Origin of the sequence: Rhodococcus sp. NPDC127527, assembly GCF_042672245.1 — a bacterium.
Lineage (GTDB): Bacteria > Actinomycetota > Actinomycetes > Mycobacteriales > Mycobacteriaceae > Rhodococcus_G.
On sequence record NZ_JBHXVP010000016.1, the window covers coordinates 57672 to 108065 of the forward strand.

44 protein-coding genes and 1 pseudogene (1 of these 45 cut by a window edge) are annotated in these 50394 nt (G+C 69.8%); 22 read left to right on the top strand and 23 right to left on the bottom strand.

Translation table 11 applies throughout. From position 1 onward, the window contains the following. From ACFVH2_RS21840 to ACFVH2_RS21855, 4 genes are all read left to right on the top strand, one after another. Window positions 1–251, top strand: partial view of a saccharopine dehydrogenase family protein gene (locus ACFVH2_RS21840; RefSeq protein WP_378425468.1) — the final stretch only. The gene continues 988 nt to the left of window position 1, outside the view; only the last 251 of its 1239 coding nucleotides appear in the window; the start codon falls outside the window, past its left edge; it ends in the stop codon at window positions 249–251. Between the two features lie 114 nt (window positions 252–365). Continuing rightward, a complete protein-coding gene (locus ACFVH2_RS21845; RefSeq protein WP_378425470.1) occupies window positions 366–1712 on the top strand; it encodes a CoA transferase in 1347 nt (448 codons plus the stop codon). A 166-nt stretch (window positions 1713–1878) separates the two neighbouring features. Beyond that, complete coding sequence (locus tag ACFVH2_RS21850) at window positions 1879–2916, top strand: nucleoside hydrolase (protein ID WP_378425500.1); 1038 nt, start codon at window positions 1879–1881, stop codon at window positions 2914–2916. A 51-nt stretch (window positions 2917–2967) separates the two neighbouring features. Continuing rightward, complete coding sequence (locus ACFVH2_RS21855; RefSeq protein WP_378425472.1) at window positions 2968–4116, top strand: BPL-N domain-containing protein; 1149 nt, start codon at window positions 2968–2970, stop codon at window positions 4114–4116. A 3-nt stretch (window positions 4117–4119) separates the two neighbouring features. Here ACFVH2_RS21855 and ACFVH2_RS21860 read toward each other — a convergent pair whose 3' ends face one another. Next, a complete protein-coding gene (locus ACFVH2_RS21860; RefSeq protein WP_378425473.1) occupies window positions 4120–6603 on the bottom strand; it encodes a LuxR C-terminal-related transcriptional regulator in 2484 nt (827 codons plus the stop codon). Between the two features lie 409 nt (window positions 6604–7012). Between ACFVH2_RS21860 and ACFVH2_RS21865 the strand changes: the two genes are divergently transcribed. From ACFVH2_RS21865 to ACFVH2_RS21880, 4 genes are read left to right on the top strand one after another with little or no spacing between them, the layout of a single operon-like run. Further along, a complete protein-coding gene (locus tag ACFVH2_RS21865; RefSeq protein WP_378425475.1) occupies window positions 7013–10951 on the top strand; it encodes a Pls/PosA family non-ribosomal peptide synthetase in 3939 nt (1312 codons plus the stop codon). Further along, window positions 10948–11634: a BPL-N domain-containing protein gene (locus tag ACFVH2_RS21870; RefSeq protein ID WP_378425477.1), complete on the top strand. Its 687-nt coding sequence runs from the start codon at window positions 10948–10950 to the stop codon at window positions 11632–11634. Before ACFVH2_RS21865 ends, ACFVH2_RS21870 begins: the two co-directional genes overlap by 4 nt. After that, complete coding sequence (locus tag ACFVH2_RS21875) at window positions 11631–12860, top strand: heparan-alpha-glucosaminide N-acetyltransferase domain-containing protein (protein ID WP_378425479.1); 1230 nt, start codon at window positions 11631–11633, stop codon at window positions 12858–12860. The genes ACFVH2_RS21870 and ACFVH2_RS21875 overlap by 4 nt, the downstream gene beginning before the upstream one ends. Then, window positions 12857–13633, top strand: a complete 777-nt coding sequence (locus ACFVH2_RS21880; RefSeq protein WP_378425481.1) for a BPL-N domain-containing protein — start codon at window positions 12857–12859, stop codon at window positions 13631–13633. Before ACFVH2_RS21875 ends, ACFVH2_RS21880 begins: the two co-directional genes overlap by 4 nt. A 68-nt stretch (window positions 13634–13701) precedes the next feature. Here the strand turns inward: ACFVH2_RS21880 and ACFVH2_RS21885 are convergent, their stop codons facing one another. From ACFVH2_RS21885 to mutA, 4 genes are read right to left on the bottom strand one after another with little or no spacing between them, the layout of a single operon-like run. After that, complete coding sequence (locus tag ACFVH2_RS21885) at window positions 13702–14265, bottom strand: C40 family peptidase (RefSeq protein ID WP_378428281.1); 564 nt, start codon at window positions 14263–14265, stop codon at window positions 13702–13704. Between the two features lie 49 nt (window positions 14266–14314). Continuing rightward, window positions 14315–15310, bottom strand: a complete 996-nt coding sequence (meaB, locus tag ACFVH2_RS21890) for a methylmalonyl Co-A mutase-associated GTPase MeaB (protein WP_378428279.1) — start codon at window positions 15308–15310, stop codon at window positions 14315–14317. After that, window positions 15297–17549 carry a methylmalonyl-CoA mutase gene (gene scpA, locus ACFVH2_RS21895; protein WP_378428277.1) on the bottom strand — a complete coding sequence of 751 codons (2253 nt, stop codon included), beginning with the start codon at window positions 17547–17549 and terminating at the stop codon, window positions 15297–15299. Before scpA ends, meaB begins: the two co-directional genes overlap by 14 nt. After that, a complete protein-coding gene (gene mutA / locus ACFVH2_RS21900) occupies window positions 17546–19426 on the bottom strand; it encodes a methylmalonyl-CoA mutase small subunit (protein WP_378428275.1) in 1881 nt (626 codons plus the stop codon). Before mutA ends, scpA begins: the two co-directional genes overlap by 4 nt. Window positions 19427–19550: 124 nt before the next feature. Here mutA and ACFVH2_RS21905 point away from each other — a divergent pair, with 124 nt between their 5' ends. The 6 genes and pseudogenes from ACFVH2_RS21905 to ACFVH2_RS21930 all read left to right on the top strand — a co-directional run bounded on the left by ACFVH2_RS21905 (window position 19551) and on the right by ACFVH2_RS21930 (window position 23539). Further along, window positions 19551–20378, top strand: a complete 828-nt coding sequence (locus ACFVH2_RS21905) for a PaaI family thioesterase (RefSeq protein WP_378428273.1) — start codon at window positions 19551–19553, stop codon at window positions 20376–20378. A gap of 38 nt (window positions 20379–20416) precedes the next feature. After that, complete coding sequence (locus ACFVH2_RS21910) at window positions 20417–21121, top strand: TVP38/TMEM64 family protein (RefSeq protein ID WP_378428271.1); 705 nt, start codon at window positions 20417–20419, stop codon at window positions 21119–21121. Between the two features lie 80 nt (window positions 21122–21201). Beyond that, on the top strand, window positions 21202–21792 hold the full coding sequence (locus ACFVH2_RS21915; protein WP_378428269.1) for a hypothetical protein: 591 nt from the start codon (window positions 21202–21204) through the stop codon (window positions 21790–21792). Continuing rightward, a complete protein-coding gene (locus ACFVH2_RS21920) occupies window positions 21789–22313 on the top strand; it encodes a hypothetical protein (RefSeq protein ID WP_378428267.1) in 525 nt (174 codons plus the stop codon). The genes ACFVH2_RS21915 and ACFVH2_RS21920 overlap by 4 nt, the downstream gene beginning before the upstream one ends. A 74-nt stretch (window positions 22314–22387) precedes the next feature. Next, window positions 22388–22624: pseudogene (locus tag ACFVH2_RS21925) on the top strand (PadR family transcriptional regulator); the annotation flags it as partial. Window positions 22625–22921: 297 nt separating this feature from the next. Beyond that, a complete protein-coding gene (locus ACFVH2_RS21930) occupies window positions 22922–23539 on the top strand; it encodes a GyrI-like domain-containing protein (RefSeq protein WP_378428287.1) in 618 nt (205 codons plus the stop codon). A 169-nt stretch (window positions 23540–23708) separates the two neighbouring features. Here ACFVH2_RS21930 and ACFVH2_RS21935 read toward each other — a convergent pair whose 3' ends face one another. Both ACFVH2_RS21935 and ACFVH2_RS21940 read right to left on the bottom strand, forming a co-directional pair. Beyond that, entirely contained in the window at window positions 23709–25133 is a 1425-nt protein-coding gene (locus ACFVH2_RS21935; RefSeq protein ID WP_378428265.1) for a DUF222 domain-containing protein, read from the bottom strand. 313 nt (window positions 25134–25446) lie between these two features. Then, window positions 25447–26754 carry a cytochrome P450 gene (locus ACFVH2_RS21940; RefSeq protein ID WP_378428263.1) on the bottom strand — a complete coding sequence of 436 codons (1308 nt, stop codon included), beginning with the start codon at window positions 26752–26754 and terminating at the stop codon, window positions 25447–25449. Between the two features lie 134 nt (window positions 26755–26888). On the opposite strand from ACFVH2_RS21940, the gene ACFVH2_RS21945 reads away from it, so the two are divergent. Further along, window positions 26889–27281, top strand: coding sequence for an acyl-CoA thioesterase domain-containing protein (locus tag ACFVH2_RS21945; RefSeq protein ID WP_378428261.1), 393 nt, complete (start codon window positions 26889–26891; stop codon window positions 27279–27281). Further along, complete coding sequence (locus ACFVH2_RS21950) at window positions 27209–27472, top strand: hypothetical protein (RefSeq protein WP_378428259.1); 264 nt, start codon at window positions 27209–27211, stop codon at window positions 27470–27472. Before ACFVH2_RS21945 ends, ACFVH2_RS21950 begins: the two co-directional genes overlap by 73 nt. A gap of 10 nt (window positions 27473–27482) precedes the next feature. On the opposite strand, the gene ACFVH2_RS21955 is transcribed toward ACFVH2_RS21950, so the two are convergent. From ACFVH2_RS21955 to ACFVH2_RS21965, 3 genes are read right to left on the bottom strand one after another with little or no spacing between them, the layout of a single operon-like run. Beyond that, entirely contained in the window at window positions 27483–28643 is a 1161-nt protein-coding gene (locus ACFVH2_RS21955; protein WP_378428257.1) for an SPFH domain-containing protein, read from the bottom strand. A gap of 38 nt (window positions 28644–28681) precedes the next feature. Beyond that, window positions 28682–29113 (bottom strand): NfeD family protein, encoded by a 432-nt coding sequence (locus ACFVH2_RS21960; protein ID WP_378428255.1) that lies wholly within the window; start codon window positions 29111–29113, stop codon window positions 28682–28684. Window positions 29114–29171: 58 nt separating this feature from the next. After that, entirely contained in the window at window positions 29172–29999 is an 828-nt protein-coding gene (locus ACFVH2_RS21965; RefSeq protein ID WP_378428253.1) for a DUF3097 domain-containing protein, read from the bottom strand. Between the two features lie 66 nt (window positions 30000–30065). Here ACFVH2_RS21965 and ACFVH2_RS21970 point away from each other — a divergent pair, with 66 nt between their 5' ends. Continuing rightward, a complete protein-coding gene (locus ACFVH2_RS21970) occupies window positions 30066–30878 on the top strand; it encodes a hypothetical protein (RefSeq protein WP_378428252.1) in 813 nt (270 codons plus the stop codon). A 7-nt stretch (window positions 30879–30885) separates the two neighbouring features. Here ACFVH2_RS21970 and ACFVH2_RS21975 read toward each other — a convergent pair whose 3' ends face one another. Further along, the gene (locus ACFVH2_RS21975) at window positions 30886–31776 is read right to left on the bottom strand and encodes a class I SAM-dependent methyltransferase (protein ID WP_378428285.1); all 891 of its coding nucleotides are present in this window, start codon (window positions 31774–31776) and stop codon (window positions 30886–30888) included. A 146-nt stretch (window positions 31777–31922) separates the two neighbouring features. Between ACFVH2_RS21975 and ACFVH2_RS21980 the strand changes: the two genes are divergently transcribed. Beyond that, window positions 31923–33815: a sulfatase-like hydrolase/transferase gene (locus ACFVH2_RS21980; RefSeq protein WP_378428250.1), complete on the top strand. Its 1893-nt coding sequence runs from the start codon at window positions 31923–31925 to the stop codon at window positions 33813–33815. Window positions 33816–33883: 68 nt separating this feature from the next. Beyond that, complete coding sequence (locus ACFVH2_RS21985; protein ID WP_378428283.1) at window positions 33884–35137, top strand: glutamine synthetase; 1254 nt, start codon at window positions 33884–33886, stop codon at window positions 35135–35137. A gap of 5 nt (window positions 35138–35142) precedes the next feature. Here ACFVH2_RS21985 and ACFVH2_RS21990 read toward each other — a convergent pair whose 3' ends face one another. From ACFVH2_RS21990 to ACFVH2_RS22035, 10 genes are all read right to left on the bottom strand, one after another. Continuing rightward, window positions 35143–35418, bottom strand: coding sequence for a hypothetical protein (locus ACFVH2_RS21990; protein ID WP_378428248.1), 276 nt, complete (start codon window positions 35416–35418; stop codon window positions 35143–35145). 73 nt (window positions 35419–35491) lie between these two features. Further along, a complete protein-coding gene (locus ACFVH2_RS21995) occupies window positions 35492–35650 on the bottom strand; it encodes a hypothetical protein (protein ID WP_378428247.1) in 159 nt (52 codons plus the stop codon). 92 nt (window positions 35651–35742) lie between these two features. Continuing rightward, complete coding sequence (locus ACFVH2_RS22000; protein WP_378428245.1) at window positions 35743–36795, bottom strand: ferrochelatase; 1053 nt, start codon at window positions 36793–36795, stop codon at window positions 35743–35745. 18 nt (window positions 36796–36813) lie between these two features. Continuing rightward, window positions 36814–37611, bottom strand: coding sequence for an NADH-dependent enoyl-ACP reductase InhA (inhA, locus tag ACFVH2_RS22005; RefSeq protein ID WP_378428243.1), 798 nt, complete (start codon window positions 37609–37611; stop codon window positions 36814–36816). A 51-nt stretch (window positions 37612–37662) separates the two neighbouring features. Then, window positions 37663–38385, bottom strand: a complete 723-nt coding sequence (fabG1, locus tag ACFVH2_RS22010) for a 3-oxoacyl-ACP reductase FabG1 (protein ID WP_378428241.1) — start codon at window positions 38383–38385, stop codon at window positions 37663–37665. 71 nt (window positions 38386–38456) lie between these two features. Next, entirely contained in the window at window positions 38457–39437 is a 981-nt protein-coding gene (locus ACFVH2_RS22015) for a VWA domain-containing protein (RefSeq protein WP_378428240.1), read from the bottom strand. After that, window positions 39434–40399 (bottom strand): DUF58 domain-containing protein, encoded by a 966-nt coding sequence (locus ACFVH2_RS22020; protein ID WP_378428239.1) that lies wholly within the window; start codon window positions 40397–40399, stop codon window positions 39434–39436. The genes ACFVH2_RS22015 and ACFVH2_RS22020 overlap by 4 nt, the downstream gene beginning before the upstream one ends. Next, on the bottom strand, window positions 40396–41481 hold the full coding sequence (locus ACFVH2_RS22025) for an AAA family ATPase (protein ID WP_378428237.1): 1086 nt from the start codon (window positions 41479–41481) through the stop codon (window positions 40396–40398). The genes ACFVH2_RS22020 and ACFVH2_RS22025 overlap by 4 nt, the downstream gene beginning before the upstream one ends. A gap of 69 nt (window positions 41482–41550) precedes the next feature. Continuing rightward, a complete protein-coding gene (locus ACFVH2_RS22030; protein WP_378428235.1) occupies window positions 41551–43170 on the bottom strand; it encodes an NlpC/P60 family protein in 1620 nt (539 codons plus the stop codon). A 398-nt stretch (window positions 43171–43568) separates the two neighbouring features. Beyond that, window positions 43569–44078 carry a DUF6676 family protein gene (locus ACFVH2_RS22035; RefSeq protein WP_378428233.1) on the bottom strand — a complete coding sequence of 170 codons (510 nt, stop codon included), beginning with the start codon at window positions 44076–44078 and terminating at the stop codon, window positions 43569–43571. A 380-nt stretch (window positions 44079–44458) separates the two neighbouring features. On the opposite strand from ACFVH2_RS22035, the gene acnA reads away from it, so the two are divergent. Continuing rightward, entirely contained in the window at window positions 44459–47260 is a 2802-nt protein-coding gene (gene acnA / locus ACFVH2_RS22040) for an aconitate hydratase AcnA (RefSeq protein WP_378428231.1), read from the top strand. A 177-nt stretch (window positions 47261–47437) separates the two neighbouring features. After that, complete coding sequence (locus tag ACFVH2_RS22045; protein ID WP_378428229.1) at window positions 47438–48004, top strand: TetR/AcrR family transcriptional regulator; 567 nt, start codon at window positions 47438–47440, stop codon at window positions 48002–48004. 20 nt (window positions 48005–48024) lie between these two features. Here ACFVH2_RS22045 and ACFVH2_RS22050 read toward each other — a convergent pair whose 3' ends face one another. Beyond that, window positions 48025–48237, bottom strand: coding sequence for a helix-turn-helix domain-containing protein (locus tag ACFVH2_RS22050; protein WP_378428227.1), 213 nt, complete (start codon window positions 48235–48237; stop codon window positions 48025–48027). Between the two features lie 151 nt (window positions 48238–48388). Here ACFVH2_RS22050 and ACFVH2_RS22055 point away from each other — a divergent pair, with 151 nt between their 5' ends. Next, window positions 48389–49909, top strand: coding sequence for a DUF222 domain-containing protein (locus ACFVH2_RS22055; protein ID WP_378428225.1), 1521 nt, complete (start codon window positions 48389–48391; stop codon window positions 49907–49909). A gap of 59 nt (window positions 49910–49968) precedes the next feature. Here the strand turns inward: ACFVH2_RS22055 and ACFVH2_RS22060 are convergent. Continuing rightward, window positions 49969–50394 (bottom strand): ATP-binding cassette domain-containing protein (locus tag ACFVH2_RS22060; RefSeq protein WP_378428709.1); only part of this gene is annotated, 426 nt, incomplete at its 5' end.

A 50394-nucleotide genomic window follows, 5' to 3' on the forward strand; every position in this document is an offset into this window, starting at 1 on the left:
GGCATTTCACCACCGACGTGTACACGACCACGACGACCGGCGCCCGGTACACCTCACGGATCCGGGCCAAGGGCGACCCGGGCTACGCGGCCACCGCGGTGATGCTCGGCGAATCCGCCCTCGCGCTGGCGCTCGACCGCGACCAGCTGCCCGACGCCGCCGGCGTGCTCACGCCGGCCACGGCGATCGGCGACCGACTGGCGGATCGGTTGCGCGCGGCAGGCTTCGAGATCACCGTCCGGAGGACGTAGTCGCGCGAGGCGGTCAGCACGCCGAGCAGGATCACTACTGCCCGGCCGTGCGGGTCGACATCACCGAGAGCGGCAATCAGCCGCCGCTGCCGGCGACGGGTATACCGTCCAGGAATGGTGTCCGCGGAGGTACTCGTCACCGACTACGAGAACGGCGGTGCGCTACTGCACCACTCGGGCCGCGTGGTCTTCCCGCCCGGCGACGGCTACCTCGCGTCCCGGTTGCCGACCGCCGCGCTCGCGCTGGGATCCGTCGGAGCGCTGGCCTCCGCCGTCGACCGTCTGCTCGTCGCGCGGGGACGGGATCCGCACCCCTGGGGTCTCGACCCGGAGCGGGTCGCCGCGTCGTTCGCCGGGGACCGGATGGTGCGCATCGACGGCGAACCGGTGTCGGGCTTCGCGCAGATGTCGGGGTTCTTCGCCGCGTCCGACGGGTGGGTCCGCACCCATGCGAACTACCCACACCACCGGACCCGACTGCTCGGGGCACTCGATCTTGCCGAGGACGCCGACGCGGGGATCCTCTCGTCCCGCATCGGCACGTTGTCGGCGCAGCAGATCGAGGATCGGGCCGCCGAGGCCGGCGCGATCGCGGCGCGCGTGCGGACCGAAGCGGAGTGGACGCGGCATCCGCAGGGCATCGCCTCCGGATCGGGACCGATCGTCCGGATGGACACGACCGCGGCGGCGCTCGCGACGCCGCTGGGTCACTCCACCAAGGCCACCGACCCGGTCCGACCGCTCGCCGGGCTGCGGGTTCTGGACCTGACCCGGGTCCTGGCCGGCCCGGTCGCGGGCCGGGCGCTGGCGTTGCTCGGCGCCCAGGTGCTCCGTGTCGATCCGCCGCACCTGCACGAGATCGACTGGCAGCACCGCGACACCGGTCAGGGCAAGCGGTCCACGCTGCTCGACCTGTCCTCCGACGACGGCGCGCGGGCGATGCGCGCGCTGATCTCCACTGCCGACGTGCTGATCACCGGCTACCGTCCCGGCGCCCTCGACAGATACGGGCTGTCCGAACTCACACCGGGGATCGTGCACGGATCGGTCAGCGCCTGGGGCACCGACGGTCCGTGGGCGCAGCGGCGCGGATTCGACTCCATCGTCCAGGCCGCCACCGGCATCGCGCTGGTCGAGGGCGGCCAGCACCCGGGAGCCCTGCCCGTGCAGGCGCTCGACCACGCCAGCGGATACCTGTTGGCCGCCGGGATGGTGGACGCGCTGACGCTGCGGGACGGCGACGGCCTCGGGAGGACGGTGGCGGTGTCGCTGGCCCGGACCGCCCGATGGCTGCTCGACGCGCCCGGACGGGTCGACGATCCCGCGGCCGCACGAGAGCCCGGACCCGACACCACTGTCACCCACGGGGCGGTCACCACGGCCCGGCCCCCACTGCCCGGCTGTTCGCAGTACCCCTTTCCGGCCCACGACTGGGGTGCGGACGCACCGCACTGGGTGTGATCGCGGACGGCGTTCGATCGTCGACTGGACACCACGGCGGTGCCGGGGCAGCCACGCACGCGAACTGGCAGAATCGACCCCGTGCGCGAATATCGCTACGGCTCGATGAACTTCCCGGTGCGTCACCGTGCCGCTGCGCGGATCGAGGGCTGACATGACAGCCGAGATGGCAAGGGTTCCACTGATCCTCGACGTGGACACGGGAATCGACGACTCGCTGGCACTGCTGTACCTGCTGGCCAGCCCCGAGGCCGAAATCCTCAGCATCGCGAGCACCGCGGGCAACGTGCCCGCCGCGCAGGTCGCCGCGAACAATCTGGCCTGGCTGGATCTGTGCGGGCGACCCGACATCGAGGTCACACTGGGTTCGCCGGTGCCGTTGACCGATCCGTTGCGCACCACCGAGGACACCCACGGCCCGCAGGGAATCGGCTACGCGCGTCTGACCGCCTCGAATCGATCCGTGTCCGAGCGCAGTTCGGCACGGGCGTGGGTCGACCTCGCGCGGTCCCGCCCCGGCGAGATCACCGGTCTGGTCACCGGGCCGCTGACCAACCTGGCCCTGGCGCTGCGGATCGAACCCGCGCTGCCGACCCTGCTGCACCGAATCGTCGTGATGGGCGGCGCGTTTCACCATCCGGGTAACACGACGCCGAAGGCGGAGTGGAACATCTCCGTCGACCCCGAGGCGGCCCGGGAGGTGTTCGACGCGTTCTCTGCCGCGCCCGCCGGCCGTCTGCCGGTGATCTGCCCGCTGGACGTGACCGAGACCATCGAGATGCGACCCGAGCACCTACGCCGGCTCGCCACGGTCGCGGGCAGCACCCCGGAGGAGCTGATCGCCGAGACCGATCCACCCGGAACCCGTTCGCGCGCCTCGAATCCGGTGGTCCGGCACCTGTCCGACGCCATCCGGTTCTACCTGGAGTTCCACCGCGACCACGGGCAGGGGTTCCTCGCGCACATGCACGATCCGTTCGCGGCGGCCGTCGCCCTGCGGACCGTCGACTTTCGTACCCGCCCGGCCACCGTCGACGTCGAGCTCGCCGGAACACTCACGCGCGCCTGCACCGTCGCCGACTGGTACGGGATGTGGGGACGTCCATTCAACGCCGACGTCGTGGTCGAGACCGATCCCCAGGAGTTCTTCGCCGGCCTCGTCGATCGAATCGGACGCTATTCACGTCGAATTCCGCTCAGTTGACCAAGATTCTGTAATGTCTTGACCCCAGGGGGCGAACGAGAGCGAGGTACGGTGCGCAACCACCGGAAGATCCTGGTTGTTCTGTCACTCGTGCTGGCGCTCGTCGGCATGCCCACCGTCGCAGCGGCACAGTCGAACCCCACGGCGGCACCGAGCGGCCCACTGGCGCTCGTCTACCGCGGTCCCGCCTCGTGCAGCGGTTGCCCGGAATCGGTTGCCGTGGCGCTGCGCAATTCACCGTCACACTTCCGCACCGAGTACGTGGGCCCCAACGACACACCCATCACCGCCGCGACACTCGCCCGCGCCACCGTGTTCGCCCAACCGGGCGGGCCCAGCCTGAGCAAGGCGTGGAAGGCGATGAAACCGTACTCGGGGGTGATCCGCGACTGGATCCGCAACGGCGGCAACTACCTGGGATTCTGTGTCGGCGGGTACCTGGCGGGGGCGACACCCGGCTACAACCTGTTGCCCGGTGACACCTCGCAGTACAGCGCCAAACCGGGTGCAACGGTGTGGGACGTCCAGCCGCACCGCTCCACGGTCGTGTGGCGGGGCCAGGAGAAGACCACCTACTTCCAGGACCCGCCGGCGTTCGACCTCGAACCCGGTCACAACGCGACCGTGCTGGCCACCTACAAGGGCGGCGAGGTCGCTGCGCTCGCAGTCGATTTCGGGAAGGGACGTGTCGGGGTGACGGGACCCCACGTCGAGGCGGACTCCAGTTGGTTCGTCGACGACGGGCTGTCCCCGGACGGTGCGGTGAATCCGCAGCTCGCATACGACCTGATCGAAACTACCGTGCAAGGCAACAAGTCCGGGACGACGCCCACCACCACGCCGCCGGCTCCGGCCCCGACCACCACAGCTGTCGCGCCTGCCGCACCGACCACCACGCCGCCTGCTCCCGCGCCGACCACCACGGTTGCCGCGCCGGTCGCACCGACCACCACGCCGCCCGCTCCGGCGCCGACGACCGCTGTGGCACCCGTTCCGACACCCGTCGCACCCACGACCGCTCCCCCCGCACCGACCATCGCTGCCCCGCCGACCACCACCACCCCGGCGACCACCACGACCCCGCCGACAACGACCGCTGTCGTCACCACTCCGGCGCGGCCGGCGCTCCCCTGGCCGTTCGACCGACTCGCGGAACTGCCGTTCTTTCGACAGTTCCTGACCGAGGTCGGGGCACGCTGACCGTCAGAGCAGGCCGAGGCGCCGAGCCTCGTCCAGCGCCTCGGCCCGGGAGTGCACGCCGAGCTTGCGGTAGAGGCTGCGCAACTGTGTCTTGACGGTGTTCGGGGACACGTAGAGGCCCTCCGCGATACCTGCCACCGAGTCGCCCCGCGACAGCCCCGCGAGCACTGCGGCCTCGCGGCCGGTCAGGTCGACGACGACGGGCGGCGCTGGATACGGGGACCGGAAACCGGCGGAATCGAGCTCACGCCAGTCCGCCGGCGGCGGAGTCCCCATCTCCGACAGCACCGTGATCGTCTCGGCAGGCACCGTGGAAAGCGGCCGGAGCAGTCCGGTGTCCACGGTCAGCGCCACCGCCCGGTTCCAGGCACGGTGGATGCCGTCGTGGTCACCGATCTCGATCCGGGCCATCGCCTCGATCAGCAACGCCTCCAATCGCACTCGTGTGTGCCCGATGTCCCGACCGGTCAGTTGACCGGTGTGCGCCAGCGCCGCGGCGGCGTTGCCGCTCAGGAGGGCGGCCCGTGCCGTCGCCAGGCGGACGAGTACGTGCATCCGGTCGCCACCGCGGTCTACGTGGGTCAGCACGGCCGCGCCCTCGCCCATCGCCGTGCGCAGGTCCATCGTCATCGAGGCGAGCAGCGGCCGCGCGAGCGAGCCAGGAGTGATCCATCTGCGGAATCGCGAGGTGGTGCGGTCCAGCCTGTCCAGGGCCACCTCGGGTCGTCCGCACGCGAGGTCGAGTTGACTGCGTGTGTATTCCACGAACGGCCAGTACTCGACCGTGTGCTGGAGTTCGGGCAGAGCGTCGATCGCACTGGCAGCGCCATCGACGTCCATTCGGTCGAGGGCGACGAGTCCGCGAGCGACCGCCGCCGGAATTCCGACGGCGGTCCCGACCCACCCGGGCGTCTCCCCGTACGCCGATTCCCTCTCGATCCATTTTTCCGCGGCGCCGACGTCGCCGCGCAGCGCGTACAGCAGGGCGAGGTGGCCTGCCGCCTGACGCCCGACGAAGTCGTCCCACCGATCGCCGCTGCCGTCGAACGCCAGTCGGAAGAACTGGGCGGCCGGGGTGTGATCGTCGTGGAACTGGCTCGACTGCCCCAGGTGCAACCACAACAACGGCAGTCGAGCCGAGCGCAGAGCCTCGTCGGTGCGGTCCGCGAGCAGCCCGACAGACAATTCGGCGAGCAACTCGTGGTGCCGAACGGCCTCCTCGTGGTCGCCCCGCCAGCGGAACACGACCGACCGCAGCGTTCCGGTCAGTACCGCATTCTCCGGGGAGTACTGGACGGCGACCGCCTCGAGGTCCCGGCTCTCGGTCAGCATCGGGATCAACCGCCGCGGCCGATCGGAGGCGACCCGCGCGGCCAGTTCACGCGCGTAGTACAGGGTGGAACTGGATCGCACGATGGCGTCGGGAATGGCGGTCAGCGCCTGGATCAGCACGTGCGTCTCGGACATCCCGATCTCGACCCATCGGTCGAGAATCAGGTCGACCACCAGGCGCCACTCTCCCGCTTCGGTCGCATGTCGAATCGCCTCTACCGGTTCACCGTTGTCGGCCAGCCATCGGGCGAGTCCCGCTGCGGCCTCGTCCGGTGGCCGTGCCCCCTCCTGCTCCGCGAGCCGGAGCAGCGACGCACGCACGGCCGCGGGGTATCGCCACCGCAGCCCGGACGCGCCCGGGAGCCGGAAGATCAGCCCTCCTCGTTCGAGCGCGGCGAGCGCGCCCTCGGCGTCGTCGACACCGAGGGCGGCGACCGCGCCCACCGAGAGCGTCCCCACCGACGCGAGCGTCACCGCCAGCTCCCGCAGGTGCGGGGCCAGCCCGGACCCGAGCAGCTCCGACTGCACGTACCGGTCGTTGCCGCTGCACAGGAGCGCGATTGCATGCGACCGCTCGGCATTGATCTGGTGACCGAACACCCGAGCCACGTTCAGTGCCAGCTCGGTCAACGCGGGGTGCCCGGCGACGAGATCCGGCCGCTGGCGCACGGTCCGTTCGGACAGGCCCAGCCCGTGGGCGGTGCACAACTCGACCACCTCGTCCGCGGTGAACTCGAGTTCCGCCGGACCGACGATGGTGAGGTCACGTCCGGGTATCCCACGGCCCCAGAAGAAGCCCGCGTCACGAACCGTGACGACCGTGCGGAGATCGGGGTGGTCGCCGCAGATCTCCCGCAGCAGATCCCAGCCATTCGGGTCCGTCACCTTGTCGGGCCGTTCCACGACCAGCACCGCCGGGTGGTTCGTGATGGTGGCGACCGCGCGCCTCACCTCGTCCCAGTACCACTCCGGCGCCGTTGCGTCGGCCGGTTCGGCGACCCGGGACACGCTCACTCCCGTCAGTTTCCCCAGCCACGACTCGACCAATGTGGACTTTCCGTAACCGGCCGGTCCCCACACGACCGTCAGCGCAGCGTTCTCGTCGAGACGACGTAGCAAACGAGTGCGCAGCGGCAGTATCGACGCAGTCGACATGCTCGCCCACCTTCCCGCATTCCCGTGACTTGTCCGAATTAGCCTACCGATCCCTGCACTCCGGTTCAGGAATAGCCCGCAAGCGTGAGCGTGCTCACTCGGCCGGCGGCGATCGGGTGATTCTCCGGGTGATTCCGAGGTCGCCGACCCGCCCCTGACGCGGGCCGGCCGAGGCCGCCTTCGACGAACCAACCCGACCGTCACCAGCACAGACACCCTCGACGTGGGCGAACCCGGCATCTGCGACTGCTCGACACCGCATTCGGCCGGGTCTTCGGAAATCAGGTTCACCCGTTCCAGACGTGCTTGACTGTGCCACCCGGACGGACAATTTGCCCCCAGTTAACTACGTCAAAGGACACCGATGTCAGGCGCGCAGACGGACTTTCCGACAGTCCGCCTCCCACGAGTGGTCACCGGTTCCCGCCGCCTCGAGCACGTCTTCGAGGCGACATACGACCGCACCCCCGACGCGATCGCCCTCGAGTGCAACGGCAGCCGGTTCACCTATGCCGACCTCGAGTGGCGAGCGAACCAGCTGGCCAACCACCTGATCAGCCTCCGCGCCGGCGTCGGTGCCCGGGTGGCAATCCTGCTCGAGCGCTCGCCGGAGACGTACGTCGCCCTCCTCGCGGTGCTCAAGGCCGGCGGCGCCTTCGTGCCGATCGACCCGGCCTCGCCCGCCGACCGCATCGACTACATCACCTCGGACGCCGACGTCGATCTCGTACTCACCAGTTCCGCGTTCGCCGGCACCCTCGCCGAGCTCCGGGTGCCGTGGACGGAAGTCGACGGCGAGGCCGGTCTCATCGCCCAGCAGCCCGCAACGCGCCCCTGGTTCCAGGTCGAACATCGCGATCCTGCCGCATACATCATCTACACCTCGGGCTCGACCGGCCGCCCGAAGGGCGTCGAGGTCGCCCAGTCCAGCATCTGCAACTTCCTCGACATCGTCCCGACGGTCTACGACGTGCAGCCGAACGACCGCGTGTACCAGGGGATGACCATCTCGTTCGACTTCTCCATCGAGGAGATCTGGCCGACGTGGGCTGTCGGCGCCACCCTCGTGGCCGGACCCACCGGAGCCGGGCGGCTCGGTGGCGAGCTGGCCGACTTCCTCGAGTACAACGCGGTCACCGTGCTGTACTGCGTGCCGACCCTGCTGGCCACGATCCCCCGTGAACTCCCGCTCCTGCGCAGCATCCTCGTGGGCGGCGAAGCCTGCCCACGCGAACTCGTCGAGCGCTGGGGCCGCCCCGGCAGACGCATCCTCAACACCTACGGCCCGACCGAGGCGACCGTCACCGCAACCTGGTGTGAGCTCGTGCCCGGCCGTCCCGTCACGATCGGCGTCCCGCTGCCGACCTACTCGGTGGTGATCCTCGACGAGAACCGACAGCCGGTCCCGGATGGCGGCGTCGGCGAGATCTGCATCGGCGGCCCCGGTGTCGCTCGCGGGTACGTCGGCCGCCCCGACCTGACCGCCGACCGGTTCCTCGACCTTCCGATCCCGGGAATCCGCGGCCGCATCTACCGAACCGGCGACCTCGGCCGAATCACCGAAGACGGCGAGGTCGAGTACCTCGGCCGCGCGGACAGCGAGGTCAAGATCCGCGGCCACCGCGTCGACCTCGGCGAGATCGAGAGCGTACTGCTCGTCGACGACACGGTCGCCAGCGCCGTCGTCTCCCTCGTCACGGTCGCCGACGTCGAACAACTGGCGTCCTGGGTGGTGCTGATGCCGGGCGCCGACGCGAGCCCGGGGGCCCTCGCCGAACTGTTCGCCCGCCTGCACGAGGAGACCGGCCGCCGGCTGCCCGACTACATGGTCCCCGCCTTTCTCGACGTGGTCGACGAGCTACCGATGATGCCGAGCGGCAAGGTCGACCGCCCCCGACTGCCCGCCCCCACCGGCCGACGACTTTCCGGGCCGACGGGCCCCGTTGTCGCGGCGGGCAACCCGGTCGAGCACGACCTGCGCCGGTTGTGGGCCGACCTGCTCGGCCTGCCCGACGACGACGTGTCCGTCGAAGCCGACTTCTTCACCGAACTCGGCGGTCACTCCCTCGCCGCAGCCCAGCTGGTGACGCGGCTGCGCGAGAGCGGCATGCACCCGGCCGCCGGCATCCGGGACGTGTACGCCAACCCCACGATCCGCGCGATGGCCGCGACGCTCGTCGGAACCGGTGGCAACGGTCGCCCTCCGCCACCCGTCCCGCCGACGTACCGCACCGACGACAAACCGATCGGCAACGCCGCGGTCCGGCGTGCCGGGACGCTGCAGGCACTGTTCGTCCTGCTCGTCCTGCTGGTGGTGACGATCCCGGTCTCGATCGTGTACGTCCGCCACGGCGGTCAGCCGTCGTTCGACGCCCTGGTCGACCTGCTGATCGCCACCGTTCCGTCGTACCTGGTGGTGCGGTGGGTGGTCCCGGTCCTCGCGATCCGGCCGCTGTCCGCCGGGATCGGTCCCGGCCGCTACCGACTCTGGAGCACGACGTATCTCCGCCTGTGGATGGTCGACCACCTGATGATGCTGGCGCCGATGCCGGTGCTCAGCGGGTCGCCGCTGATGGCGCCGTTCATGCGGGCCCTCGGCGCCCGGGTCGGTGCAGGCACCCACATCGGCACCGCGACCGTCTCGTTCCCCGCGCTGGTCACCATCGGCGCCGGGGCCTCGCTCGGCACGAACACCGACGTGCGGCCGTGGCGGGTCGTCGGCCGCCAGGTCGTCGTGGCGCCGATCGTCGTCGGTGCACACGCGTACGTCGCCGCGAACTGTGCGCTCGAGCCCGGCGCCGTCGTCGGCGACGGCGCGATGCTCGGCGACCAGTCGGTGCTGGCGGAGGGCGCGGCGATACCCGCGCACAGCCGCTGGGCGGGCTCGCCGCCGCGACCGGTGCCCGCCCTCGACCCGCGTGTCGAGGCGATGGCCGCGGCGGGCCCGGCACCCGAGTGGACCCCGAAGTTGCTGCTGCTCACCGCGTTCGGTGTGCTCACCCTCGAGGCGCTCACCATCGCGACCATCGTGCCGAGCCTGGTGCTCGTGTGGGCGGTGCTGCTCGAGTACGGGATGATCGCCTCGCTGCTGGCGACGCTGGCCTCCGGTGCCCTCTACGTTGTCAGCGTGTGCGCCGTCGTCGCGCTCGGCAAGAAGCTGATCCTGCCGTCGCTGCCGACCGGGACCTTCGCCGAGGCGTCCGCGCTCGGCGTCAGGAAGTGGGCCACCGACAAGCTGTTCGAGATGAGCCTGCTCTACACGAACACCCTCTACGCGACCCTGTACACGGTGCCGTGGCTACGCCTGCTCGGCGCCGAGGTCGGCCGCGGCGCCGAGGTCTCCACCGTCTCCCACATCGACCCCGACCTGCTCACCATCGGCGAGGAGAGCTTCGTCGCCGACATGGCGAGCCTCGGCGGCAGCACGTTCTGCAACGGCCGGATGACGTTCGCCCCCACCGAGATCGGTACCCGTGCGTTCATCGGCAACGCCGCGGTCCTGCCGAGCGGCATGCACACCGGCGACGGTTCGCTGGTCGGTGTGCTCACCGTCCCGCCGGCCGAGGGCGTTCCGCCGGACACGTCGTGGCTCGGCAATCCGGCGTTCTACCTGCCCGCCCGCCAGGACAGCGGCGAGTTCGACGAAGCGGAGACCTTCGCGCCGAGCCGGGCGGTCGTCGCCCACCGCTGGTGGATCGAGTTCTTCCGGATCGTGCTGCCCCCCACGGTGATCGGGGTGAGTCTGTACTTCTATCTGCTGGGACTGTCGCTGATCGCCCGTGCCAGCACCCTCACCTGGACGATCGTCTCGGCTCCGCTGCTGGCACTGGCAACGGCGCTCGGGGTGGTGCTGTTCTCCGCGGCGGTGAAGAAGAACCTGGTCGGCACCTACCGGCCGCGGGTCGAGCCGCTGTGGGCCAAGTTCGTACGACGGTCCGAATTCGCCACCGGCATGTACGAGTCGGCGGCCGTGCCTGTCCTGTTGGGCCAGCTGACCGGAACCCCGTTCCTGCCGATGATCCTGCGCTGGTTCGGCGCGGGCATGGGCAGGCGGGTCTGGATCGGCACCACCTACCTGACCGAGTTCGACCTGGTGCAGGTCGGCGACGACGCGGTGATCGGGGCCGGGGTGTCGCTGCAGACGCACCTGTTCGAGGACCGCGTGATGAAGATGTCCACGGTCACCGTCGGCGCCGGCGCGACCGTCGGTACCCGCGCGGTGGTGCTCTACGACGCGGTGGTCGGTGAACACGCCGAACTCGGTCCGCTGTCCCTGCTGATGAAGGGCGACGAACTGCCCGCCCACACCCGGTGGGAAGGCGTCCCGGCGCAGGCGGTGCACGCGTGAGGCACTCGCACCGCCGCCCCCTCGCCCTGGTGTACCGCGGTGGCGGCGCCACCCTGCCCGGTTGCGCGGAGTCCGTGGCCGCGCTGCTCGCGCACAGCCGGTGGAACTTCGACGTCCGCTACGTCGGCCCGCACGAGGACCTGCCGCTCGCGCCCGACGTCCTGCGGTCCGCGGCCGTCTACGCCCAACCCGGCGGAGACGAACTGCGCCCCGCGTGGCGGCGGATGCGTCGACATCGACACACGGTCCGCGAGTACGTCGCCGGTGGCGGACGGTATCTGGGGTTCTGTCTCGGCGGGTACCTCGCCGGCGCCACGCCGGGTTTCAACCTGTTGCCGGCAGACGCCGACCGCTACATCTCCACCGCGCGGTCCGAGGTCGCCGGACCCGAGGCCACCGTCGTCGACGTGCGGTGGCGTGGTCGTCCGCAGCCGATGTACTTCCAGGACGGCCCGACCTTCCAACTGCCGCGGTACTTTCCGCCAGGCATGCATGTGCTGGCCGCGTACACCAACGGCCAGGTCGCCGCGCTGACGTCCCGGTTCGGCGACGGCCGCGTCGGGGTGGTCGGCCCGCACCCCGAGGCCGACGGCGACTGGTTCGCCGATTCCGGACTACCCACCCCAGTCGACGTCGGCACCGCCGCCGGCCTCGACCTGATCGATGCGGTGATGACCCCATGACCACCCCCGCCCCGACCACTCCGGCGACCACGCCCCGCAGCCGTCGCGCGGTCCGGCTCACCGGCGTCGACCTCGCCCGCGGCCTCGCCGTCCTCGGCATGATCGCCGTGCACTCTCTGCTCGACGCGACGGACGACGGCGAACCGACCTTCATGTACCGGATCTCGGCCGGGCACGCCGCGGCGATGTTCGCCGTCCTCGCCGGTGTCGCGATCGCGTTCCTCTCCGGACGCGGGCAGGTGACCCGTGGACCGCGCGCCACCGGTATCACGGCGGCGTTGGCGGCGCGCGCCGCGGTGATCGGGTTGATCGGCCTGACGCTGGGCTACACCCACGTCGACTACGGCGTCGTGATTCTTACGTACTACGCGGTGATGTTCCTCCTCGCGATCCCGCTGATCTTCCTGAGCACCCGCACGGTCGCCGTCGTCGCGGTGGCAGTCACCGGCCTCGCACCCGTGGTCAGCCAGCTCGTACGTCCCCACCTACCGGAGGTGTTGGCCCGCCAGATCTCCTGGGAGACGCTGCTGCACAAGCCGTTCGACACGGCCTCCCAGCTGTTGTTCACCGGCGAGTTCCCGGCCCTGGTGTGGATGAGCTACATCTGCGTCGGCATCGTCGTCGGCCGGATGGACCTGCGCTCCGTCCGCACCAGCACCATTCTCGCCGGCGTCGGCGCGGTGCTGTTCGTGCTGGCCCAGGCGGTGTCCTGGACGCTTCTGCACCCGTTCGAGGGCCTCACCCACCTGATGAGCCTGTCCGATCCGGACACCGTCGAGGAGCTCATCGCGTTCGGTGGCGACGGATGGGTGCCGACCGACACGTGGTGGTGGATGTCCGTCGCCACCCCGCACACCGGCACGGCCCTCGATCTGACGGCGACGATCGGCAGTTCGCTGCTCGGGCTGGGACTGTGCCTGCTGCTCTTCCAGATCCGACGGCCCGGGCTCGAACGGGTCGTCCGGATCATGACGTCGCCGCTCGTCGCGATCGGCACCATGTCGCTGACCGTCTACGTCGCCCACATCGCGTTCATCAACTCCGACTTCGACGTGTACGGGCCATGGGAGGGCTACCTGCGCCAGTTGCTGGTGATGGCGGTCGCGGCGGTGGCGTGGCGCGCAACCGCCGGTCGCGGACCGCTGGAAGGCCTGGTCACCTCGATCACCTCCCGGGTCCGGCGCTGGGCCGAGGCCCGCGCGACCGCCCGGCAGCGGCAGTCGTGAATCCGGTCAGCCGCCGCCGTTTCCTGATCGGCGCCACCGGCATCGGCGCGGTCGGCGTAGCGGGGGCACTGGGTGTGTCACGGCTGGTCGGGGCCGACGAGCGTCCCGTGGCACTGGTCTACCGCGGCCCGGCGGCGTGCTCGGGCTGCGCGGAATCGGTGGCGCACCTGCTCGAGTCGGCCCCGTCGCCGATGCGGGCGGTGTACGTCGGGCCCGACGAGGAGCACGACGTCACCCCCGAATCGCTCGCCGGGGCAACCGTCTACGCGCAGCCCGGCGGCGGCACCGTCAAACCAGCGTGGCGCCGGACCCGGACCTACGCGCCGCACCTGCGGGAGTGGGTGCTGGCGGGCGGAACCTACCTCGGCTTCTGTCTCGGCGCGTACCTGGCAGACACCGATCCCGGCTACGACCTGTTCCCCGGCCGGGTGCGGCAGTACGTCGGCACCGACGACGCGACCGTCGACGACACCGCCGACACCGTCGTCGAGGTGAACTGGCGTGGCCGGAAGCGGCACATGTTCTTCCAGGACGGGGCGGCCTTCACGGTGCCCGGCGACGACTGGGACGCGATCGGCGCCACCGTCCTGGCCCGTTACCCGAACGATGCGGTCGCGGCCGTCGTGACCCCGTACGGCGGCGGTCGCGTCGGACTGGTGGGCCCACACCCGGAAGCGGACCAGTCCTGGTACCGCGGACCAGGACTGACGAACCCGGACGGTATCCGATTCGACCTCGGCCACGACCTGATCGAGACCAGCCTGCTGCGCTGACGCGCAGTGGTGTGCTTACGGAGTCCGGAGACTCCGTAAGCACACCACTGCGGCGGAGCCGCATCGGCTCAGAACCGCTGCACGTTGTGGATGGGCGGGAGGTCGGCGAGCCCGGTCAGGCCGATCGGGACATCCTCGTCGTAGGCGTTGAACACCTGCCCGAATCCCGCGTAGATGCCCACGTGGTCGGCGGCGTCGCGAAAGGTGATGACGTCACCGGGAGCCATCGCCTCCACCGGAATCGGGTCGCCGACCAGCGCCTGATCCTCGCTCACCCGCGGCAGGTCGACGCCTGCCTGCCCGAAGGCCCACTGCACGAGGCCCGAACAGTCCCACGCCTCGGGCCCCGTTCCGCCCCAGCGGTACGGCTTGCCCGCCTGCGTGGCGGCAGCGGCGAGCGCCGCCAGGCCGGCCGGACTCGATACGGCCGAGGCGATCTCGATCTCCGGCGGCGCGACCGAATCCTCGGATGCGCCGGCCGCGGTCAGCCGGTCGAGTCGATCGGCGGTGGACCGGGCGAGCACCGGCGGGACCACCACCGCAGCGGCGACTGCCGCAAGCAGGCCGGTCGCGGCCAGGACGTTTCGGACTCGGCTGCGACCCGGGGGCGCAGCGCACGAGCTCTGTGCCACGTCAACTCCGTTCGGCATCGTGTGCTGCGATCCCTGTCCCCCGAGTCGCCTAACCGTCGAAGGTGTCCAGGATCTGATGCGCGGCCAGCGCCGCCGTCAGCGACCCCTCGCGGACCCGCTGCTCGACCTCACCCCGGATCGCCTTTACCGCGGGATCGGTGTCGAGCCGGCGCAGCAGCTGGTCGTGCACCATCGACCAGGTCCAGTCCACCTGCTGCTGGTGCCGCTTGCGCTCGAGTTCCCCGGCGTCGCCCAGGACCTTGCGGTGCCGCAGCACCTCGTCCCAGAACCGGTCGACGCCGTCGTTCTCGAGCGCGCTCATCGTCAGCACCGGTGGCTTCCACAGCGCGTCGTGCGGGTAGATCAGCCGCAGCGCGCCCGCCAACTCCCGCGCCGCCGCCTTGGCCTCGATCGCGTGCTTGCCGTCGGCCTTGTTCACCGTGACGATGTCGGCCAGCTCGAGCACACCCTTCTTGATGCCCTGCAGCTGGTCTCCGGTCCGGGCGAGGGTCAGGAACGTGAACGTGTCGACCATGTTCGCGACCGTCACCTCGGACTGCCCGACACCGACGGTCTCGACCAGGATCACGTCGTAGCCGGCGGCCTCGAGCAGCACGATGGTCTCGCGGGTCGCCTTCGCCACGCCGCCGAGAGTGCCCGAGGTCGGGGACGGCCGGATGAACGCGTTCGGCTCCACCGACAGGTTCTGCATCCGGGTCTTGTCGCCGAGGATGGAGCCGCCCGTGCGGGTGGACGACGGGTCGACGGCGAGCACGGCGACCTTGTGCCCCAACGAGATCAGGTGCATCCCGAGGGCCTCGATGGTGGTGGACTTGCCCACCCCGGGAACCCCGGTGATGCCGACCCGGATGGCGCCGCCGGCGTGCGGGAGCAGGCGCAGCAGCAGCTGCTGCGCCTGCTCCCGGTGATCCGTCCGGGTGGACTCGACGAGGGTGATCGCCTTGGCGATCTCCCCCCGCCTGCCGGCGAGGACCGCGTCGCCGAGTGCGGTCAGATCCAGCGGCGGACGGCTAGTCGGCGGCACTCAGATCGTGTCCCAACTGTTCCGCGAGCTTGCGCAGCAGGCCGGTGGCGGCGTCGGCGAGCACCGTGCCGGGCGGGAAGATCGCGGCCGCGCCCGCCTGGTAGAGCTCGTCGAAGTCGCCGGGCGGGATGACGCCGCCGACCACGACCATGATGTCGGGACGGCCCACCCCGGCGAGCGCCTCCCGCAGCGCCGGCACCAACGTCAGGTGTCCGGCGGCGAGGGAGGAGACACCGACGATGTGGACGTCGGCGTCGGCGGCCTGGGTGGCCACCTCCTCGGGGGTCTGGAACAGCGGTCCCACGTCCACGTCGAAGCCGAGGTCGGCGAAGCCGGTGGAGATCACCTTCTGGCCGCGGTCGTGTCCGTCCTGGCCCATCTTCGCGACCAGGATGCGCGGGCGGCGACCCTCGGCCTCCGCGAACTTCTCGACGAGTTCCGTTGCGGTGCTGATATTCTCCGACTTTCCGGCCTCGTCCCGGTACACACCGCTGATGGTCCGGATCTCGGCCTGGTGACGCCCGTACACCTTCTCCAACGCGTCGGAGATCTCTCCGCCGGTGGCCTTGGCGCGGGCCGCGTTCACGGCCAGGGCGAGCAGGTTGTTCTCCATGCCGCCCTCGGTACTGGCGGCGGCGCGGGTCAGCTCGGCAAGCGCGGCCTGGGTGGCCGCCTCGTCCCGCTCGGCGCGCAGCTGCTGCAGCTTCGCGAGCTGCTCGGCACGCACCTTGGTGTTGTCGACCTTGAGCACCTCGATGCTGTCCGGCTCGTCCGGCACGTACTTGTTGACGCCGACCAGCGGCTGCCGTCCCGAGTCGATCCGGGCCTGGGTGCGGGCCGCGGCCTCCTCGATGCGCAGCTTCGGGATGCCCTCGGAGATGGCCTGCGCCATGCCGCCGGCCTCCTCGACCTCGGCGATGTGCGCGCGCGCCCGGTTGGCCAGCTCGTTGGTGAGCCACTCGACGTAGTGCGAGCCGCCCCACGGGTCGATGGGCCGGGTGGTGCCGGACTCCTGCTGCAGCAGCAGCTGGGTGTTGCGCGCGATGCGGGCCGAGAAGTCGGTCGGCAGCGCGATCGCCTCGTCGAGCGCGTTGGTGTGCAGCGACTGGGTGTGCCCCTGGGTCGCGGCCATCGCCTCGACGCAGGTGCGCGCGACGTTGTTGAACACGTCCTGCGCGGTCAGCGACCAGCCGGAGGTCTGCGAGTGGGTGCGCAGCGAGAGCGACTTGGCGTTCTTCGCCTCGAACTTCTCGACCAGCTCAGCCCACAGCAGTCGCCCGGCGCGAAGCTTGGCGACCTCCATGAAGAAGTTCATGCCGATCGCCCAGAAGAAGGACAGCCGCGGGGCGAACTTGTCGATCTCCATGCCCGCGTCCAGGCCGGCGCGGATGTACTCGATGCCGTCGGCGAGGGTGTACGCCAGCTCCAGGTCGGCCGTGGCTCCGGCCTCCTGGATGTGGTAGCCGGAGATCGAGATCGAGTTGAACTTCGGCATCTTCGCGCTGGTGAACGCGAAGATGTCGGAGATGATCCGCATCGACGGCTTCGGCGGGTAGATGTAGGTGTTGCGGACCATGAACTCCTTCAGAATGTCGTTCTGAATGGTTCCGGCCAGCTGCTCGGGCGCGACGCCCTGCTCCTCCGCGGCGACGACGTACAGCGCCAGGATGGGTAGCACCGCGCCGTTCATCGTCATCGACACCGACACCTGGGACAGGTCGATGCCGTCGAAGAGCTGACGCATGTCGAGGATGGAATCGATGGCCACGCCGGCCATGCCGACGTCACCCTGCACGCGCGGGTGGTCGGAGTCGTAGCCGCGGTGCGTCGCCAGGTCGAAGGCGACCGACAGGCCCTTCTGCCCGGACGCGAGGTTGCGCCGGTAGAAGGCGTTCGACTCGGCGGCGGTGGAGAACCCGGCGTACTGCCGGATGGTCCACGGCTGGTTGACGTACATCGTCGGGTACGGGCCACGCAGGAACGGGGCCGCGCCGGGGAAGCTGTCGAGCGGGTAGCCCGACGCCTGGGCCGCGTCGCGGTCCGCCTTGGTGTACACCGGCTTGACGTCGATGCCCTCGGGCGTCGACCACACCACGTCCTCAGCGGCGTAGTTGTTCGCCTCAGCGGCTTCCGCGATGTGCGCGGCGACCTCGGCCTCGGTCGGCGCGGACGGGGCCGGGAAGTCGGGGTCGGTCAGCGGCACGTCGGCGAAGCTGCCGATCTCGTGCTGGATGCTCATTTCGCTCCCAGGGTGTCGAGCAGCTCGGACATCGCCGAGACCGCGTCAATGCGGGCGGTGAGGAAGCCGTCGGGACGGTCCGCGCCCTCCGCGTCGGCGAAGGTCTTCTCCGGGCCGGCCAGCAGCACGGTGGTGACGCCCGCCGCGCGCAGCGCGTCGACCGCGGGCACGCCGTCGGTGCCGTAGCGCTTGTCGGTGCCGCAGAGCACCGCGACGGTGGTCTCCGAGTCCCGGACGATGCCGGTGACGGTGGCCAGGTCGAGGGTGCCCGGGTTGACCGCCTCGATGCCGCCGGAGGCGAGCAGGTTCGAGGCGAAGGTGGTGCGGCCGTTGTGTTCCGCGACCGGGCCCAGCGCCGCGAGCAGCACCTTCGGCCGGTGACCGTGCTCGGCGAGGAAGGCGTCGGAGCGGTCCCGCAGGGCCTCGAACGCCGCGCCGTAGCGGGCCACACCGGCCAGCGGCGACGGGCCGTCGGCGAGCGGGGCCTCGGCGAGGTTGGGGAACTCGTTGACGCCGGTGACCGCGGTCTTGCGGTGCGCGATGTCGGAGGCGCGCTGCTCGCGGGTCGCGGCGATGCGGTCGGCGACCAGTCCCGACTCGAGGGACGCGGCGAATCCGCCGTCGGCCTCGATCTGCTGGAAGAACTCCCACGCCTTCGCGGCGACCTGTGCGGTGAGGTCCTCGACGTACCAGGAGCCGGCACCCGGATCGAGCACCCGGCCGAGGTGCGACTCCTCGAGCAGCAGCAGCTGGGTGTTGCGGGCGATGCGGGCCGCGAAGGACGCCGAGGTCTCGAGGGTGCCCGCGGGGACCGCCACGTCGAACGGCAGCACCGTGACCGAGTCGGCGCCGCCGACGCCGGCACCGAACGCGGCGAGGGTGGTGCGCAGCATGTTCACCCAAGGATCACGCTGGGTCATCATCGCGGCAGAGGTCACCGCGTGCTGCGGTGCGCCACCGAACTCGGAGGCGCCGCACACCTGAGCGATGCGGGCCCACAGCTGACGGCCTGCCCGGAACTTGGCGATGGTCTGAAACTGGTCGTCGGTGGCGGCGAGCCGGAACTCGATCTGCCCCAACGCCTTCGAGATCGTCACACCCGAGTCGACGAGCGCGCGGAGGTAGTCGATTCCCGCCGCGACCGCAGCACCGAGCTCCTCGGCGTCGGACGCGCCCGCGTTGTGGAACGCGGTGCCGTCGACGGTGATCGCGCGGACGGTCTCGGCCCGGTCGGCCGCGGTCCGCGCCAGCGCGACGGCCTCGGCGAGGTCGACGTCGGCATGCCCGGCGAACCGGCTGGTGAGCGGTGCGGCACCGAGGCCGACCGTGACCGCGGCGCGGTCGGTGACGCCGTCACCGGCGGCCGCGCGCGCGTCGATCACCGCGAGCACCTGCTCTGCCGCGGCGACGGCGTCCGCACCGGCGTCCAGCGTCAGTGGGGCGAGGTCGAGCAGCACGCCGTCGAGCGCGGCGGCGAGGGAATCCGCGGGCAGCCCGTCGCCGCCGACCTGCAGCCAGATGGCGCTGACGCCGTTCTCGAGGCCGTCCAGGATCGCCTGGTTGACGACCTTCGGCTCGGACTCGCCGGCACCGAATGCGGCGCTCACCTGCCAGCCGCGGTTCACGTCGCGGTGGGCGTCGCGACCGCGGACGAAGGGGAACTCGCCGGGCAGCGTGGTTTCGGCTGTCTCGTCGCGGCGCGTGTAGAGCGGCGCGACGGTAACACCGTCGTAGGTGGTGGTGTCGAGGAGTCGTTCCGGGTCTGCGGGCAGCTCGGAGACGTCGACCCGACGGGCCTTCGCGAGCACCGCGGCCACCGCTTGCTGCCAGGCCGCGTAGTCGCGGGCAGCATCCTCGGCCTGTGAAGCGTGTGACACAGGAGCTTGTGACACGGTGTCTGCTTCCTCTCGATATTCGGACACAGTCATTGTTCTGTGATGCTAGCCGCACGGATTCGGGCGGCTGTCGCGTGGATCACCTACCCCTCGGTAACCTCGCGCCATGAGTAACAGCGGGGCCACTGCCCCGGCCCCACTTCGGACACCGCAAGCACTGTTCCGGGTGGGGCCGCCCGTCCGAGTCGACGGGCGAAATCAGATGACGATGGACCTCGCCCCCGGCTCCGAGCCTGTGTCGACCGCGGCGCTGGGTGTCCTGCTCGACGACATCCTCGGCTTCACCATGTTCGAGCACAGGGGTCGGCGGTCCGGACTCGTCAGCGCGGAACTGTCGGTGGACTTCGTGCGGCCGAGCGGCTGGCAGGGCCGCCGACTCACTGCGGAGAGCCGCCTCGAACGACTCGACCCCGACGGCGGGCTGAGTTCGGTGCGGGTGGTCGACGGCGGCGGCACCCTGATCGCGACGGGCACCGCGTGGGGGAACTTCGTCGACGGCGTCGAGCCGACCCGAGGCGGTGCGGTGGCCGACCACGTCGAGGCCGTGGACGGACCGTCCGCGCCGCCGATCGAACTGATCGGCGGTCGCCTCGAGCGCACCGAGACCGGCGCCCGGCTGACGGTGCCGGCGAACCGGTCGCTGGCAAACTCGATCGGCGTCATGCACGGAGGGATTCAGGCCTGCGCGTACGACCTCGCCGGGAGCGCCCTCAGCGGCAGCGGGGTGGCTCCTGCGATGCAGACCAGTTCGCTGCGGATCAACTTCTTCCGGCCCGTCACCCTCGACCGTCCCGCCGTCTTCGACGCCGAGGTGGTCCGGGCCGGCCGGATGGTGGCGGTGGTGCAGGTCACCGGCCGCGACGGCGACGGCCGCACGTGCGGGATCGCGACGGTGACCTGCCGTCGCGATCCCGCCGGGACGGCACCGGACTGATCGGCACCCTGCCTGAGGCACAGGTAGCCTTGGCAGCCGTGAGACGGCGCCTGCGTGACCCGAGGACGATCGGGGCACTGCTGCTGGTGGTGGCGCTGTGCGCGATCGCGTTGTTGGCCCCGCACCCGTCGGTCGAGCAGATGCGCGACTGGTCCCGGTCGATGGGCCCCGCCTTCCCGCTGGCCTTCTTCGCCGTGCATGCCGTGGTCACGGTGGCGCCGGTCCCCCGCACCGTGTTCACGGTGACGGCCGGCCTGCTGTTCGGCGCGGCGACCGGAGTACTGATCGCGGTCGCCGCGACCACGCTCAGCGCCGCCCTGGCGTTGCTGCTGGTGCGCGCGATCGGGCGGGACGTCGTCGCCGCCCGGATGACGCATCCGGCGATCCAGAAGATCGACGATCGGCTGGCCCGGCGCGGCTGGCTCGCGGTGGGGTCGTTGCGGCTGATAGCGCCGGTCCCGTTCTCGGTGATCAACTACTGCAGCGGCATCTCCTCGATCCGGTTCGTCCCGTACGTCCTCGCGACGCTCGTGGGGATCGTGCCGGGCACCATCGGCGTCGTGGTGCTGGGCAACGCGCTCGGCGGGGACACCGATCCGGCGCTGCTCGCGCTGTCCGGGGTGTGCATCACGATCGGCGTGCTCGGCCTGGTGCTCGATGCCCGGATGGGGGTGCCCGCCGGTCCTGCGGCGACGCTCGAGCAGTCGCTGGAACCGGTCGGCGAGGTCACGTCCGAGGCCTAGCGGTCAAGCCCCGACACTGGCAAGAGTGCAGTAAAGCCTCAAGCCTTGACTTTGAGGTTTCAAGTTTCTAGCCTTGACGGATGTTCGTGTTGACCGTCGACCAGCGAGGCAGCCGACGCGACGTCGACAGGGTGGCGCCGCTGCTCGACGAGTTCGCGGCCATCGAGCTGGCACGACCGTTCGAACGCACCGCGGGCGACGAGGTCCAGGCCGTCACCGACGATGCCGCCCTCGTCGTCGACCTCGCCCTCGACCTCGCCACCCGCGGTCAGTGGAGCGTCGGCATCGGCGTGGGCGCGGTCGAGACGCCCCTGCCCGCCAGCACCCGGGCCGGCCGAGGGCCTGCCTTCGAGGCGGCCCGGGTCGCGGTCGAACGGGCGAAGAACCTGCCGGGAGCGGTCTCGGTGCGGGGCCCGGATCGGTCCGGCGATCACCGCGCCGCCGACGCCGAGGCCGCGGTGATGCTGCTGGCGCTGCTGGTGTCGCGACGGTCGGACGCAGGCCGGTCCGCGGTCGCGGCAATGCGCGACGGGCTCACCCAGGCGGAGGCCGCCGAGCGGCTCGGGATCAGCAAACAGGCAGTCTCGCAACGCCTGTCGGTGGCAGGCTGGCAGGCGGAGGTTGCCGGCCGGCGACTCGCCGAGCGACTACTGGAGGATGCCGACCGATGACCGCACTCGCCCTGGTCCTGCTCGGCGTGGCTGCACTGGCTCCGGTCGCCTTGGCGGGCAACAGGATCCCACTGTGGATCAGCCCGGCCGTCGCGTCGCTGGCGCTGGGCGGGGCCGCGCTCGCCGCAACCGGCACGCATCCCGTCAAGGGGTTCGCACTGGGCGCCACCCTGGTGATCGCGGTGGCCGCGGCCGCGACCGGTGGCGCTCCGCTGGCCCGCGCCGCGTTCCGGATCGCCAAGCGCCAGCCCGACGCGGGACCGCCGACCGGCGAGTCGCCCGCGAGCCCCGGACCGCTGCGCGGTGGCCGGACCATCGGAGTGCTCGAACGCACCGCGGTGGCTGTCGCGATTCTCGCGGGCTGGCCGGAGGGACTCGCCGTTGTCCTCGCGGTCAAGGGCCTGGCACGGTATCCCGAACTGCGCGAACCGAATGCCTCAGAGCAGTTCATCATCGGCACCTTCACCTCGGTGCTGTGGGCGGTCGCGGTGTGCGGGGTCGCCAAGGCGCTCATCACCTGAGCGGACGTTCCTGAGCACTCCCCAGGAACGTCCGCCCCCTCGACGCCCAACTACTCCAGCGCTAGAGTAGCGGCGTGACCGACCCCCTGACGGATGCCGAACTGACCCTGCTCGGACTCCTGGCCGAGCAACCCCGGCACGGCTACGACCTCGACCGCGTGATCGAGGACCGGGGCATGCGCGAGTGGACGTCACTGGGCTTCTCGTCGATCTACTACCTCCTCGACAAGCTCGCCCGAAAAGGCCTCATCGAGCCCGTCCCCTCGACCGAGACCCGGTCCCGGCGGGTGACGTACCGACTCACAGGCCAAGGTCACTCGACGGCGTCGACTCAGACACTTGACGCCATCGACTCCCTCGACCCGATCCGGGCACGCGTCCTGATCGGCATCGCCAACAGCCCGGACCTGGGCGCGCCGGCGGTCACCGGCCGACTGCGAAGCCGGGTCACCCAGCTCGAGGCGCACCTCGACGAGTTGCGCGAGCAACGACTCCGGCAGTCGCCAATCCCCGATCAGGCTGCCGCCCTCTTCGACTACGCCGAGGCGATGATCCGGGCCGACATTCACTGGGCCGAACAGGTCCTCGCACGCCAGAAAGGCGCCGACATGGACAAGTACGACATCAAGAAGGCGCACAAGAGCTTGTACGCGCCGGCGGCGAAGGAGTTCACCGCTGTCGACGTCCCGGAGATGACCTACATCGCCGTCGACGGTCACGGCGACCCGAACACGTCGGTCGCGTACGCCGCTGCCGTGGAGGCGCTCTACGCCACCGCGTACGCGATCAAGTTCGCGAGCAAGAACGCACAGGGCCGCGATCTCGTCGTCGCACCGCTCGAAGGTCTCTGGCGCGCCGCCGATCCGAGCACCTTCGTCACCCGCGAGAAGGACGGCTGGGACTGGACCATGATGATCGCGCAGCCGGAGTGGATCACCTCTGCCGACATCGAGCAGGCACGAGCGACGGCCGCCGCCAAGAAGGACCTCCCCGCCCTGGAACTGCTGCGCCCCGTCACCCTCGCCGAGGGTCGGAGCCTGCAGATTCTGCACCTCGGCCCCTACGACGACGAGGCCGCCACCCTGGCCCGGCTGCACGACGAGTTCATGCCCGAGCACGGCCTGACGTTCAACGGCGACCACCACGAGATCTACCTCAACGACGCCCGCAAGACGGCACCGGAGAAGCTGAAGACGATTCTGCGCCAACCCGTCCGCCTCGCGTGACAGCACAGTCTCAGACCGGGCGCCAGCACTCTCGCAGCGGTTATCGCGGTGGCGAACCCATTGGTGACCGGTCCGGTCGCGGCGCCTGGACAGAACCGGCTGCAGGCATCGTCCCGACACCACCCCACAGCGGATGGTGCCGGGGCGATGCCCGCAAGGTGGTCGCGGTTCAGGCCGCGGAGGTGAAGTGCTGGCGCCGGTTGTGTGCCGGCACGGGTATTCGCTCGGGATCCACCCAGCGCGGCGGGCGGAACCACGGATGCCCGTCCTCGCCGATGAACACCTGCCAGTCACCACGATGAATCACCGTGTGATGAAACCTGCACAGCAACACCAGATTCGACAACGCCGTAGGGCCACCGTTGGACCAGTGCCGGATGTGGTGCCCGTCCGTCCACGCGGCGGGACGCCCGCACCCCGGAAACACACAACCACAGTCCCGGGCGGCGAGGGCCTTGCGGAGTCTGCTGGAGATCAGCCGGGTGGAACGGCCCACGTCGAGCGGATTCCCCTCGCCGTCGATCACGATCGGCGTGACAACGGAATCGCACGACAGACGAACCGCCAACGACACCGAGATCGGCCCCAGCCACGGCATCCACGATGGTCCGCGCCTGCCACCACGACGGCGCTGAACGGACCGCGTGTTTGCGGCACCGGCCGGCTCGGTCGGCCGATGCCCGTCCCCCGAGCGGTCCGGATCCGCAGCGGCCGCGGCTTCAGCCAGAGCGTCCGCGTCGACCAACACCGACACGTGCGGACGCTCACCACCCTCCACCGGCGCACACCCCGAATCGAGATACCCCCGAACAATGTCCGCGAGAGCATCCGCACGACGCTGCGCCGGACCGCGACGATCGGCACCGCCCTCACCACCAGGATCACCCGCACCCGCACCCGGCCGCGGCTTCGACAGTGCCGACAACGCCGTCAACAACGCCTCCCCGGTCTCCGCGTCGAAGTGGCCCTTGACATGGACCCGCCCACCCAGACTCGGCGACGCGAACAACTCGTTCAGCTCCGCGTTCTCCGCATCCGGCACCCCGCCGCCTTCGCGCTCGAGCAGCAGATGCAACGCCCGCGCCCGCCGAGCCAGCTCCGTCGCATCCTCACCGCGAGCAGCGAGCAACAGGTAGTTCGCGCACGCGGTGACGGCATCCTCACCGCTGTCACCGAACCCCTCACCATCGGCACGGTCGGTGTCAATATCGAACTCGCCGAGCAGATCTGCCGCACCCTCCGGAACACTCCGCGCGAAACGCACGATCACCCACGCCCGCTCGACATCGATCTCACCGCCGTCCAGAGCAGCAGCCACCTTCGGGAACCCCGACAACTCCCGACCCAACTTGACCAGACGATTCGCCGCGGCCGGAACCATCCCCGTCACCCCCGACATCCACACCCCCGGCGACGACGCACCCACCCGCTCCGCCACACACCGCTGATCGACCTCGTGCACCAGACGAACCCGCAACGCCTCCAGCTGACGCAACCGCACCGACAGCTCCGGAACAGCCGTCAGCAACTCCGACTCATCCAGACGCCACGCCTCCACCCCCGACGGCGAGGCGAGCATCTCGGCGAGTTCCATACACCCGACGATACTCGTACATATGTGCGAATGGAAGAGGCGCAAGCACGGTGACGGCCGGCTGCCGACGTCGCGTGTGGCACCACCCCAACGACGAGATCCCAAGGCCCCGAGGCCGATTGAGCTGGTTGCACCTTCTGTAGTCAACGCAGGCGGCGTGCCTGCGACTTCCGGACGGCACCTCGCATCCGTGCACGACTGATGTGCGACGAGTCCAGGAAGTACGTCCGCGCCAACGCCCCACAGCCGGTCGGTCCCCAGACACCGGGCACACAGTGCATCGGCAGAGGTGGAGGCGATGCGGTTGCACTGTTCACCGTGGCGTGACGACGATCCGAGCCTTGCCCGCGGGAACGTTGGTGATGTTGCGCACCCGTCCGTGCTCGGCCCCCGCGGCCTCCGGGAGCGACAGGCGGCAGCGGGTGAGGATCTCGCGCAGCACGGTGGCGCCTTCCATCACCGAGAAGCCGGCGCCGATGCACCGTCGCACCCCGCCACCGAACGGCAGCCAGGTGTTCGGTGCCACCTCTCCGGTGAGAAATCTCGACGGCCGGAATTGCGCTGTGTCGGGATAGTTCTCGCCACTGCGGTGGGCGAGCAGGATCGAGGTGTTGACCACGGTGCCCGCCGGCAGCTGCCAACCGCCGATCGTCATGTCTCGGGTGAGTTTGCGTGCGGTGGACGCGATCACCGTGTGCAGGCGCATCGCCTCCTTCATCACCGCCTCGAGCTGCTTATCGTCGCCCCCGAGCGCGGCCTCGGAGGTCTCCCGCTGGATCTCGGGGTTGGCGGCGAGTTCGTAGAGGGCCCAGGACAGGGCGGCGGCGGTGGTTTCGTGTCCCGCGAGCAGGAGCGTGACCAGTTGGTCCCGGAGCTCGGCATCGGAGAGCGGCGGGTCGTCGTCATCGCCTGCGCCGACGTGGAGCAGCCGCGAGAGGACGTCGCTGCGCTCGGCGAGGTCCGGAGCCCGTCTGCGGTCCGCGATCTCGGCGTAGAGGAGGGCGTCGACTTCTTTCTTGTTGTCCTGGAACCGCTTCCAGGGGCCGAATCGGCGGAGCCGTGGCATCGCGGCGCCGACGAAGACCAGCGGGTTGAGGTTGACGATCCGGTGCAGTCGCGGTGCGAGCCGGGCACGGGTGGCGTCGTCGCCGACCCCGAACACCACCTGCATGATGACTTCGAGGGTCAGGGCGTTCATCCGGTCCAGGGTGATCACCTCCTGCCCTGCCTCCCACGAAGCGACCTCCCTGGCCGCGATGCCTGCCACGACGTCCTGGTAGCCACGAAGCGAGGCTCCGTTGAACGCGGGCGTGAGCAACCGGCGGGCGCGCGCGTGTTCGTCCTCGTCGGTCAGGAGCAGTGAGTGCTCGCCCATGACCACCCCGAGGATCTGGTTCCCCTCGCCGGCGTGCAGATCGTGCGGTCCGGCGGCGAAGATCTCCTTGATGTGCTCGGGTCGGGAGAACACGACGAGGCTGTCGGCGTAGGGCGGCACCCGCAAGGAGAAGACGTCACCGTAGCGGCGGGCCATGGCGGGGAGGAACTGTGCACGGCGGCGTTGGAACAGGATGGTCTGAGCGACCGCCGGCATCCGCGGCCCGGGTGGGTACGGGGTCTTCATGCGATTCTCCTCCACTGGTGCTGCCGAGTGGGTGCGTCTGTCACGTCCGCCATTCTCGTCCCCGGGCCGCGGACGTCGGCAACACTCGATGCACTACCGACGATCTTGTTACCTACGATCGGAAGGGGAACCGGGTGGTCAGCTTCTTCACCAGGCATGGGGATCTGCTCGTGGCGGACGAGCTCGCGGTCAGCCCGTGGGCGCCGACGCAGCTGAGCGGTACGGGCGTCTGCGGTGCGCTCGCTCGGCAGCTCGAAACCCATTGCCCGGCGGGATTCGTCCCGGCCCGGTTGACGGTGGACCTGTTCAGGCCCGTGCTCAACGAGCCGATCGAGGTGCGCAGCGAAGTCGTCCGCCCAGGCACGCGGATCACGGTCGCGGACGCCGTCATCGTGCAGGACGAGCAGGTGCGGGCGCGGGCCTCCGTGGCGTTCCTGGCCACCGGCGTCGCGCCGTGCTCGGCGACGCGACCAACCACGTCTGCCATGGGGGCTCGCAGGGCGCCGGGTACATCAACACCGACGTGACCGTCACCCTGTCGAGACTGCCGCTCGGGTACGAACTCGGCCTGCGCGCCGACAGCACCGTCGCCTCCGACGGCATCTCGATCGGCACCGCAACCCTCTACGACCGCAGCGGCCCGATCGGCACCTGCGTCGTCACCACGCTGTCCAACGCCCGACGGCAGATCGACTTCACCGCACCGCCGCGGCCCTGATTCGATTCCCCTACTGCCCCGGCGGAAGCTCGCCAGTCTCCCGGTGCTGCGGCTCGAGCTGATGCTCCGGCATGAGGGAGGTGTCCACCGGCTGCCGGGCCACCGCCTCCGCCGCGGCGACCGCACGGGCCACCGACGGGTCGGTCTTCGTCTCGAACCAGTCCGCGACCTCGTCGGAGTCGTCGACCGGCGCGGCGGGCGCCTCGGCGGTGGTTTCGTAGCGGAACACCCCGTCGTCGCCGGGTGCGCCGAGCGTCTTCGCGAAGCCCTTCAGCGCGTCGCCGAAGTCGCTCGGCACCAGCCACACCTTGTTCGCGTCCCCCTGCGCCATCTGCGGCAGGGTCTGAAGGTATTGGTAGGCAAGCAGTTCCGGCGTCGGTTTGCCCGCCTTGATCGCCGCGAACACCTTCTCGATCGCCTTCGCCTGCCCCTGCGCCTGCAGGTACTTCGCCGCCCGCTCACCCTGTGCGCGCAGGATCCGGGACTGCCGCTCGCCCTCCGCGGTGAGGATGGCGGCCTGCTTGGCACCCTCGGCCGCGAGGATCCTGGACTGCTTGTCGCCCTCGGCGGTCTTGATCGCCGATTCGCGGTGGCCCTCTGCGGTGAGGATGGTGGCCCGCTTCTCGCGGTCCGCCTTCATCTGCTTCTCCATCGACTCCTGGATCGACGGCGGCGGGTCGATGCTCTTGAGTTCGACTCGGGCGACCCGCAGGCCCCACCGTCCGGTCGCCTCGTCGAGGACGCCACGCAGCTGGCCGTTGATCGAATCACGCGAGGTCAGCGTCTCCTCCAGCGTCATGCCGCCGACCACGTTGCGCAGCGTGGTGGTGGTGAGCTGCTCGACGCCGACGATGTAGTTGTTGATCTCGTACACCGCGGCCTGCGGATTGGTCACCTGGAAGTAGACGACGGTGTCGATCGAGACCGTCAGGTTGTCCTGCGTGATCACCGGCTGCGGCGGGAAGGAGACCACCCGCTCGCGCAGGTCGACCTTCGCGCGGACCCGGTCCACGAAGGGGACCAGGAACGTCAGCTGCCCGGACACCGTCTTCGCGTAACGGCCGAGCCGTTCGATGACCGCGGCCTCGGCCTGTGGGACCAGGGTGACCGACTTCGCCACCACGATCACCACCAGCACCACGATCACGGCAAGAACAATCAGTGCAGCCACGTGCGTTCCCCTCCAGTCACTTCGGGACCAGCAGACATCTACGGTCCCCGCCACACGACGGCGGTGGCGCCGTCGATCTCCATCACGGTCACCGTCGTTCCGGGTGGGTAGACCTCGGTCGCGTCGAGCGCCCGCGCCGTCCACACCTGACCGTCGAGCTTGACCTGACCGCCGTGCTCGGCCACCTCCTCGAGCACCAGCGCATGCTTTCCGGGCAACGCATCGACGTTGGTCGGCAGCAGCGGCGGCTTCGAGAACCGGCGCAGCAGTGCGGGCCGCACCCCGACGATCAGCGCCAGCGACACCACGGCGAAGATCACCGCGTCGATCCACACGGGCAGATCCGTCACCGCGGTGACGCCGGCAGTCGCCAGCGCGCCGCCGGCCAGCATCAGCAGGAAGAAGTCCCCCGTCAACGCTTCGGCCGCGGCGAGCAATACCCCTGCTACCAGCCAGATTATCGCTGCCACGCCACCATCTAACCAGAATCGGCGACCGTCGGCCGCGACCGCGATTCGGCTGCCGCTGTCAGTCGACCGTGACGAAGTCCACCAGTCGTTCGACGGCCCCGATCAGCGGCGACTCGAGGTCGCGGAAACTCGACACCGCGCCGTAGACGCGGCGCCAACCGTCCTGCGGCGTACCCCATCCCAGTTCCCGGCAGATGCCGGTCTTCCAGTCCTCGCCGCGCGGGATCTTCGGCCAGGACGCGATGCCAACAGCCTTGGGCCGCACCGCCTCCCACACATCGATGTACGGGTGGCCGGTGACCATCACGTGGGGGCCGAGGTTCTGGGTCATCCGCGACTCCTTGGAACCCTCGACCAGGTGGTCGGCCAGCACACCGACCTTGCGTCCCGGACCCGGGTCGAACTCGGCGAGCCGGTCCGCGAGGTTGTCCAGGCCCTCGAGGTGCTCGACGACGACGCCCTCGACGCGCAGGTCGTGCCCCCACACCCGCTCGACCAGCGCGGCATCGTGGATGCCCTCGACCCAGATCCGGCTCGGCAACGCGGTCCGCGCACGCAGCCCCTCGACCCGGGTCGAGCCCGACGCGGAGCGGGTCGCCGCCGCGGGCTTCTTCGGCGCGGTCGGCCGGACCAGGGTCACGGTCTTGCCGTCGATCAGGAACGCGGCCTGCCGCATGGCGAACAGCCGGGTCTGCCCCCGCCCGTCCTCGAGCCGGACGTAATCGCCGTCGTAGGTCTTCTCCATGCCGACGACCGCCCCGCAGTAGCCGGTGCCCGCGTCCTCGACGACCAGGCCCTTGTCAGCGGGCACCTTGGGGTACTCGGGGCGCCTGCTGCGGGTGTGTCCGTTGAAGATGTTTCCGCCGTACATGTCGCGTGCACTCACGGCCGTCAACGCTAGGACACCCCGCCGATGGCATGGTTCCGCCACGCCGACCTATGCTGGAATACCGTGTCCTGTCCCAGTTCCACCCTCGTCATGTGGGCCGCCGCGTGGCTCGCCGGCGCGTGCTCGCCGGACGACGTCATCGACGCCGTACAGGCGTGGGCCCCGATGCACCTGGTGGGTGCCGGCGACGCCGAGGCCGCGGTGCAGTGGGACCTGCCCTGGCCGGACCCCGAGGACGCCGGTCCCGTCCTGCTGCTGCGTGCGGTGCGACGGCTGACCGCGGACGACCCCGAGGCGTCGGTCGCGCTGGTCCTGCCCGCGGCAGGCGACGTCCGCGGACTGCCGATCGGCACCACATTCGCCGGTGCCGCGATCGACTCCGGGCAGGGCGTGTTGGTCGGCGCGGCCGGCCGGCCGGGACTCGGGCTCGTTCCGACGGTCGAGGGTCCGGACGTGTTGCGGTGGACGGTCTTTCCGATTCCGGTCCTTCCCGGCGAGTCCGAGCAGACAGGCCTCGGTGAGGCCGAGTTCGAGCTGCGTCGGGCGGTCCGGGAGGCGGCCGAGGCGTTGGCGTCGATGCAGGGCGGCTACGCCCGGGACGACACCGATCCGCGGACGCGGATCGCCGAGGAGCTGGCCGAACTCTCGCACCACGGCCAACCCCGGTCGACACCCGTCCGCGCCCTGAGGATCTTCGACACCGCGGACCAGGTCGCCGCCATCCTGACCGTCGCCGGGGACTCCGGGGGTCGCGCGCAGACCGCCACCGGCGCCGCGGCCAGGGAGGAGACACTGCGACCCCTGTGGTCGGCGGTACGCAGGGCCAGACTGGCCGCGGTCGGCGCGAGCGTCCGGGCCGCACTGCCGAGGCCGTGACGGCCCGCTACTTCACGGCGGTCACGTACGTCGACCGGGTCGACAGATCGGCGAGGTCCTCCGGGAGCTGCGGCACCTCTACGCCGTAGTCGGCTGCGAGTTCGAGCAGCGCGAAGTGCTCGACCGACCAACCGTGCCCGGTGAGCCACCGCGCCGGATCGGCCCGCTCGTCCTCGTAGAACAGTTCGGCGACGTCCATGTCCCCGAACGGGTTGACGGGAAAGTACTTCTCCCGAAGTGCCGCGAAACGCCGAAGATCGGCTCCGTTGCCGAACCCGTCCACGGCGAGCCTGCTGCCCGGAGCCGAGAGTCCGTCGATCCGTTCGAACAACGCGTCGTGCGCCGCGCCCGGCAAGTACGGCAAAAGCCCCTCGGCCGACCAGGCGGACGACCTGCCCGGATCGAAGCCGGACGCGGCCAGTGCCGCGGGCCAGTCCTCGCGCAGGTCCACGGCGACCGGGCGCCGGTCCGCCTTCGGGTGCGCACCGTGATCGACGAGCACCTCGCGCTTGAACTCGAGCACCTTCGGCTGATCGACCTCGAACACGGTCGTGCCCGCCGGCCAGTCGAGTCGGTAGGCCCGGGCGTCGAGCCCGGCGGCGAGAATCACCGCCTGCGACACCCCCGCCGACACGGCCGACAGGAAGAAGTCGTCGAAGAACTTGGTTCGGATGCCCATGAATCCGGGGAAGAAGAACGGCGTGTCCTCGAGCGGGGACGGGTCCGCGAGCAAGCCGACGAAGTGGGGGTCGGCGGCCGCGTCGACGAACCACCTCGCGAACTCGTCCTTGACCAGCGCGTCCGGCCGGACCGACTCCAGTGCGCGGAAGGTCGCCACACCCAACGCGGTGCGGCCCACGCTACTGACGATGTCCCAGTTGTCGCCATCAGTTCGCATCACGAAAGATGCCTCCGAATCCCAACGCTCAGAACTCTACCCGCGTGCACCACGGGCGGACACCCATCCCGATTGCCGAAAACGCTGTGCCCGGCCGAGGACCGGAGTAAACCGAACTCGGGGGTCTACTCCGAGGAGGTGCCGCAATGTCCGCAGAGCACACCGATCATCGGATCGACCGGCGCCGGTTCATCACCGGCGCCGCGGCCGCCGTGGGCGGCGTCACCGTCCTCACCGGCCTGTTCGACAAGCGCGCCGACGCCGCCGAGCGCACGGCCAGTGCCGCCCGCGGCGGCTACGGTCAGCCGAACATCGTGTTCATCGTCGTCGACGAGATGCGGTTCCCGCAGGTCTTCCCGGCGGGTGTCAGTACTCCCGACGAGTTCCTCCGGCGGTTCATGCCGAACCTGCACAACCTGTGGGCACACGGGGTGAAGTTCGGCCAGCACTTCACCGCGGGTGTGGCGTGCAGTCCGGGCCGGGCCTGCTTCGCCACCGGCCTGTATCCGATGCAGACCTGGCTGCTGCAGACCCGGACGGGGACGCGCAGCGCACCCGTGCCGTCACCGGCACTGGGAAGGGGCTTTCCCACCTACGGCAAGATCCTGCGGCAGGCCGGGTACGAGACGCCGTACGTGGGCAAGTGGCACCTGTCCCCGTCCCCGGATGAGGACGCGGGCGTCGGCGAGGGCTACCTGGACGCATACGGATTCACGGGGCTGACGATGCCCGACATCGTCGGCGACAACGGTGACGGCATCAACTTCGACGGTGCGATCGCACAGCAGGGCGCCGCCTGGCTCGCCCACCGGCGGCCCGACCAGAATCCGTTCTGCCTGACCGTCAGCTTCGTCAACCCGCACGACAAGCAGTTCTTCTGGGCGGGTACCGAACCGGAGCGCTACACCTCGCTCTACCAGAGCCACCAGCCACCGCTGACGCCCGCACGAACCTGGTCGCCGGTCGCGGGCATCGAGTCCGACCCGCCCCGCGTCGGCTACGCATCGGTCCCGCCGAACTGGGAGCCCGCATCGGCACTGAAGGCGAAGCCGACAACACAGATCTTCGCCCGCGAGTTCCAGTCGCTGGTGTGGGGCGGGGTCACCGACGACCACGCCAACGCCACGAACTTCTACCTCCAGCCGTACGGCGACGGCACCGACCCGAAGCGAAACGTCGCGTACGCGCCATACACCTACTGGGAACGCGCCCTCGACAGCTACACCCAGGTGTTGTCGATGGTCGACGACCACATCGGCACCGTCCTGCACGCACTGCCCGAGGACGTCGCCAGGAACACCGTCTTCGTGATGACCTCCGACCACGGCGAGTACGCCGGTGCGCACGGATTCGTCTCCGGCAAGCTCGCGACCGCCTACGACGAGGCCTTCCACATTCCGCTGATCGTCGCGGATCCGACCGGCCGCTTCACCGGGGACACCGACACCCTCCGCGGCCAACTCACGTCCAGTGTCGACGTGCTGCCGATGCTCGCGACGCTGGGCTACGGCGACCGAAGCTGGATGGCGGGTGAACTCGCGACGATGTACGCCGAGCGGCTCGACCTCATGCCGGTGCTGCGCAGTGCCGCGGCGCCCGGTCGCGACCACGTGGTGTTCGCCACCAACGAGCACGCCCCTCAGGCGGTCATCTGGAACAAGTCCCCACAGCACATCTACGTCATGCGGACGCCCGAGGCGAAGGTCGCGGTGTACTCGGGATGGTTCGGCGACACCGCCTTCGTGGATCCGTCGACCTTCCAGTACGAGTTCTACGACTACGCGACCGAACGCGGACGGGCCGAACTCGACAACACCTTCGACGACGATCCCCGGGCCAAAGCGATGGCGGCGCAGTTGATGTCGCAATACCTGCCCGGGCAGTTGGCCGCTCCCCTGCCGCCGTCGTACCAGGACCAGAGCGCGGCCTCGATGACCCGCTACCTCACCTACGTCCAGGCCATCAACGCGTACAACGACGTTCAGCTCGACGTGCAGAACGCGCTGGCCAACCTCACCGCATTCGGCGAGGTGTTCTGACCGTGCCGGGCGCGCCGTCACCCGGCGAACTCGACCCGCACGGCACGGTCGTCGGCTCGGTCGTGGACATGGCGGGCATCTCCCGGGCGAAGATCATGCCGGTCGCGCGACTGTCGACGTTCGAGGAGGCCGGAGCGGGGGCATCGCCGTGCTGGAACGTCTTCTGCGTGGACAACCACATCGCCTTCACACCGACACTGTCCGTGGTCGGGGACCTGCGATTGCGGATCGACCGCACCGACCTGCGGGACCTCGGCGCCGGAACGTACTGGGCGCCGGCAGATCTTTTCGACCAGGACGGACAGCCGTGGCCGGTCTGCCCGCGACGAACCCTCCGCCGTGCCGCCGAGCGACTGCTCGACGCCGGCCTCACGGCCCGGATCGGTCACGAGGTCGAGTTCACCCTCTTCGACGCAGCCTCGCCGCACGAATGGTCGGCCTACGGATTGAACGCCGCCCTCCGCCAGGACCGTTTCGTGCGGGACCTGCTCGACGCCGCGACGACTGCCGGCCTGACCGTGGAGCAGGTCCACGCCGAGTACGGGCAGGGCCAGTTCGAGATCTCGCTCGGCCCCGCCGATCCGGTGGCCGCCGCCGACAACGCCGTCCTCGCGCGGATACTCGTCAGCCGGACCGCCCGCGCCCACGACCTCCGAGCCTCGTTCGCGCCGGTCCCCCTTGCCGACGGCGCAGGCAACGGGGCTCATCACCATCTCTCCCTGCACCGCGGTGACGTGCCGATGTTCTCCGGCGGAGACGGACCACACGGACTGACCGGGACGGGCGCCCGAGCGGTCGCCGGGATCCTCGCCGCCCTCCCGGACTTCGTGCTGGTGCTGGCCGGGTCCGCACTCTCGCACCTGCGACTGCAACCGAACACCTGGGGCGGCGCCTACGCCTGCTGGGGACTCGAGAACCGAGAGGCCGCGGTCCGGCTGTGCGCGGACACTCCCGGCAACCCGCGCGGCGCGCACCTCGAGGTCAAACCGATCGACGGGTCCGCGAACCCGTATCTCGCGGGCGCGACGATCCTCGGGGCCGCGCTCGCCGGGATCGGGGCCGCACTGCCGCTGCCACCCGAGGTCGCGGTCAACCCGGCACAGTTGTCCGAGGAGGAGCGCAGCGCCACCGGCGTCGCACTGCTCCCGAGTCTGCCCGCGGAGCTGCTCGATCGACTGCGGACCTCGCGGCTGGCCGGCGAACTGTTCGAACCGCTCCTGCTCGAGGCCCTGCTCGCGGTGAAAGGGTACGAGCTGAGCGAGTACGGCCGCACCCCTCCTGCGGAGGTCGCGGAGCGGTTCCGGTTCGCCTGGACGATGTAGCGCGCCTACTTGCCGGGCTGCGGCGACTGGAAGGTGTAGATCCGGCAGCCGCTCATGTTGGCGGTGGACACGACCTGGTCGGCCCGGGTCTGGTCGCCCTTGGCCACCAGGTTGTTGGCGAGCGCGGCCTGATCGTTGCAGAATGCCTGCTGCTTCGGATCGTCGGTCGGGTTGCTGAAGTAGGTCTGCGATGCGGCGGCGAACGCCGCGGGCGCGGCACCAAGGGCCACGGTGAGGGCGGCGACCGCGCAACAGGCCGCTGTGAGGGTGCGACGGAACATGACTACCTCCCGCGGTGCGCACACGCACCGACGATGAGACTATCGTCGCATCCGAACGGCGCCGGGGCCAGACCTAATCGGATAGATACTTGCGAGATTCGTTCGCCACGGCCGCAGCCGCCAGCCGGTGCAGCGTTTCCTGCATCCCGCTGTGCAGCTTTGTCGCCTGGTCCTTCTCGCCGAACACCACACCGATGAAGAACCAACCGACCATGGTGATCGGTGCGACCACCTCGTACGATTCGACAACCGTGGTTCCGGTCGGCCCGGGCAGGAAGCTGGCCAGGTGGGAGACGCGTCCTGCACCAGTGTTCCGCGCGGGCGTCAGCGCCCGGGACGCCCGACCGGCTCGCAGCACCGCGTGGCGCACAGCGCGCCGTCGACCCCGGCACCGTAGAGCGGCTCGGACCCCAGACGGCGTGCCGGCTCGCCCCGTGTCTGCTCACCGACCAGGGCCGAGATCAGCTGCGCGAAGCGCGGATCCGTTCCCGGTGTGCCGACCCGCACGTATCCGAGGCCGAGCTCGGCCGCCCGGTCCCTGGCCTCGGTGTCGAGGTCCCAGATGACCTCGAGGTGATCGGAGACGAACCCCACCGGACACACCAGGACCGCCTCGGTACCGGACGCCGCCAGCGCGTCGAGGTGGTCGCAGATGTCCGGCTCGAGCCACGGCACCTGCGGCGGACCCGACCGGGACTGCCAGACCAGGTCGTAGTCGCCCACCCCGACGGCCTCCGCGCACAGCCGGGCGGCCTCGGCCACCTGCCGGCTGTAGAGTCGGCCGCCGTCGGCCGGCGGTCCCGCCGACGCATCGGCGGACACCGGCACCGAGTGCGCAGTGAACACGAGCCGGACGTTCGCCCGCTGGTCCTCGGGAAGTCGGCCGCGCGTGGCGACGATCGCGTCCGCGAACGCCGCGATCAGCAGCGGATGGTCGTAGTACTGCCGCAGCTTCACCAACGTCGGCGCGCAATCGCCCACCGCCGCGCGAGCCCGGGCCACGTCCTCGTGGTACTGCCGGCAGCCCGAGTACCCGCCCCAGGCGGACGTCGGGAACACCAGCGCCGAGCGGACACCGTCGTCGCGCATGCGAGCGACGGTGTCCTCGACCATCGGGTGCCAGTTCCGATTGCCGAAGTACACCGGCAATTCGATTCCGGCGGTGGCGAACTCGGCCTGCACCGCGGTGATGATGTCGCGGTTGAGCGCATTGATCGGCGAGACGCCACCGAAGTGCAGGTAGTGCTCGACGACCGCGTCGAGGCGCTCCGGCGGCACTCCCCTGCCCCTGGTCACGTTCTCCAGGAACGGGCGGACGTCGGCGGGTTGTTCGGGTCCGCCGAAGGAGAGCAGCAGCAGGGCGTCATACGCGGTCATGTCGGTGGCGAGTCCGGCCTAGCCCGCCATGGCGTGGAAGCCGCCGTCGACATAGATGATCGACGCGGTGGTACCCGGCAGCCAGTCGGAAAGCACCGTGCACACGCTCTTGGCGACGGGGCTCGGGTCGTCGACGTTCCAGCCAATCGGGGCGACGTTGTCCCAGCCGGTGTTCAGCTTGTCGAGCTCGGCACCCGGTCCGGTGCTGTCGCCGGCGATCGCCTTGGCTGCGAGGGTCTTGATGGGACCCGCCGCGACGAGGTTCGATCGGATGCCGCGCTCGCCGACCTCCTTGGCCACGTAGCGGTTCACGGCCTCGAGGGTCGCCTTGGAGACACCCATCCAGTTGTAGAACGGCATAGCCCGCGACGGGTCGAAGTCCATACCGACGATGGAGGCGTTGTCGTTGAGGACCGGGAGTAGCGCCTTGGCGAGCGAGGCGTACGAATAGGCCGAGACCTCGAGTGCGGTCGAGATATCGGACCACGGCGCGTCGAGGAAGGGGGCACCGAGGCCCGAACGCGGCGAGAACGCAATCGAGTGCACGACGCCGTCGATGCCCTCGGGTGCGAGTTCACGCACCCGGTCGGCCAGGGTCGCGAGGTGCTCCTCGTCCTGGACGTTGAGCGAGATCGCCGGCGGCACCGGCTGCGGCAGCCGCTGCGCGATCCGATCGATCAAGCGCAGCCGGTCGAAGCCGGTGATGACGACCTTCGCGCCCTGCTCCTGCGCCACCTTCGCGACGTGAAACGCGATCGACGAGTCCGTGATGATGCCGGTGACGAGAATGGTCTTACCTTCGAGCAGTCCGCCCATAGTGCTTCTCCTGTGGTGAAAGTCTGTGTGTGGGTGAAGTTTCGAGCGGACCTAGTGGCCCATGCCCATGCCGCCGTCGACGGGGATCACCGCGCCCGACACGTACGCGGAGTCCTCGGAGGCGAGGAAGCTGACGACGGCGGCGACGTCCTCGGCCTTGCCCACGCGCTGCAGCGGGATGAACTTCTTCGCCATCTCCTTCATGTCCTCCGGCAGGTCGGCGGTCATGTCGGTCTCGATGAAGCCGGGTGCGACGACGTTCGCCGTGATCGACCGCGACCCCAGCTCACGGGTCACCGAGCGCGCCAGACCGATGATCCCGGCCTTGGAGGCGGCGTAGTTGATCTGCCCGGCCTGACCGGCCATGCCCACCACCGAACCGAGGAAGATCATCCGGCCCCAGCGCGCCCGCAGCATTCCCCGGTTGGCCCGCTTGGCGCAGCGGAAGGCGCCGGTCAGGTTGGCGTCGACGACGTTCGTGAACTGCTCCTCGGTCATCCGCATGAGCAGCGTGTCGTCGGTGATGCCCGCGTTCGCGACCAGTACCTCGACCGGGCCCTGGTGCGCCTCGACCTCGGAGAACGCCCGGTCCACCGACTCCGCGTCGGTGACATCGCACTTCACCCCGAACAGGCCCTCGGGAACCCCGGACCCGCGGTGGGTGACGGCCACCTTGTGACCGTCCGCGGCGAGACGCTGGGCCACCGCGAGGCCGATGCCGCGGTTGCCTCCGGTCACCAGCACGGAACGGGACGGGGTGGAGGGGTTCGACATTCGATCAACCTATCTGTTCGTGTTCGTCTGACGGATGGGGGTCGGAGCTGGACGTGGCCGCGGCCACCAGCTCACGGGAGTCGTTGTCGCAGCAGCAGGGCCATCCCGAAACCGGCGGCGGTGCACAGTACCCCGAGCACCAGCCACACACGGCTGGCATCGCCGCGAACGGTCTCGAAACCGATCTGCTCCTCGAGGGTGTCGTACACGTCGCGCAGTTCCTCGAGACTCGACGCCGTGAAGAAGGTACCGCCCGAGAGCCTCGCGATCTCCCGTAACGACGGATCGTCCACCGGAACCCCGATCCGCTCGTCGCCGATGTCGACCGTGCCGTACGACGTGCCGAACGAGATCGTCGAGATCGGCACACCTTTCGCCTTCGCCTGCTCCGCCGCCGTGTAGCCGCCACGCGGGTCGTCGGGGAAATTGGGGACGGTCTGCTTGCCGTCCGAGAGCAGCACGATGCGCGCGGGCGGCACCTGGTCGCCGCCGCCGAGCACCGCACCGAGGGTCTCGATCGACTGCAACGAGGTGAAGATCGCCTCGCCCGTCGCGGTCCGCTCGGCGAGGGTGAGGTGGTCGATCGCGGCCTTGGTCTCCTCACGGTTGGTGGTCGGCGAGACCAGCACCGAGGCGGTGCCCGCGAAAGCGACGAGACCGAGGTTGATGCCCGGCGTCAGCCCGTCGGCGAACGCCTTCGCCGCCTCTTGCGCCGCGGCCAGCCTGGTCGGCTTGACGTCGGTCGACTTCATCGACAGCGACACGTCGATCACGAGCATCACGGTCGCGCGGTTGCGCGGTACCCGCTTGTCGGAGGTCGGGCCCGCCAGCGCGACGGTGAGCAGCAGCAACCCGCACAGCACCAGTGCGGTCGGCACGTGCCGCAACGGACTCTGCCGCGCCGGGGCGACCTTCTCGAGTAGCTCGAGGTTCGAGAACCGCAGCACCCGCTTGCGCCGTCCCCGCTGGACGAGCACGTAGCCGACCGCGAGCGCGGCCACCACGAGAAGGAACGCCATCCACCAGGGTGACGCGAATTCGATCGGACTCACTTCCGGGGCGCTCGATTCACCCGAGCACCATAACTGTGTCTGCGAGCCGCCACGAAGCGAACGACGTCGGCGATCCAGTCCCGGTCGGTGCGCAGGCTCAGTACCGGTGCGCCGCATCCGCGCAGCGTCTGCTCGACCGCCACGCGGTGGGCCGACGCCGCGGCCGCGAAGTCCGCCCGCAGCTGCGGGGAGGTGTGGAACTCCCGGGTGCGCCCGGTCTCGGGGTCGTGCAGGACCACCTCACCGAGATCGGGCAGTTCGAGATCCCGCGGATCGAGCACCTCGACACCGAGCAGATCGTGTCGGCCCGAGAGCGCGCGCAGGGAGCGTTCCCAGTCGATCGGTCCGAGGAAATCGCTGACGACCACCGCGAGCCCGCGGCGCCGCTGCGGGCGGCGCAGGGACTCGATCGCGCCGCGCAGGTCGCCGCGGACCCCGTCCGGCGCGTGCGGTGTGGACGCGATGGTGCGGAGCATGGCGTGCGCGTGCAGCCTGCCACCGCGCGCCGGGATCCGCACCGTGCGCTCACCGGTCGCCACGATCGCCCCGATCCGGTTGCCGCCACCGCTGGTCAGGTGCGCGACCGCGGCGGCAGCGGCCACCGCGAGGTCCCGCTTCTCGGCGCCGACCGTGCCGAAATCGAGGCTCGCGGACAGGTCGATCACCAGCCACGTCTCGAGTTCGCGGTCGGCGACCGACTGGCGCACGTGCGGGTGGGTCGTACGCGCGGTGACCGACCAGTCCATCTGGCGCACGTCGTCGCCGGGCTGGTACTCCCGGGCGTCACCCGGTTCGGTACCGGGTCCGGGAATCAGGCCCAGGTGCTCGCCGTGCAGGACTCCGTCCAGGCGCCGGCGAACGGTCAGCTCGAGCGTCCGCAAGGCCGCGGTGAGTTCGGCGTCGCGGAGCTCCCCGGCACGGAACGAGGGCAGCGTCGTGTTGCCACCCGACCGGCTCGTCACCGCTGCGCGCCACCCACTGCCGCGGGCTGCACGGACGCGGGCGGCACCGGCATCGTCGGCGCGACCGGTTGCGCGGCGACCTGGGGCAGGCCGACCGTCTGCAGCACCTTGGTGATCACGTCGTCCGGCGAGACCTCGTCCGCCAGCGCGTCGTAGGACAGCACGAGGCGGTGCCGGAGCACATCCGGAATCACCTCGAGCACGTCCTGGGGGACCACGTAGTCGCGACCGCGCAGCAGTGCGAGCGCCCGCGAGGCCGAGATGATGCCGAGGGTGGCGCGCGGCGAGGCGCCGTAGGAGATCCAGCCCGCGACGTCGGTCAGCCCGAGGTCGGCCGGCGTGCGGGTGGCCGCGATGACTCGCACGACATAGTCGACCAGTGCGTGGTGCACGAACACCCCGCTCGCCGCCTTCTGCAGCCGGATCAGGTCGTCCGAGCCGAGCACCTCGCGGGGCTCGGGGGCGGCCACACCCATCCGGTAGACGATCTCGCGCTCCTCCTCGACCGTCGGGTAGTCGACGAGGATCTTGAAGAGGAAACGGTCGCGCTGCGCCTCGGGCAGCGGGTAGACGCCCTCGTTCTCGATCGGGTTCTGGGTGGCCATCACCAGGAACGGTTCGGGCATCGGGAAGGTCTTGCCGCCGATGGTCACGTGCCGCTCGGCCATCACCTCGAGCAGTGCGGACTGGACCTTGGCGGGGGCCCGGTTGATCTCGTCGGCGAGCACGAAGTTCGCCACGACGGGCCCGAGTTCGGTGTCGAACTCCTCGCGACCCTGCCGATAGATCCGGGTACCGACCAGGTCGGTGGGGACCAGGTCGGGAGTGAACTGGACGCGCGAGAAGGATCCGCCGACCACGGTCGCGAACGTCTCGACGGCCAGCGTCTTGGCGACGCCCGGCACGCCCTCGAGCAGCACGTGCCCCTTGGCGAGCAGCCCGACGAGGATGCGTTCGACCAGCCGGTCCTGCCCGACGATGACCCGCTTGACCTCGTAGATCACCTTCTCGAGGAGCTGCACATCCGACTCGACCCCGTGCTGCGCATTCGACGCGCCGCCGGCCCCGTCCGCTGACGTCACCAAGAATCCACCGCTTTCACTTCGACCACTCCCGACCCGGTCCGCGCTCCCGGCTCGGGAGCAGGTGGGTCAGGAAACCATTCGGACCACGTAGGGAGTCATGCCACCCCAGCGCAGCGGCGAGACCTTGACCTTGGAGCCGGATTCCGGCGCCTCCAACATCTCCCCGTTGCCAAGGTACAGCGCCACGTGCTGACTGGCATTGGGCCCGTAGAAGATCATGTCTCCGCGTTTCATCTGGGCGCTCGGTATCTGCTCGCCGGCCGTGTACTGATAGCCGGTGTAGTGCGGCAGCGAGACGCCGATCCCCGCGAAGGCGTAGATCATCAGGCCCGAGCAGTCGAACCCGACCTTCTTGTAGTCACCGAAGCTGTCGGCCACGCCGCCGTCCCGGATACCGAGGGTCGGGCCGTTCTCGTCGCCGCCGCCCCAGGCGTACGTGACGCCGAGCTGGGACATGCCGCGGTCGATGACCGTCTCCACTGCGGCACTGCCGGTGACCGACGGCTTCGGCTTCGGTTTGGGCTTGGTCGTCGGCTTGGAGGTCGGCGGCGTGCTGGGCTTCGTCGTCGGCGTGTCGCTGTCGGACTGGTCGCTGTCGGACTCGTCCGTGCCCGACGTCCCCGTCCCCGAGGTACCGGTCCCGGACTGGTCACCCGACGTGGTCGTGCCCGGCTGATCGCTGTCGGGGTCGTCCTCTATCTGGGTGTGCGAGCGTTGCCCCTCGGCGAGCTGGCGGGCGCGTTCGGCCGCCGCCTGGTTCGCTGCGACCCGGGCGGCCGCCTGTGCTGCGGCCTGCTTCGCGGCCTCCGCCGCGGCGGCCGCCGCGGCCGCTTCGGCGGCGCGCTGGGTGTCCCAGTTGACGAAGGCCTGACGCTGACTCTGCAGGCCGGAGACGTTGTCGCGGGCTGCCGCGAGCGCGGCCTCGGCCGCCGCCTTCTGCCCCTCCACCTGAGCCTTCTTGCCTGCCTGTTCGGCCAGCGCGGCGCGTGCGACCTGGATGGCGTTCTCCGCGTCGGCTTTTCGAGACTCGGCCGCCGACGCCGCGTCGTCCGCCTGCTGCTTCGCCTGCCGGGCCGCGGAGTTCTTGTTCGCCTCCGCCGTCCGGGCGCGCTGCAGGCCGTCGAGTACGGAACTGCGGTTGGTGGCAAGCAGTTTCATCAGCTGTGCGCGGTCGAGCACGTCGCTCGGTCCCTGAGACCCGAGGAACGAGGCGAACGAGGCGACGCCGGTGCCCTGCCGGTAGGTGTTCGCCGCGAACTCGTCGAACTTCGTCTGTGCCAGTTCGATCTGGGCGCCGGCGTCGCGCAGCGCCTGCAGGGTGCTCCCGACCGCGCCGGCCGCCGCGCCCGCGATGTCGCGCGCATTCTGCAGGTCGACGAGGGCCTTGTTGACGCCCTCACGCTTGATCGCCACGGCGTCGTCGAGCGCGGCGAGCTGCTGATCCGCTTCGGCGACCGCGTTGACGAGGGCGCCGACCTGACCGAGTCGCGAGTCCACGCCCGCGGTGGCCTGCTGGAGGTCGGCGTCGCTGGGGTTCGGTGGTGGCGGCGGGACCGCGGACGAGAGCCCGGGCGTGCCGGCGACGAGGGACGTCGCGACCGCGAGGCCGACGAGTAGTTGTGCGCTGCGGGTTCTCGCGCGTGAGAACCCGCGGCGGTGAGTTCCGCGCGGTGCCCCTGGCCTCACAAGTGTCTCCCTCGGTTCTGCCACCACACCGAAACCGGCCGTGCAACTGAGCCCTGTGCTGTGCTCGAGCCCGGCTGCACCTCCCGCGTGGTTGCGCCCGTCAGGGGAAGGCGTGCGTGCTTCGACGCCCGCGTGGAATTCACCGCGAGCACCGCGGACCGTGCGTCACTTCCATGGTCACACTGCCCATAGCGACACTTCTTCCCCAAAAAGTGCCAATGGCACCGTACGACACTTTGCCCACTAACGAAACTCCAGTCACAAAGAACAACACGGTAATTACAGCGCTGGGTCGGGAAAGGCCAGTGCACACGCCCGTCGGGCAAAAGATGTTTATCGAGTCGGTATTTCGCCGGGCGGTCGACCGCCCGGCGACCGGCACACCCGTGCCGCCGTGATCAGGACTCGCGGTTGCTCTCGGTGCGACGCGAACGGACGAACCACGTGGCCGCGGCGGCGCCGCCGACGATCACCACCAGGCCGACCGTTATCAACCCGTACGGCGCCTCCGGACGCACGATCTCGTCGAGGAACTGGTTCGCGGAATCGACCGCGTTGCCGGTGTACGCCTTGTCCTGAGCGTCCTCGACGGAAACGCGGCTGAGCGCGTCGCTGTAGGTGCCGACCCAGTTCGGACTCAGCACCAGGACGGTGCCGCCCTCGTGCTTGCCGACCTCCGTGGCGACATCGCGCAGTTGCGAGTCCCGGCCGGGATTGTCCTTCAGCACGACCACGGAGAGCTTGATGCCGTCCTCACGCGCACGATCGACGACGGCCACGAGTCCCGGCACGTCCGCGGCGGGCGCAGACACTCCGTCGTCGGAGAGGTCGGCGACGACAGTGTCGATGTTCACCTCGGGCGGGATGTCGGCGTGAGCCGGGCGGAACGCGATGAAGGCAGCAGGCATCTTTCATCCGGATCGGTCTAGGTGACAGGGCGACGGGCGCCCTCTGCATCGAGCACTGCGGTGACTATCGGACAATCGCCCCGCACATTACGTGACACCACTCGCGCGACCGGGACCGCAGTTCCACGCGTTGCGGACCGAGCCCGTCTCGGCGAGGATCGACCGGTGTGCGCACCGGGTGAAACCCGAGGGGCGGCAATCCGCCCCGAGAGCTTCACAGGACAAGCGTACTGTTAGACTTGCCGCGAGATGCTTTCGGAGCGACCGGTCGACTCCACCAGGTTCCTGGTTCGTCCGCTGCCCGTTCGCCCCGACGAGCCTCGCTTCAGCCGTCGGCACAGCCCCGTCGACGGCGCACCTCAAAGACGAGTGGAGCTGACGTGAGCACCAGTATTGATTCATTCGGCGCCAAGGGAAACCTCGAGGTCGGAGACAACTCCTACGAGATCTTCCGACTCTCGGCCGTTCCCGGCACCGAGAAGCTGCCGTACGCCCTCAAGGTTCTCGCCGAGAACCTCCTGCGCACCGAGGACGGCGCGAACATCACCGCCGACCACATCCGCGCCATCGCGAGCTGGGATCCGTCGGCCGAGCCGAGCGTCGAGATCCAGTTCACCCCCGCCCGCGTGATCATGCAGGACTTCACAGGCGTGCCCTGCGTGGTCGACCTGGCCACCATGCGTGAGGCCGTCGCCACCCTCGGCGGCGACCCGAACAAGGTCAACCCGCTCTCCCCCGCCGACATGGTCATCGACCACTCGGTCATTCTCGACGTCTTCGGCCAGGCCGACGCCCTCGAGCGCAACGTCGACCTCGAGTACCAGCGCAACGGCGAGCGTTACCAGTTCCTGCGGTGGGGCCAGGGCGCGTTCGACGACTTCAAGGTCGTCCCCCCGGGCATGGGCATCGTGCACCAGGTCAACATCGAGTACCTCGCGCCCACCGTCATGACCCGCAACGGCCAGGCGTACCCCGACACCTGCGTCGGCACCGACTCGCACACCACGATGGTCAACGGCCTCGGCGTGCTCGGCTGGGGCGTCGGCGGCATCGAGGCCGAGGCCGCCATGCTCGGCCAGCCGGTCTCCATGCTCATCCCCCGCGTCGTCGGCTTCAAGCTGACCGGTGAGATCCAGCCCGGCGTCACCGCGACCGACGTCGTGCTCACCGTCACCGACATGCTGCGCAAGCACGGCGTGGTCGGCAAGTTCGTCGAGTTCTACGGCGCCGGTGTGGCCGAGGTCCCCCTCGCCAACCGCGCCACCCTGGGCAACATGAGCCCCGAATTCGGTTCCACCGCAGCGATCTTCCCGATCGACGGCGAGACCATCAACTACCTGCGCCTGACCGGCCGCAGCGACGAGCAGCTCGCGCTCGTCGAGGCGTACGCCAAGGAGCAGGGCATGTGGCACGACGCCGCGCACGAGCCCGCCTACTCCGAGTACCTCGAGCTGGACCTCGGCACCGTCGTGCCGTCGATCGCCGGCCCGAAGCGCCCGCAGGACCGCATCCTGCTGTCGGACTCGAAGGCCGCGTTCCGTCGCGACATCACCACCTACGTCACCAACGGCACCGCCGCCGCGCACTCCGCGCTGGACGAGGCCGTCGAGGAGTCCTTCCCCGCGTCCGACCCGGTCGAGTCCGGCACCGCCTCCGACGACGTCGCCCCGGTGCCGTCCGCCGCGAACGGTTCGCACGGCCGCCCCAGCAAGCCGGTGAAGGTCACCTCCGAGCGCGGCGAGTTCGTCCTCGACCACGGCGCGGTTGCGGTCGCGGGCATCACGTCCTGCACCAACACCTCGAACCCGTCGGTGATGATCGGCGCGGCGCTGCTCGCCCGCAACGCGGTCGAGAAGGGCCTTGCGTCGAAGCCGTGGGTCAAGACCAACATGGCGCCCGGTTCGCAGGTCGTCGCCGACTACTACGAGAAGGCCGGCCTGTGGCCGTACCTCGAGAAGCTCGGCTTCTACCTCGGCGGCTTCGGCTGCACCACGTGTATCGGTAACACCGGCCCGCTGCCGGAGGAGATCTCCAAGGCGGTCAACGACAACGACCTGTCGGTCACCGCGGTCCTGTCCGGCAACCGCAACTTCGAGGGACGCATCTCCCCCGACGTCAAGATGAACTACCTGGCGTCCCCGCCGCTGGTCATCGCGTACGCCATCGCCGGCACCATGGACTTCGACTTCGAGACCGACGCGCTGGGTCAGGACCAGGACGGCAACGACGTCTTCCTCAAGGACATCTGGCCGTCCGCGCAGGAGATCGACGACACCATCAAGGCCGCGATCAGCCAGGACATGTTCCGCAAGTCCTACGCCACGGTCTTCGCAGGCGACGAGCGCTGGCAGAACCTGGCCACCCCGGAGGGCGACACCTTCGCGTGGGACGAGAAGTCGACCTACGTCCGCAAGGCGCCGTACTTCGACGGCATGACGATGGAGACCACCCCGGTCACCGACATCTCGGGCGCCCGCGTGCTCGCACTGCTCGGTGACTCGGTCACCACCGACCACATCAGCCCGGCCGGCCCGATCAAGCCCGGCACCCCGGCAGCCCAGTACCTCGACGCCAACGGTGTCGAGCGCAAGGACTACAACTCGCTGGGTTCGCGGCGCGGTAACCACGAGGTGATGATCCGCGGCACGTTCGCGAACATCCGCCTGCGCAACCAGCTCCTCGACGACGTCTCGGGCGGCTACACCCGCGACTTCACCCTCGAGGGCGGCCCGCAGTCGTTCATCTACGACGCCTCGCAGAACTACCAGAAGGCGGGCATCCCGCTGGTCGTGCTGGGCGGCAAGGAGTACGGCTCCGGCTCGTCCCGCGACTGGGCGGCGAAGGGCACCAGCCTGCTCGGTGTCAAGGCGGTCATCGTCGAGTCCTTCGAGCGCATCCACCGCTCGAACCTGATCGGCATGGGCGTCGTCCCGCTGCAGTTCCCGGCCGGCCAGTCGGCCGCGTCGCTGGGCCTGGACGGCACCGAGGTCTTCGACATCACCGGGATCGAGAAGCTCAACGAGGGCGTCACCCCGAAGACGGTCAAGGTCACCGCCACCAAGGGCGACGGCAGCAAGGTCGAGTTCGACGCGGTCGTGCGCATCGACACTCCCGGCGAGGCGGACTACTACCGCAACGGCGGCATCCTGCAGTACGTGCTGCGCAACATGATCCGGGGCTAGTAGGCGCTACGCGCCTGTGAGCACTTTCGGTCCCTGACCGGACACAAAGCGCTCACGACCACTTTCGCCGGAAGGCGACGATGAGACATCGGTGGTCGTGAGCGCTTTGTGTATCAGGTGAGATTTCTCGCCGTGGGCCGAAAGTGCTCACGGGCGAACCGACGAAGGAGGAAGCCGATGCCGAAGGTCAGTGAGGACCACCTCGCCGCTCGTCGGAGCCAGATCCTCGACGGCGCCCGCCGGTGCTTCGGCGAGTACGGGTACGAGGGCGCGACCGTGCGCAGACTGGAGGAGGTCACCGGGCTCTCGCGGGGTGCGATCTTCCACCATTTCAAGGACAAGGACGGACTCTTCCTGGCGCTCGCACAGGAGGACGCCCGCCGCATGGCCGACGTCGCCGCCGAGCAGGGCCTCGTCCAGGTGATGCGTGACATGCTCGCGCAGCCCGAGCAGTTCGACTGGCTCGGTACCCGACTCGAGATCGCCCGGCGGCTGCGCACCGATCCCGAGTTCGCCCGGAAGTGGACGCAGCACAGTGCCGAGCTGACCGAGGCGACCGTCAGCCGGCTCGAACGGCAGAAGTCCGCGGGCCGGCTACGCGACGACCTCCCGACCGACGTCCTGCTCGGCTATCTCGATCTGGTCCTGGACGGACTGGTCGCCCGGATCGCGTCGGGTCACGGCGGCGAGAACCTTTCCGCCGTACTCGATCTCGTGGAGGAGTCGGTGCGGCGCAAGGACTGACGGGGCGTGGTCGGCGCGGACTACTTCCGGCGGTTCGGGCCACCACGACCGCGAAGCATGACGCCCGACTCGGTGAGCAGGGTCCGCACGAATCCGTACGACCGGCCGGTCGATTCCGCCAAGGTCCGGATACTGGCGCCGGCCAGGTAGCGGTCCCGCAACTCGGTCTGCATGACATCACGCGCGCCCCCCGTGACTCGGGCGCCCTTTCGCACAGACCTGAGTTCCGCCATCGACTACCTCCAAACCGGAGTGTGACGCACACCACATCTAGCGGTCACTTCAGGTTAGTACACTGCGCGCCCACGAAGTCAGGGCGGCCACGTCGACACAGGTCGGCATGCCGATCGATTTCCTGTCGGTACCCCTCGATAGAACTCGAACATGCATTCGACAGGCGGTGTTCGAGGGGGCGGTCAGGTGGCGGATCACCTGACTGACCTGGACGATGCCGTCGACGGGCTGCTCGACGACGGGTTGTCCGGGCTGTCGGACACCGACATCGTCCGGTCGCTGCAACGCCTGGAAATGTCGCTGCGGAAGGCGTCGGCGGTCGGACACCGACTGATCGTCGAATCCGTCGAACGATCCCTACCCGGCGCATTCGACACCCGATCGATCAACGACTTCCTGATCAAGACCCTGCGCCTCTCTGTCGCGGATGCCTCAGGTCGGGTCGCCGCCGCGAGGAAGACCGGCACCTGGCACAACGCCGGCGGCGACGAACTACCACCCGACCTACCCGCCACGGCCGCCGCGCAATGCGACGGGGCCATCGGCGGCGATCACGTTCACGAGATCCGGGGCGTCCTCCGCAAGATCCCCCACGGCGTCGACCCCGCCGAAGCAGACGTGGCCGAACAGATATTGGCGGAGTTGGCCCGTCACTCGACGCCGAGGGCGGTCGCCGACGCCGGCCAACAACTGCTCGGCTACCTCAACCCCGACGGCAACCTCACCGACGACCGGGACCGCGCCCGCCAACGCCACTTCCGGATGGGGAAACAAGATTCGGACCTCATGACACCCGTCTCGGGCCTGATCGACCCCGAGACCCGGGCCCTGCTCGAACCGCTGTTGGCGAAACTCGCCCGGCCCGGGATGAACAATCCCGACGACCCCGACTCGCCGACCGGCGACGCCGACTCACCGAGCCTCGATCGCGATCAGCTGGCGAAGGCCGCGGCCCGCGACACCCGCACCGCGGGACAGCGCAACCACGACGCCCTGAAGACCGGCCTGCGGCACCTACTCGGATCCGGCGTCCTCGGGGCTCACCGCGGGCTGCCCGTCACCGCGATCGTCACCTTCGGGCTCGACCAACTCGAATCCGAGACCGGGGTCGCCACCACCGCGTCCGGCGGCATCGTCCCGATCCGCGACGCCCTCACCATGTTCGAGGGCGCACACCCCGTCCTCGTGCTCTTCGATCACCACGGCCGACCGCTGCACCTGGGGCGCTCCAAACGCCTAGCGAGTGCGGATCAGCGACTCGCGTTGATCGCGGCCTCGCGGGGCTGCACCCGACCCGGATGTGACGCCCCCGCCACCATGGCCGCCGTCCATCACCTCACCGAGTGGACCAAAGGCGGTCGCACCGACATCACCGACCTCGACCTCGCCTGCGACGGGTGCCACGCCCTCGTCCACGACGGACCCGGAGGCTGGCACACCCGCACCGCACCACCGGAATCCGAGCACCCCGGCCGCACCGAATGGACCCCACCCGCCCACGTCGACCCCGAACGACAACCCCGAATCAATCACCGCCACCACCTCGACGAGTTGCTCGCCGACGCTCTCCGACGCGCCAAAGCCCGCAAGGACACCGAACTCCGACGTCACCGCGCCCGCTGGAACCGCGCCACGGGTCACCAGTCCCCCGCCGACGGGGACGACCCGTGATGTGCGAATCGGGTTGGAACCACACGATGCTCGCCGACAGTCACGGCGAGCGGCGCGGCTCAGGCGAGCTGGATCAGTTCCAGGTACTCCTGCGACCAGTGGTCCTCGGTGCCGTCGGGCAGCAGGATGACCCGCTCCGGGTTGAGGGCCTCGGCGGCGCCGGGGTCGTGCGTGACCAGCACGACCGCGCCCTTGTAGCTGCGCAGCGCGTCGAGGACCTGCTCGCGCGAGATCGGGTCGAGGTTGTTCGTCGGCTCGTCGAGCAGCAGCACGTTGGCCGCCGAGGACACCAGACCGGCCAACGCCAGCCGGGTCTTCTCACCGCCGGACAGGGTGCCGGCCGGCTGCTCGAGCTGCGGTCCGGTGAACATGAACGCACCGAGCAGCGAACGCAGTTCCTGCTCCCCGGTGTCCGGCGCGGCGTGCCGGATGTTCTCCCACACGGTGGCGTCGTCGTCGAGGGTGTCGTGCTCCTGCGCGAAGTA

Excerpts from the sequence above, each read along its gene's own strand:
- ACFVH2_RS21905 (WP_378428273.1), top strand. The coding sequence starts at position 19,551 with ATGAGTAACAGCGGGGCCACTGCCCCGGCCCCACTTCGGACACCGCAA.
- scpA (WP_378428277.1), bottom strand. The coding sequence starts at position 17,549 with ATGAGCATCCAGCACGAGATCGGCAGCTTCGCCGACGTGCCGCTGACC.
- ACFVH2_RS22050 (WP_378428227.1), bottom strand. The coding sequence starts at position 48,237 with ATGGCGGAACTCAGGTCTGTGCGAAAGGGCGCCCGAGTCACGGGGGGC.
- ACFVH2_RS21935 (WP_378428265.1), bottom strand. The coding sequence starts at position 25,133 with ATGGAACTCGCCGAGATGCTCGCCTCGCCGTCGGGGGTGGAGGCGTGG.
- ACFVH2_RS21940 (WP_378428263.1), bottom strand. The coding sequence starts at position 26,754 with ATGAAGACCCCGTACCCACCCGGGCCGCGGATGCCGGCGGTCGCTCAG.
- ACFVH2_RS21975 (WP_378428285.1), bottom strand. The coding sequence starts at position 31,776 with ATGCGAACTGATGGCGACAACTGGGACATCGTCAGTAGCGTGGGCCGC.
- ACFVH2_RS21990 (WP_378428248.1), bottom strand. The coding sequence starts at position 35,418 with ATGTTCCGTCGCACCCTCACAGCGGCCTGTTGCGCGGTCGCCGCCCTC.
- ACFVH2_RS21920 (WP_378428267.1), top strand. The coding sequence starts at position 21,789 with ATGACCGCACTCGCCCTGGTCCTGCTCGGCGTGGCTGCACTGGCTCCG.
- ACFVH2_RS21875 (WP_378425479.1), top strand. The coding sequence starts at position 11,631 with ATGACCACCCCCGCCCCGACCACTCCGGCGACCACGCCCCGCAGCCGT.
- inhA (WP_378428243.1), bottom strand. The coding sequence starts at position 37,611 with ATGGGCGGACTGCTCGAAGGTAAGACCATTCTCGTCACCGGCATCATC.
- ACFVH2_RS21985 (WP_378428283.1), top strand. The coding sequence starts at position 33,884 with ATGGCGGGCATCTCCCGGGCGAAGATCATGCCGGTCGCGCGACTGTCG.
- fabG1 (WP_378428241.1), bottom strand. The coding sequence starts at position 38,385 with ATGTCGAACCCCTCCACCCCGTCCCGTTCCGTGCTGGTGACCGGAGGC.
- ACFVH2_RS21930 (WP_378428287.1), top strand. The coding sequence starts at position 22,922 with ATGGACAAGTACGACATCAAGAAGGCGCACAAGAGCTTGTACGCGCCG.
- ACFVH2_RS22035 (WP_378428233.1), bottom strand. The coding sequence starts at position 44,078 with ATGCCTGCTGCCTTCATCGCGTTCCGCCCGGCTCACGCCGACATCCCG.
- ACFVH2_RS21915 (WP_378428269.1), top strand. The coding sequence starts at position 21,202 with ATGTTCGTGTTGACCGTCGACCAGCGAGGCAGCCGACGCGACGTCGAC.
- ACFVH2_RS22045 (WP_378428229.1), top strand. The coding sequence starts at position 47,438 with ATGCCGAAGGTCAGTGAGGACCACCTCGCCGCTCGTCGGAGCCAGATC.
- ACFVH2_RS22055 (WP_378428225.1), top strand. The coding sequence starts at position 48,389 with ATGCATTCGACAGGCGGTGTTCGAGGGGGCGGTCAGGTGGCGGATCAC.
- ACFVH2_RS22000 (WP_378428245.1), bottom strand. The coding sequence starts at position 36,795 with ATGACCGCGTATGACGCCCTGCTGCTGCTCTCCTTCGGCGGACCCGAA.
- ACFVH2_RS21980 (WP_378428250.1), top strand. The coding sequence starts at position 31,923 with ATGTCCGCAGAGCACACCGATCATCGGATCGACCGGCGCCGGTTCATC.
- ACFVH2_RS21845 (WP_378425470.1), top strand. The coding sequence starts at position 366 with ATGGTGTCCGCGGAGGTACTCGTCACCGACTACGAGAACGGCGGTGCG.
- ACFVH2_RS21860 (WP_378425473.1), bottom strand. The coding sequence starts at position 6,603 with ATGTCGACTGCGTCGATACTGCCGCTGCGCACTCGTTTGCTACGTCGT.
- ACFVH2_RS21850 (WP_378425500.1), top strand. The coding sequence starts at position 1,879 with ATGGCAAGGGTTCCACTGATCCTCGACGTGGACACGGGAATCGACGAC.